Raw genomic sequence first — 57,671 nt, 5'->3', positions numbered from 1 at the left:
AGCGATTATTGGCAGTGGAGCAAGGATGGCGTCTATAAAAATCAAATTCCAGAAGCAATAGTTAGGATATTTGAAAAACACGGATTTATTTGGGGCGGTCGCTGGGTCAGCTTTGACACGATGCATTTTGAGTACCGCCCAGAATTTTTATATAGGTGGTAATTTTATAAAATTCCCGCCTCTTTTTTTACCTTATCTGCATACATCTGTCTTAAAATAGGTACATATTTGCCTATTTTTCCTCCGTTTATCGGCTTGCCGTCGGCTTTAACTACAGGCAAAAGCAAAAGCGTAGCCGCAGATATAAATACCTCATCGGCATTATAGACATCGCTCATCATAAATGCGCGCTGCTCGACTTTAAGGCCTGCTTTATTGGCAAATTCCAAGATATTTTTTCGGCGGATTCCAGGTAAAATTTCATTTGAAAGAGGCTTGGTTATCAAAACACCATCTTTGATGATAAATGCACTTGAGCTTGTGGCCTCAGTTACAAAGCCATCCTCCACCATAAACCCCTCATAAGCGCCTCTTTTTACCGCCTGCTCTTTGGCATAACATTGAGCTAGAAGCGAGATAGATTTGATATCTCGACGTTTCCAGCGTATATCTTCGACACTTACTATCTCTATGCCCGTTTTTGAATCCGGATTTTCGATAATCTTTTGCTCATAACAAAATACAAAAACAGTAGGCTTAAGCCCCTTTAGAAACTTAAAATTTCTCTCTGCCACTCCACGGGTTATCTGCATATATACCCCGCCTTCTTGCAAGCTATTTTTGCTTATAACCTCTTTTAATATCTCTTCAAATTCACTCTTTGAGCAAGGCAAATTTAATTCAATGGCCGCTAAACTATTATCAAATCTATGCCAAAAATCCTCTCTATCTACAAGCTTTCCATTAAGAACCGGCACAACCTCGTATATTCCGTCTCCAAATATAAATCCTCTGTCAAAAGCACTTACTTTAGCCTCATCGGCTTTTACAAATTCTCCATTTATATATACAATTCCGTTCATCACATATCCTTTGATTAAAATTGTATAATTTTAACTTAGAGATCATAAAAAAGCCCATAAATATAAATTTGTCAAGCTTTAAGTCGCTTATTAAAATTTTTTTTGATATAATTAAAAGGAAATTTACGAAAAAGTATGAGAAAATGAGAGATAGTGAGCTTAAAAAAATAATTTTAGAAAATATTTTTGTAGTGTCAAAGAAGCCTGTATTATTTCGTGATCTGCTTGAGGCAAACTGCCTTTTTAACGAGGGAATGCTTATTGATCCGGCTAAGTTAAATTTCAAATTTAGATATTTTAAAACATATCTTGTCTATGGAATAATATGTATTTTGATAGTAGGGACACTTTTGACATTGACTCACAATCTATTCACAAGGCTTGATTTTCACCTATCTATAATAAGCTCTATTATATCCACAGCTCTTGTATTTATTGGATTTGACATGTTTAAAATTTGGGCAAGAAAGGCCATCAGTAAAGAACTTATAAAAAAGGCTTGGGCTATACATTTTCCATATTTTCCTTATGAAAAATACTCCACTAGAGTTGAAATGATATATAACGAAGCTACAAAAAACGAGATTCCGAGAAAAGATTTAGAAAAATATGTATTGGAAAGATTGGTAGCGCAGTCTGAGACAGGGATAAAATAACTTATTTCAAATTTAACTGATCAGAGATCTGGTGCTTATATTTGATCTGTTCAACTCTTAGCCTAAGATCTCTATTTTCCTCTAAAAGCACATCTCGCTTACCACTTAAATCAGCTATCTCACGGCTTGTGTAGTAAATTTGATTTGTTATATAAATTTTAGGTAAAAATATAGTGAAAGCTATTAACATAATTATATAGACTATTAAAAGAGTGTTGAAATCTAAATTTTGCTCTACCTTTTGGCTCTCTTCATGAAGGGCTAGTAAATCCTCTTTATCTTGCATTATTGCCTCTTAAAATTTTAAACACTCTCATCTTTGCACAACTACTTCTTGGGTTTTCTTTTGTCTCTTTAGAGGATGCCATTATAGCTTTTTTTGTTATTATTTCGCCTTTTGAGTGATTATTTCCGCAAGTACAGCGCATTGCGACATTGTCACAGATACAACTTTTAGCCCACTTTTTAAATCTTGTTTTTACTATCCTATCTTCTAGTGAGTGAAAGCTTATTATAGCCACCACACAGTCATCAATATCTGAATTTTCTATAGCGTCAAGCAGAGTCTCAAGCTCCGCTAATTCGTTATTTACTTCTATTCTAATTGCCTGAAAAGCCAAGGTAGCAGGACTTATGCTTCTATTTTTTAAAAATTTAGTTCCTATTATATTTGCAAGCTCACTAGAGCTCTTTATCTCGCCATTTCTTCTTGCCAAAACTATCTTTGATGCAATCTGTTTTGCGTTTGCAAGCTCACCGTAATCTCTAAAAATTTGAGCCAATCTATCCTCGTCATAAAAATTTACAACATCAAAGGCTGAAATTTGAGAATCTTTATCCATTCTCATATCTAAATTTTCACTTTTTAGACCAAAACCTCGATCGTCTTTGTCAAGTTGAAGAGATGAGACTCCAATATCTGCTAAAATTCCGCGAACCTCTTTTGTATCGATTTTATTTAAAATTTCAGAAAATCTACTCTTGTAAATTTTAACTCTACCGGAAAATTCTTTAAGTCTGCAAGATGAAAAATTAATAGCCTCATCATCTCTATCGCAAGCTATTAAATTTACATTTTTATTGTTAGCCAAAATAGCACTAGAATGACCCGCGTAACCAAGAGTGCAATCCACGATACTTCCACATTTAATATCATCAAAAGCTGACAAAACTTCCTCTAACAAAACGGGAATATGTGGCGATTCCAAAGTTATCCTTGCAAAATATATTTTTTATGTATAATAACAAAAAACAAATTCATAAAAGGTTAAGTCATGGATTTAAAATATTCAGCCGAACAGATAAGTAAAATTTCACTCTCTATGTTTAGGAAGAATTTTTTAGGTATTTTTCATGGCTCAATATCTGCCAGAATAGAGTTTGAACAATTTTTGATAAATAAAAAAAATGCTATTTTTGATAATCTTAAAGAGGAAGATTTAGTCCTTTTAAATTCCAAAAAAGACTATAGATGGAATGATGCAAGCTTAGATGCTGACATACACATAAATATTTACAAAAATATAAATGAGGCCAAATATGTCTGTTACGCAATGCCTCCTTATTTAACCGCATATACTTTAAATCACACTTTTATCAAACCAAAAGATTATTTTGGATACATGAAACATCATGAAATTCCAATATACGATCCAAAACAATTTGACGATTGGTACGAAAGAGCGGATACTGAAATTTATCGTTATATGAAAGAAAATAAAACAAACATGATCATCATAAAAGGTTATGGGGTGTATGTCTATAACAGAACTGCGTATCAGCTCGCAAAAGACGTTGCAATCCTTGAAAATACGTGCAAATTACTTCATATAGCACACTCATACGAAATATAGATAGCTAACAGTGTTAAAATGTTAGTAAATTTATAAATTTTACATATTATAAAGTGCGAATTTAAGGTTACATTCACATAAATTCGGTAAAATAAAATCTAAATTTTAATTGTTAGTTTAAAGGGAACTTAATGATAACTTGGATGCAAAAGCATAAAAAATACTTAGTGGTCACTATTTGGATAAGTACTATAGCGTTCGTCGGAGCAGGCTTTGTCGGATGGGGAGCTTATAGCATGAACACCGAAAAATCTACTTCGGTAGCCAAAGTCGGACATAGAGCGATAAGCGTCCAGGAATTTCAAAATAAATATGGCGAATTATACTCTTATTACAACCAACTGCTTGATGGAAAACTAACAGAAGAAAAAGCCAAAGAGATGGGGATTGAAAATTTAGCCATAGAGTCTTTGGTGCAAGAAAATTTGTTGTTAAACTTTGCTGATGATCTAGGGCTTGGCGTAAACGATGACGACATAGTTAAATACATAGTTGCCGATCAAAATTTTCAGATTGACGGCAAATTTAGTAAAGATCTTTACAATGACGTTTTAAAAAGAGCTAGAATAAATCCTGCGGATTATGAAAAAAATCTAAAAAGAGTAGTATTGCTTGACAAATTAAGACATGCGATCAATTTACCTACAAACAAAAACGACATAGACATGATGACATCTAGCTTCTTGATGCAAGATAGAGTTTCTTTGCAAGTTATAAAAGCGGCAGAAAATGAGATAGTCATAGATGAAGACGGAGTAAAAAAACTATGGGAAGAAAGCAAGTCAAACTATAAAACCAAAACAGAATATAATCTAGAAACAAGCTTTATACCTGCGATCAGTGCCGATGTGAACGTAACAGAACTAAAAGAATTTTACAACGAAAATAAAAATTCATACAAAAACAACGAAGATAAAATTCAAGAATTTGAGACAGTCAAAAATGATGTCTTAAAAGACTATAACTTCAAAATTAGTAAAAAAATAGCACTTGAAGAGTATCTTTTAGTAAAAAAAGGCGAGAAAAAACTTAGCGACAAACAAACAATATTAGAAGATGACTTCAGCTTCCCTATAATAGACGAACTAAAAAGCTTAAAAGCTGGCGACATGATAAAACCTTTTGAATTTTCTAAAGAGAATCAAGATGGATATATGATAGCAAAATTAGTAGAGGTTAAAAAACCAGAAATAATGAGCTATGAGCAAGCTAAAGAGCAAGTATTGTCTGTATACAAAGATACGAAAGAGAAAGAATTAGTAGAGCAAAAAGCTAAAAAACTACTAAATGATGGCTTTAAAGGTAAGGATATAGGCTTTATAAGTAGAGATTCTGATTTGAATATAGAAGATCTAAGCAGTACAGAATTTAATGCTTTTGTTAGTAACTTGTTTGATAGCAATAACAAAAAAGGATATATTTTATTAGACAATAAAGCCGTTGTATACGAAATTTTGGAACAGCAGTTGCTTGATAACAAAAAAGAAAATGAGTATAAAGATATAGTAACACAAAATGTTAGTTATCTTAAAAATAGCGAACTCATTAAAGATCTAACAAGTGCGTTACAAAAACGTTATCAAGTAGAATATTATTACAAAAGGTAGTGATCTTGAGCACTAAAATTCTAGGCATCGATGTCGGTTCTATTCAAGTATGTGCCGTAATAGCTCAGCATGACGAAAATGGACTCAAAATAATCGGCATCGGAACAGCAAAAACACAAGGTATAAAAAAAGGCATCATAACAAATATCGAGTTAGCCTCCAAATCTATAAAAAACGCTTTAGTGGATGCCCAAAGAATAGCTGGAACTTATTACGAAAAGGTTGTAGTATCAATATCTGGCGCATACACAAAGAGTGTAGACAGTAACGGAGTTGTAAATATACCAAATCACGAAATAGGAATCAAAGAGATAAATCGCTCAATGTTTGAATCAGACAGAAGAGCCCTGATTCATAATGATTACGAAAAACTTCATATACTTCCATACAACTTTAAAGTAGATGATCAAGAGCATATAGAAGATCCTTTGGGAATGAACGGAAGCAGACTTGAGGTTCAAACCCATATAATAACGGCACAAAAATCTTCACTTAGCAATCTAAGAAAAGCTTTAAATTTAGCCGGAGTCGAGCCTGACAATATAGTTCTTTCAAGTTATGCTTCGGCTATAGCTACCTTAAATCAAGACGAAAAAGATCTAGGAGTAGCTCTTATAGATATGGGAGGTGCTACTTGCGATATGATAGTTCACTCCGGAAATTCTATAAGATATAACGAATTTTTAGGCGTAGGCTCTGCAAATATCACAAACGATCTTTCAGCAGCGCTTCACACTCCGCTTTTAAAAGCCGAAGAGATAAAGATAAACTACGGCTCGCTTATCAATAGAGCCAACGAGCTAGTTGAAATTCCTCCTATAAACGATGACGGAAAAGTTCAAGAAGTATCGCTTGATGTCATATCAAACGTTATTTATGCAAGAGCCGAAGAGACGCTTATGATACTTGCAAAAATGTTAGAAGATAGCGGTTATAAAAACTCTATTGCAGCAGGAGTCGTTCTGACAGGTGGTATGACAAAGCTTGAAGGCATAAGAGATCTGGCGTCTGCCATCTTTGATAACATGCCTATTCGAATAGCAAAACCAAGAGAAACGGAGGGGCTTTATGAGATCATGAGAGATCCTGCTAACTCTTGCGCTATAGGTCTTTGCATGTATGGTGCAGGGTATTTTACGCCTTATGAGATAGATTCTGAAAAAAAGATGAGATACAAGGATGAGTCTATTATAAAAAATAAAAATTTGAAAAATATAGTCCAAGATTCAAAGAATCAAACTACAAACACACAAAATGAGGCCAGTAATAAAATGTTTCAAGGAAGTGTTTTAGATGATGAGTTTGATATAGAAGACTTAAAAATCGAAGATAAACACGAATTAGCTGACATTGCGAATATTAACAAAGAGAAAAAAGATAGTTGGTTTTCGCGAATTTGGCAAAAAATGACACAACTATTTTAACTAGGAGATGATGCATGAGTGGCTTTACTGTAGAGGAGAAGAAAAATACTTACGGCGCTAAGATAAAAGTCGTAGGTGTTGGTGGTGGCGGCGGAAATATGATAAATCATATGATAAGAGAGAGCGGTGGAAATATAGACATTGATCTAATTGTAGCCAATACCGATGTAAAAGCTCTTGATAACTCTTTGGCGTATACCAAGCTTCAATTAGGAGAGCGAAAAACCAAAGGTCTTGGTGCCGGAATGATGCCTGAAGTGGGACGAGAAGCCGCACAAGAGAGCTACGAAGAGATCAAAAGCACACTCGAATATTCAGACATTGTATTTATAGCTTCAGGTCTTGGCGGCGGCACAGGTACTGGAGCGGCTCCTGTGATAGCTCAAGTTGCTAAAGAGGTAGGCGCTCTAACTATAGCTGTCGTAACAACTCCTTTTCCTTTTGAAGGTAAGAAACGTAAAAAATTAGCAGATATAGGTCTTGAAGAGCTTAGAAAAGAGAGTGACTCTATAGTAGTTATTCCAAACGAAAAACTACTAACCCTTATAGACAAAAAAGCAGGCATCAAAGATAGCTTTAAAATAGTAGATGACGTATTAGCGCGCGCCGTAAGCGGTATGAGCACAATAGTGCTTGGATCAGGAAAAAGCGATATTAACCTTGACTTTGCAGACGTTAAAAAAGTAATGGAGCATAGAGGAATGGCTCTAATGGGAGTTGGGGAGGCTGAAGGTGAAGAGTCCGCTCAAGAAGCTATCAAAAATGCTATCCAGTCACCTCTTCTTGATGATGTTTCTATAAATGGCGCTATGGGAGTGTTAGTTCACTTTAGAATTCACCCAGAATGTCCGATGTCTGATATAGATGAGGCTATGACTATTATAAACGAGGCAGCCCACGAGGATGCTGATATAATTTTTGGTACAACATCAGATGATAATATAGAAAATAACAAAGTTCAAGTTACGATAGTTGCAACAGGTTTTAGGAGTAAAGATGAGATAAAAACCACTCCTGAGCAAAATAACCAAGCCTTCTCAGGTAATCCGTTTTTAAATCAAAGACTACATAAACTTAAAGTAAGCGGCGGGTATGATAGTGAAGAGGCTCAAGCCATACTTGAACTGCCTACATACATCAGACACCAAATGGACTAATAAATCCTCAAAATTTAGATCCGCACAAGCCACTCTGCGGATCTAACCTCTTTTATATCAAATTTTAAACCCAAATTTATTTAAGCAAATTTTAAGCCCCAAGAGCTGCCTTTACCTCATCGCTTGCCATCGAGATATTCCACGCAGGCTCCCAGACCAAATTTATATCACATTCATTTACGCCCTCAACGCTTAAAGTCGCGCCCTTAACCCAGCTTAAGATAAGCTCGTGAAGTGGGCAGGAGCGAGTTGAAAGCGTCATCGTAACAACCGCCCTACCATCATTTTCCTCAACATCATATATAAGCCCCAAAGACACTATGTCAAATCCAACTTCGGGATCAACTATACTTGAAAGCGCCTTATAAATTTTATCCTTCATTTTGAACTCCGAATTTAGTATATTTAAAAAAGTTTATTACATTAACCACAACTAGCACTACGCTCAATGCAAGGCAAATTTGACTTAGCAAATTTAAACCTCCAAAATAAGCCGCAACCGAAGCCGTCTGAAGTGCCAAAGATAAATTTGCCACCCACTTTATCATCATATCATCAAGCAAAGGCACCTTAGTCTTGCCTACAAATTTCGCCACATAGTGATACCATATCAAAAAAGGCATAATCTTATAAAGATGGCCAACGATAAAGGCATATAAAAATCCAAAAGTAAGCGTAAATACGGCAAATTCTATTTTTTCAAGAGCTACGCAAACCATGCAGACAAACAGCCAAACAAGAGCGAAAAAGACATTTAAATTCCAGTAGTCATAAGCCTTTCTAACTCTTTTTTTAAGTATCAAAAGCGCTTCAATCAAAAAGCAAATCACACTCAAAGATATCAAAGCAAAAGTTAGCTCAAGGCTAAATTTAAGCGCCACGCCACCAGCTAAAAATAGTGCTATAGATAGCTTGCTAAGATAAAATTTAAGATCATGCACAAGAGCAAACATAGGCAAAAGCACGCTTGCAACACCCACTATGATCAAAAATACAAAGCCAAGCACAAAGTAGATGTGATAGTGCAAAACAAGCTCAAAATCAAGCGCAAATTTGCCTGACAGTATCAATATAAGCATAAATCCAAGCACTACTCCCACAAGCAAAAACAGAGCCGAGATAAGCAGCGCAACCACAGCTAAACCGCCCTTTTTAGCTCCTAAAAAGCTAAGCGCGTAAGTAACGGTAAAAAAGAGCAGCGCGATAAATAAAATCCCGCCTCCGGCATGGATAAGCGCCATTTTCTCAAGATACATCCCAAGGCTTAGCGCCAAAACGCCTGCCGTATATAAAAACAAATTTAAAAAGGCAAATTTTATAGTGAAAAACGCCTTTTCAAGTATAACTGACGTAAGCTGATAGAGCGCGCCGATGATGATGCTCATCACAAAACCCACAAGATATACGTGGAAAAATCCGGCGGTTTTAAGGCTTGTAAGAGCATTTAAATCAACTCCGAAAAATACAAATACGCTTGCAAGCAGGAACAAAATCCCCACGATAAAGTATCCGCCTACCAGACTAAACGGCGGAGCAAATGTATTTAGTAGCATTTAGCCACCGCATTTTACATTTGTGTCTAGTATTTGCGCGTTTGCACCGTCTTTTAGGCTGATTATCACCTTAACCTCTTCGCCTTCAAGTTTTTCGTGCGATATGTCGTAGCTCTGCTCGATCTTTGGGATGAGAGCGACGGGATAGTGGTGATTTATCATCATTACTTTAGCTTTGCTGTCTGCTATCAAATTTAAAGCCACAAGAGCATTTACCATAGGCTCAGGCGGCACGCATTTGCGGGAGTCAAACCCGATATATTCCACTCCGTCTTCGCTAAATTTATAAAAAGGCAGCGTTGCGCCCTCTACTTTGATCTCGGTTGCGTTTTTGAAAAATTCATTCATTTTTTATCCTTGTTTAAAATTTAGGATAATTATACTCTGATATTTAGTGTGGATTTATTGATTTAGTTCAAGATATGTTTAATTTATGGAGCAAATATTTAATTTCATAAAGCAAATTTAAGCCAAATTTCTTTTTCAAAGCGGCTTAAATTTGCTAATTTATTAAATTCTTAATGCAAGAAGTGTCTAACTCCGGTAAAGTATAGCGCCATGCCGTGCTCATTTGCAGCCTGCACAACCTCATCGTCTCGTATACTGCCGCCCGGCTCTATGATAGCTTTTACGCCCACTTCAGAGGCGATATCGATACTATCTCTAAACGGGAAAAACGCCTCGCTAGCAAGCGCGCATCCGTTTAGATCGATGCCTAGATCACGAGCTTTATTTACAGCAGCCCTTGCAGCATCCACACGGCTTGTCATACCCATACCGATAGCAACCATGGCTGAATTTTTCACATAAACCACGCAGTTGCTCTTAGTAAGTGCAGCCACTTTCCAAGCTATCTCAAGGTCTTTTAACTCCTCTTTGCTCGCCTCGCGCGTTGTTTGTAGCTTCATGTTTTCTAGCTCGCTAGGCTTAACCTCGTCGCTTTCTTGAAAAACAAATCCGCCGTCAACATGCTTAAAGTCGTATTTGTCGTTTGCTCTTGTTAGGAATTTATTTCCCTGAGAGAAAATTTTGATACGTTTTTTGGATTCAAAAACCGCCAAAGCCTCTTCATCGACGTTTGCTGCAATTATAACTTCGACGAAAATTTCATTTATTTTTTCAGCCAAAGCCTTATCAAGAGTTCCGTTTATCGCTACAACTCCGCCGTAAGCCGAGATAGGATCGCATTTTAGCGCTTCGGTGTAGCTTTCAAGCAGGCTTGATTTCACAGCAAAGCCACAAGCGTTTGCATGCTTGACGATAGCTACCGCAGGCGCCTCATCAAAGCTACTTGCAAGCATCAAAGCCGCGTTTATATCGGTCATATTATTAAAGCTTGCTTCGCCTTTAAGGGCTTTAAAGTTGTTACTAAAGAAATAGTCAAACTCATACAAAGCGCCTTTTTGGTGCGGGTTTTCTCCGTATCTAGTGTCAAACACTTTGCTAGCTGAAATAAATTTCATATCGCCAAAACCGCCGTTAAATCGCTCGTTCATGTAGTTTGCTATCATCGAGTCGTAAGCCGCGGTGTGCTCATACGCCTTTATCATTAGCGCGCGTCTAAATTCGAGCGCATTTTCTCCGTTTCTTAAATTTTCAAGCACAGCCTCATAGTCAAGCGGACTGGTTACGATATATACGTCTTTAAAATTTTTAGCCGCACTTCGCACCATCGCAGGTCCGCCGATATCGATATTTTCGATAATCTCCTCAAAATCATCGGTGCGTATCGTAGTCTCTTTAAAAGGATACAAATTTACACAAACCAGATCGATCCTGCCGATACCGTTTTGCTCGGCTTGCGCTACGTGGTTTTTATCATCTCTTTTATGCAAAATTCCGCCGTGAATTTTAGGATGAAGAGTCTTTACCCTACCCTCAAACATCTCTGGACTCTTTGTGTACTCGCTCACTTCAAGCGAATTTATGCCGCTTTGCACAAGCAACTTATGCGTCCCGCCCGTTGAAAGTATCTCAAAGCCAAGCGAAGCAAGCCCCTTGGCAAACTCCACAACCCCTTCTTTATCGCTCACACTGATTAACGCTCTCATTTCCTCTCCTCTTTTTGATATATCTTAAAATTTCAAGTTCGTTTAACTCTTCATATCGCCTTGGCACAAAGCTCTCATCGCGCTCAAATCCAAATTTCTCATACATTTTGATAGCTATTTCAAGCTCTTTGTTTGTATATAGATAAATTTCATCAAAATTTTCATCACAAAATTTAATCGCCTCTTTTAAAAGCTCTCTTCCAATGCCTTGGTTTTGAAATTTTTCATCAACTATAAGCCACCTAAGCAGAGCTGCGTTTTCACTCTCATCAACGGCTATACAACCGACCAAAGCGCCATCTTTTACGCAAGTAAATAGCTCTCGTTTTCCGCTTTTAAGACTAGCTACAAATTCGGCTATATCTTTAGCTATCTTCGTTTCAAAAGCCTTGCCAAGATCAAATCTTTTTGCGTAATATTTCGCATTAAGCGAGATTATATCGCCCACACAGCCGCTTGTGTAGCCTTTAGTTATTTGCACTGCTAGCCTTTATCTCCTCGTAAGCTTCATTAATCTCTTGAAGCTTTCTGGTTGAGCGCTCGATGATCTCCTCGCTCTCGCCCCTGCCCATCAAGATATCCGGATGATACTTTTTCACAAGCTCGCGGTAGCGCTTTTTAACATCGCTAAACGCTGCATTTTCACGAAGCCCTAGCACTCTATACGGACTCTTTTTATAATATGAGTCATCTTTTCTTTGCTCATATCTTTTTTGATCATAAAATCTATCAAATTTATCAAATATCTCTTCCAATACTCTATCCGATATATTAAAGGCATCGGCTATTTGAGAAATTACAATTCTTTCCGCATTTAAAATTCTGCCGTCTATATAAGCTAAATTTATAAAAAACGAAACCTTAGCAATAGCGTCATTTTTACTTAGCTTAAATTTTTCATAATACTCTCTAGCAACGTCATAAACATTATTTAAATCCTCTTTTTGAGTGTTATAAATTTGCTTTAATTCATCTCTTTTTCTTGTATCACCACCTAACATAGAGGTTATATCGTCAAGTATCTCGCTTACTAGCTGAGCTTCCAGCTCACTTACCCTTCCATCGCTTTTAGCAACTTTTGCAAGCAAGCTTACTATATATTTAGCCTCTTCAAATAGGATTTTTTTTCTTGAGTTTTTAACGTTTTGCCTCATATTTTGAGGATTCTTACCAAAATCAAAGGCAAGCAGATATATGGCAAGAACAATAAGTATAACAATAAAAAAATTACCCACTATTGCGCCTATTTTACCAAAGGTGATAGATAGTATTTTTTAGTTTGCCGTCAACAAGCTCGTTTTTGCGCCATGAGCTCTCGTCGTTCATCACATTCCAGCGGCGCTCATCAGGGCGATAAAACCAGTCTTTATCTATCTGGAAATATATCTGTTTGCCGTTTGACTCAATGATATTTGCGATGTTGTTATCGTGATAGCTGTTTTCATCAAAGTCGGTAAACGCTCTTTGCCCCATCTCCGAGTAGAGTAAAGTAAGCTCCTGAAGCATCTCATTTAGCTCATCATCCATCTTTTTTACATGAAGCCCGATCTCTTCGGCCTCGCGAAAGAGTATCGGATACTCATGTGCCGGATAGTCGCTGTTTAGCCGCTCTGAAATTTTTTGAATTTTCTCTTCATCGTCGATGTGATACCTCAAAATTTCACGACAAATTTTAAGCGAAAGCGAGCTGGCGCGATCTACCGCACCAAATACAAGCGGATGAATGTATTCATATAGCGATTTATACGGGTTTTCGTCTTTATCTTTTTCGTTCGTTTTCCATAGTTTTATCACGCGGCTTAGCTCGTCCATCGACACGCTTACAAGCTCGTTGTTTTTATTTGTAGGGCTTAGTTCGTGCTTAAGCGAAGTATCAACGGGAGTTAGATACGCAAGCGGACCCATGACGATCTCGTTTGCACCAAGCGCCATCATAGTCGCGGCAGAAGCGCAGTTTGCAGGTACAAGAGCTGTTATGTTTTTGCAATAATTTCTAAGAGTGCTGATGATGCGAAGCGAGGCGATACCGCTACCGCCGTCACTTTTGATAAACAAAAAGGTGTTTTCTATCTTTTTACCCTTTAAAATTTCATACATCGCACTTGCGTCGTTGCCACATACGCTGCCTGCGTTTGAGTTGTAGTAAGTTATCAGCGAACCGCCAAGCTTCGCCTCGATCGCCTTGATAAGCTGCTGTGTTTCGTTAAATAAAATAGGCGGCTTGGCTACGTTTCTTTGATTCATCTTCTGCTCTCTTATCTCCTCTTTTTCCTCAGTCTTCTTGTTTAATAACTCTAGCAAACTCATTAAAGTAAACCTCGCTTATATCTTTTAAATTTTCGCTCACGCCATCTATTTCAAATTTGCTTCCGCCCGTTATGCCTATTTTGTTTACTTTAAGCCCGAATTTGCTTGCTAGTTCGCTAAATTTCGCCTCATCTTTTACCCCCACAACCGCTCGCGAAAAGCTCTCGTCAAATATCCATCTGCTATCGCCAAATTTACACTCACATCTTGCACCTATCTCGCTCATGCAAGCCATTTTAGCTAGCGTCATAGCTACTCCGCCCGTGCCAACTGAGTTTGCAAATTCCAAAATTCCTTCTTTATTTGCCTCTATCACAAGATCCCAAAGCGCTCTTTCTTTTTTATAATCAATCTCTTTTAGTTCGCCGCTAACCGAGTTGTATAAATTTTTCATATAAAGGCTTGCGGCAAATTCGCCTGTCGTTTCGCCTATCAGATATATCGGTGTACCCTCTTTTACAAAGACGCTCGGTAAATTTTTATGCGCGCACTCATTTACGCCAACGCTTACTATAGCAGGTGTCGGATACACACTTACGCCGTCCGTGTCGTTATAAAGGCTCACGTTTCCGCTTACAACAGGAGTGGTTAGCTCGCGGCACGCCTCTTTGATACCCTCGCAACCCTGCGCGAACTGCCACATAAATTCGGGATTTTCAGGATTTCCGTAGTTTAAGCAGTCAGTTATAGCAAGAGGCATAGCACCGCTCATAGCTACCTTTCTACCGCTTAGAGCAACCGCCATAGCAGCGCCTATTTTTGGATTTACATAGTTGTGGCGAGGGCTGCACTCCATACCCATAGCTATGGCTCTGCCGCTCTGTCTTACGCGGATAACGCTAGCGCCTAAATTTCCGGGCTGTTTAATTGTATTTGTCTGGATATTTGCATCGTATTGATCGTAGATCAAAGACTTATTTAAGATATGCGGATCGCGCAAAAGCTTGTTAAATGCGGTTTTGTTATCAACTTTTTCAAATTTATCAAGAGTTATATCTTTTATCTCATCAAGATAAGCAGGCTTTTTCGTAGGACGATCCAGCACCGGAGCGGCCTGCGCAACAGGATCTATCGGAATTTCGCCTGCAAGCTCGCCGTGCCAATAAAGCTGCATCTTGCCCGTATCAGTTACCTCTCCGATGATCTCAGCGTCTAAGTCCCACTTCTTAAATATCTCTATAACCTTGCTCTCATAGCCCTTTTTAGCGCATATTAGCATTCTTTCTTGACTTTCGCTTAGCATAAGCTCGTAAGGTGTCATGCCACTTTCTCTCATCGGAACGCGGTCAAGATACATCTTCATACCGCTTCCGCTGCGCCCCGCCATCTCAAAACTGCTTGAGGTAAGTCCAGCTGCACCCATATCTTGGATGCCTATGATGTAGTCTTTCTTAAATAGCTCCAAGCACGCTTCAAGAAGCAGTTTTTCTGCAAACGGATCGCCAACTTGAACAGTCGGACGCAAGGATTTATTCTCATCGTTAAAGCTATCGCTTGCCATAACGGCTCCGCCAAGCCCATCGCGACCTGTCTTGCTTCCTACGTATATAACGGGATTTCCTATGCCCTCAGCCTTGCCGTAGAAAATTTCATCGCTTTTGCAAAGTCCAAGAGCGAAGGCATTTACAAGGATGTTTCCATTAAAGCTCTCATCAAAGCTCACTTCGCCTCCGACAGTCGGGATGCCCATGCAGTTGCCGTAGTGAGAAATTCCTGCCACTACGCCCTTTACAAGATATCTTTGGTGGCGCGCTACGCTTGAGCTACCGCTAATTTGTCCGAATCTAAGCGAGTTCATGTTCGCCACGACTCTTGCGCCCATAGTAAATACATCGCGCAAAATTCCGCCCACGCCGGTGGCTGCGCCCTGATAAGGCTCGATAAAGCTTGGATGGTTGTGGCTTTCCATCTTAAACACAGCCGCAACCCCTTCGCCGACATCGATAACGCCTGCGTTTTCGCCCGGTCCTTGTATGACCCAAGGAGCCTTGGTCGGAAAGCCGCTTAGGTATTTTTTACTTGATTTATAGCTGCAGTGTTCGCTCCACATCGCAGAAAATATCCCAAGCTCAAGCAAATTTGGCTCGCGTCCTAAAATTTTTAGTATATTTTCATACTCGCCGTCGCTAATTTTATGCGCTTTTATCGTAGCTTTATCCATTTTATCCCTTCAGAAAAAATTTTAATTATTTTACTGAAACAAGCATAAAAACTTCATAAACCAAGAAGCTCATAAAGAGTGTCAAGCCTAAAATTTACACATCATCAAATTTAAAATTTGAGCTGAAAAATAGCTCTTTGTTTTTTGCCACGACAGCTATGGCTATAAGCAAAAGTATAGCCGTTTGTATCACCTTGCTATCAGGATGAGTTGCAAAAATTTCATTAGTCAAATTTGCAAAAAGATGAAAGAGGATGGCTATGGTTATGTTTCTGTTTGTCTTAAAATAAAGCCGGTTCATTAAGATCACAAAAACAAACAAACTAATAATAAAATTTAAGCTATACAAAAGCCCGCTAAGAGCTACTTCGCTGTGATAATAGCCCTTGATAAAAGATAGAGGCAAGTGCCAAAGCGCCCAGTAAAAAGCAAATATCATAGATGAAGTAAAAAGGCTAAATTTCGCCCTTAGTGCATCAGTACCATAAGTGTGCCAGGCAAGCTCTTCTACAATTGCAGCAAAAATCAGTATAAACCACGAGTTAAACAAGGCAGACTCAAAGCTGGTTTTACCCGAGATATAAAACTGCTCCAAACCATGCCCAAAGATAAGCGATATAAATTGCGCCATCACAAGCGCTATAAAAGTAAGAAACAGAGCTAAGAATAGATAAAATTTGTTTAAGTTTTTAAGGCTAAATCTATGTCTTATGTCTTTAAATTTGACCCCTTCTCTAGTCAATAGATAAAAAGCAACAAGGCAAGGAGATATAAGCTCTACGATGCTTAAAACACCTTGTAAAAAAGTAAAATTTAAAGCCTCAGGCAACCTGCTTAAATAAGCCGCACTAAAGAAAAATATCCAAGGAATGATAAGCAGCAAAGAAAAATAGAGCTTTGTCGTATCTTATATCAAGTTTTAAAACTTGCGTATTTTTCACAAATTTATCTTGAATCATTTCACAAATATGACTCAAAAAGCAGTTTTTGTTCTGGCCTTGGTGCAAGCTTTTTAATTTTATTTCCCGAGGCAAAAATTGCTAAACATCTCATCAAGTATCTCGGCTCTCTCAAACGGCTTTGTGATGGACGAGATAGACGCGATCGCCGAGTTTATCTCATAAGCAAACAGCTCAAGCTCGCTTTCACTGAACAAATTTAAAGCTCTTTTGATCGCCTCGCTTGTGTTTTTGCAGCATTGAATTTGACGTTTTGAATTAAGCAAAATTTCATTTACCTCTTGGCTGTCAAGATATATTTCAAGCCTTTTAACTATCTCTTCAGCACTATTTTTTGCCGAAATTTTAAGAGGATCGCTAAGCTTTGAAGTTTGAAATTTAAGCTCTAAATCACATTTGTTAAGTATGTAAAATATCTTTTTTTGAGACTCTCTAAGCAAATTTAGTATCTCAAAATCCTGCTCATCAGCTTTATTTGATGCATCAAACACGGCTAAAACTATATCGGCTTCTTCAATAGCCTTTAAAGAGTGCGTTATACCGATCTGCTCGATCTTGCCTGCATTTTTTCTAATGCCTGCGGTATCTATAATGCAAACCAAATGAGTACCTATATTTAGGCTTTCTTCTATGCGGTCGCGAGTAGTGCCAGCCTCATCGCTGATGATCGCTCGTTCGTAATTTAAAAGAGAGTTTAAAATCGAGCTTTTACCGACATTTGGCTTGCCCACTATCGCCACCTTAAAGCCTTCGATAAGCCCTTTGCGACTTTTGCTTATAGATACGATTTTATCAAGCTTTTGGTGATTTAACATAAGCATGTTTTTGATATCGCTCATCAAATTTTCAGGCAGATCATCATCAGCATAATCAATGCTAGTCTCGACAAAGGCAAGCGTCTTAACAAGCTCGCCTCTAATCTCATCTACAAATTTGCCAAGATCGCCCCTCATAGCTCTAGCTATGATTTTAGCGGCACTTTCGCTTCTTGCATTGATTAAATTTTGTATGCTTTCAGCCTTGCTTAAGTCCATCTTGCCGTTTAAAAACGCACGCTTGCTAAATTCACCGGGCTGCGCAAGTCTAGCTCCTAAATTTATGAGCTTAGAAAGGATCAAATTTGCCACCATAAATCCGCCGTGAGTCTGAAACTCAACCACATCTTCTCCGGTAAAGCTAGCAGGCGCTTTAAAGTATAAAATTATGCCTTCGTCTATAAATTCATCGTCTGAGTAAATTTTAGCTAAAGTTGCAAATCTTGGTTTTAACGTTTGAAGTTTGGTAAGTTTAAGAGCTAGACTAAGGGCATTTTCGCCGCTTAGCCTAACTATGCATATAGAGCCAACTCCGTGAGCTGTGGCGATGGCTGCGATTGTATCATTCATGCTTTTTTACAAAATCATTAACTACTACGAATTGCTTATCTCCATCGCTTTTTATACCTACATATTTATCTGGAAATTGCTCGCGTAGTTTTTCTAGTGCGATTTTGACTAAAATTCCATCAAGTGGCTTAGTTTTGGCTTTTTTAGATGAGTTAACTCTCTCTATTATGCCTTTTAAATATTCATCCATAGCCGCCTCTTGATTTTTCAAAAATTCAGCTATTTCAAGACGAACCGAAATATTATACTTAGAACCTATCCAATTGTATATAAGGTATGAAATCGCCTTATATCTGTATCCTTCTTTACCTATAAGAAGCGCTGCATCCTCGCCGTCAAGCTCTATTAATATAGTCTCGTCATTAAATTTACCAACCTCTATCCTGTCTATTTTAAAGCAGCTAGCATTGAAAAGATTTGTCAGATTCTCTCTTATCTCAGGCAAAACTTTCTCTATATCGGCTCTTGGTTTTTGCTCTTTTGCTTTATTTTCGCTAGTTTTATCCTCTTTATCATCAAAGTCGCTTTTATTAAAGGTATCAATGATCGAATTATCAAGAATATTTTTGCAACTCTCCTTATTTGCTTTTGGCTTTTGCTCGACTTCTTGACTAGGCTCTATATATAAATGAGCTTGTTCAGCTTCATCAAATTTAAATGCATTATCAGAGATATTGGCCGATGTAGTTTTTGAAAGCTCGTCTTTTCTCTCCGACTTTGCAGAATTTCCGTTTAAGTCCTGTTTTTCATCCCTGTTTTCATGATTTCTTTTTTTGTTTCTATTGCGTTTTTTATCGTTTGATCTTTCGGATTTTTGAGAATTTTTACTATCTTTTTTATTTTCAACATGCTCACTGCAATTTTCAGAGCTATGTTCTTTATTCTCGACTCTATCTTTTTTATGCTTTTTTCCAAATTTGGAGCTGTTTTTTGAACCCTCTTTATCTTTTCTCTCTTTATTTTCTCTATAAGCCTCTATTATTGCCGTTTTTTTGAAAAAACCCAAAAATCCAGAGCTTGGATTTTGAATAATCTTAATATCAAGCTCAGTAACAGAGCAATTAAGCTCGGTGGCAGCCTTCTGAAAGGCCTCTTGTAGATTATTAGCCTCTATACGCATTATGCTTTTACCTCCACTTTTTTGTGTTTTTCAAAGAGCTTGTTTACAAAAATTTGTTGAATAACCGAACAAACGTTATTTACGAACCAATAAAGAGTAAGTCCCGCAGGGAATGTCACAAAGAAGAATGTAAAAATCAAAGGCAGGAATTTCATAATCTTCTCTTGCATAGGATCTGTAAATGTCGTAGGCGTAAGCTTTTGCTGTAAAAACATCGTAAGACCCATAAGTATAGGTAGAACAAAATATGGATCCATAACAGCTAAATCTTGTATCCAAAGTATCCATGGAGCAGCTTTTAGCTCTATAGCGTTTAATAAAACCCTATAAATTGCGAAAAATATCGGAATCTGCATAATTATAGGCAAGCAACCTCCCATAGGATTCGCACCGTGTTTTTTATAAAGCTCCATCATATGAGCGTTTAGCTTTTGCGGATCTCCTTTATACTTAGTCTGAAGCTCCTTAATTTTTGGAGAAAGCTCTTTAAGCTTATTCATAGATAGCATTCCCTTGTATGTAAGAGGGAATAGCACAAGTCTTATAATCAATGTAAGCACTACTATCGCCCAACCCCAGTTGCCTATATATCCATAAAGTAAATTTAAAAACCCAAACATAGGCTTAGCTATAAATGTAAACCATCCATACTCTATGACATCTGTTAATCTGGCGTCTATAGACTCCAATGTCTTATGATCTTTAGCACCTATATATCCACTAGTCTTAAAATCTCCTGTATTTTTAATAAAAACTATAGCATTATCGGCGGTATCTTTAGACATCACTACATTTAAAGGCTTATCGAAAGAATAAAATAAAGTAGTATAGTATCTATCGCTATCGGCCGCTATATTCACATCATCAAATTTTTCAGTACCCTCCAAGTCACCATCTTCTAGTATAGTTAACTTCTCATCCGCATGACGTATAAGTGCTCCATGAACAGTATAATTATCCACAACCACACTTGGTCTAAATCCAGGAGTTATAAAGTATTCTCCGTTGCTAACCAAAACCTCCAAATCATAGTTACCGCTAGGATAGAAAGTAATGTTCTTAACTACTTTGGATCCATTTAAATTTTGAGCTAAAACCAAAGTTTGCTTTGAGTTCGTAACGTCTATCTGACTAAGATTGCTTACATAGTCTGTTTTAAACGCCTGCTCATTTAAATTTGTATCGCTAAATCTAATTTCAAGCGGAAGAAGGGTTTTAGAAGTTAGCTCTATCCTGCTTCCATCTTCATTTTTATATTTATCTTCATTTAAATAAAATTTTGAAATTCTGCCTAAATTATCAATTTGCGCTTCAAAATAAGCGCCTTTGATAGTAGCTATTGTTTTGGTTTGACTTTCGCTAATATCAGGCACAGAAGCAGTAGAATTTGAAGTTGTAGCAGGTGCTTGTTTGGCTTGTGTTTCTTGAACACTCACTGTTCTATTTTGATCTATTGGCAAATTTTTAGGGATAAAAAAATAATCATATACTATAAAAAAAATAAAAGAGATGACCGTAGCCAAAATAACTCTCTTTTGAACAGATAGTTTATCTAACACTATTTTTCCTTTAACGAATCTAAGACTTTTATAACATAAAATTTATTCTCTTTATATGGGATAAACCAAAAATTTATATTAGGTCTAACGTTTTGGTAAAAAATTGAAAAAGAGCTAAATTTTTTATAAATAACAGGGTAATCTATACCACCTTTAAATAGCTGATTGCAACGAAGAATTCTAATAATAGTAGCTAAAAAAGCTAAAAAAAATTTATTGTTTTGAAACTGCCAGATGGCATATTCGGAGCATGTGGGATAGTATCGACATGACTTTGGGGTAAATTTAGAAATATAACGCTGATAAAATTTGATTAAAGATATCATTGCCTCTCTCATCGTTATTTTTATTGCTTTAAGCATCCAAGCTTTTTTAAAGCCCAAGATATATTTTTCTGAATCTTTAAATAAGGGATCTGCTCAAGTCCCGCCTTAACAATAACCACATAAACACCGTCTTCAAGCTCATTATGAATTTGATTAAAAACTGCTCGCAATAGCCTTTTACAACGATTACGAACCACAGCTTTACCAACTTTTTTGCTAGCCACTATAGCTAGTTTGGGCTCGTTTGAAGGTTTATAAAATATGGTACAACAATCGCAATACCACTTGTTCGCCTCTTTATAAACCGTCAAAAATTCCTTTGATTCGCTTATGGAACCAAATTTACTTAAGCCGCCAATATTCTTCTACCTTTTGCACGTCTTGCGTTTATAATCTTACGTCCATTCTTTGTTTTCATTCTTTGGCGAAAACCATGAGTGCGTTTTTTAGGCGTTTTATGAGGCTGATAAGTCCTTTTCATAACTTTTTCCTTTTATTAAATTTTATGATAAAGTCGTGATTTTAACAACAAATTACTTAAAATCCATTGAATAAAATTTATAAAGCTCATAAGAGATAATCAAAATAAAAATTTTCTAAAATAGGCTTTTAAAAATTTTATTTAGTTTTAACTGGCAATTTGATAATATTTTTTAATGATTTATGCAAACGAAATTGAAATTTTAAGACAACTTCACTACTTAAAGGCATTTGGGTATAGATATATAAATCCATCTTTTGGATTACATATAAAAAATAATGTTTCAAACGATATAAAAGAGCTTGAAGAGCAGATTAAAAACTGTAACTTATGCGAGCTTTGCAAGAGCAGAAATAACGCTTTAGTGGGAAGTGGAAGATTGGATTCCAAGATAATGTTTATAAGTGATGCGCCAAGCGTTAGCGAGGATATCAGCGGAAGGTTTTTAGAAGGATCTATCGGGGAGAAATTTTGCAAGGTAATATATGAAATTTTAGGCCTTAACAAGCATGAATTTTACATGACAAGCATAATAAAGTGTAAAATTCACCGAAACAACTTAGCCATAAATCTTAGCTACGAACTTTGTAAGCCATATTTAATGTCTCAAATAGATATAATTTCACCAAAGATTATAGTCGCTCTTGGCGAAAACGTATTTTTAAATTTAATCAATAATTTGGAGCGAACAAATAGCTTTGAATCCATCAGAGGAAATGTTTTAAGATTTAAAAATTCCTATCTTATGGCCACTTATTCGCCAGCATGGGTGCTAAAAAATCCAAGCAAAGAGCAGGCCTTAATAGATGATTTAAATAAAATCAAAGGGTTGTTATGAGAAAAATTCTTTTAGTTTTTTTAATTATACAAATTTCACTTTTTGCTAAGAGTGATAAGCTTTCAGATATTCCGCCTGCGTATGAAATTTACATAAATTTAGAACCATTTAAATGCGACGATACCTGTCTTTTAAATTTAGTTAAAGACGGTCTTTTGCATAGTTTTTTGGCAAGATATGAAAGAAGTGACAATGCAGAAGTTATTCAAGCTTTTAGAACTATCAAAGGAGAGATATCAACAGAGAAAGTATTTATACCAAGCACTAATGCGGAGTTTAAAATCGCTATTATAATACCCCAAGATAGTATCAAAAGCTACGCCGCAGTAGTATCAAATTCTGCTATCGCATACATGATAAGACAAAATGCGAATATAGATATTAAATTTTACAACATCGGTAACGAATCTACGGATAGTATAAGCGATGCCTTAACAAGAGCCAAAGCTGAAAACATAAGCTATCTGATAACTCCATTTACTCAAGTTGGAGTAGCGCATCTAAATAATCTGTTAGAAGATTCTATGCTCGCTTATATACCTACACTCCACTCTTCAACTCTGCCTATTTTAAAAGCAAATTTGATATTTGGCGGAATTGATTACAAAGAACAGATTGCAAGACTTTTGGATTTTTCAAATGGCAAAAATGCTGCATTTTCCGACGGCAGCCTATTAGGAAGCACATTAAACAGATACTCAGAAGAGCTTAGCGGAGGTCTTGTATATCAAAACGAAATAGGAAATCAAACTGATCTTAAAAATTTCGTAGATAGAAACAGCAAGATAAACGAAGCTTCAATATTTTTAAATATTCCTATTTTAAAAACATCGCTATTAAGCTCGCAACTTAGAGTATATGATATAAATGCAACCAATCTATTAAGCACGCAGATAAACTATACTCCAAGCATATTTAAACTAACCCAACCGCAGGATAGAGAATTAATTTATATAGCAAATTCTCTCTCCGCCGTAGATAGTAGCCTTGATTCAAATAATAAAATTTTAGGACAAGATATCAACTTTAACTGGGTCGGCTACTCCACAAGCGTAGGCATGGACTATATCTATACCGCCTACTTAAATCAAAACGCACAAAAGCTATTTAGCGAGCGAGTGAAAAATTCGCAGGTGATTTACAATACAAAAATTTTAAAAGCAGGCGAATCAAGCTTTATTCAAGCAGACGCGACGAGATAAACTCAAGCATCTGCTCACTCATCTTCGCCATGCCTTTTTTGTTCATAAAAACTACCGTCACATCGGCTTCAAAGAGCAGTTCAGGCTCGCACTTGCTCTTTAAATTTCCGACCTTATAAATTTGCTGATTAATAACAATAGAGACTTTTTTAACCTGCACGGCTTTGCTTCTAACCTCAATCATATCACCAAGTGTTGCGGGTTTTTTAAATTTGGCGTGAATTTCACTTACTACGAAATAGCCATCCTTACTAAACGGCTCTAAATCAGAGTTAAAAAACGCCTCGCTCCTTGCTCTTTCGCAAAATTTGATATAGTTAGCGTGATAGACTATGCCGGCAGCGTCCGTATCTTCGTAGTAAATTCTAAATTTCATGTATTGCCTTTAGAAAATTCTAGATATTTAATAGTCTTCATAAATAATAGAACTTAATTTTAAACCATAAAAAAATTAATAAGATTTAAGCTCTTTTAATCTTACCCATGCTATCAGTTGGAGCACGAAAGAAGCCAAAATAAACAAATATCCTATGCCAAAGACCAAAGTTAAATATCCTGCAACCAAGAGCCAAAAACTATATATAAAAAACGGATCTCCGCTTAGTTTAGTAAGCTCTTTATAGTATTTAATTCCCACTATAAAGCCATATACAAATAAAACTAAGCCAATAGCTATCGGTATAAATCCTATACTGCTTCCATTAACTCCAAAAGCTATAGCAGGAATAATAGCAAAAATAACAATCATATAACCCGCCAACAAACATACACTCATCAAAATATAATTTTTAAGTATTGTATTGCTTCCTGTAACTTTTTTGATAGAAATCAAAGCAAAAACCATAGCTACTATAGAAACAATACTAAACATAAAACCTATTGTAGGAACTGAGGATAAGATGCCCGCAGCTATGCTTATATAAACCTTTAATTTTATTGATTTTATATCATCTTGCTTTAATATATCAAGACTAAATTGAGTTTTTGTGATATATATCTCTTTTGCCAAACCGTCAACTATTTCAAAATCAACTTCTGCGCTTATTAAAGAATCAATAGGTTTGTTGTTTAAATTCTTAACATCTTCGACATCAAATCGATATCTAGCACCATCTTTTGCAGATATAACTCCGACATCTAAAATTTTACCTTGCATTTTCATCCCCTTGAGCTTAAAATTTATATAATTATATTAACAGATAATAAATTTCAAATTAATATTTATACTAAGTATTTTTTTTAATTTTTAGATCACACCTTGCGCCACGCGTTACCATTAAAGATTGCTCATAAAAGATCAAAAGCGTCACAGAAACGCCCACTCCAAGCGCAAGAGAAACCGCAACGGTGGTTAACGCATTATCAAAAAAGAGCATTAAATAAGTGATCTTTTGAGAAACTTCACTGCTATTAGTAAAAGAAAATAGAGCCAAAATACTCTTGTAAGCGTAAATTCCCGGCACCATCGGCAAAAGCGCTGGAAAAGCTATGATCTCGGCAGGCACTTTTAATTTGCGTGCAAAAAATATCCCTAAAATTCCAACCAAAAAAGAGGCAAAAAGAGTAGCGATCGAGATAGAAAAAATTTCGCTCTTTAGCATCATAAACCTACTTGCATGAGCAAGTGCGGCGAGTGCTGCGGAGTATATCAAAGTGCGTTTCGGAGGAGAACTCGCATAAGCAAAGCCAAGCCCTGCAATCGCCGCAAAGAACGCATCCGTAAGAGTTAAAAAAATGAGATCAAACATTTAAAAGCTCTATATTTGAAATGGCAATCGTCATATAAACGCCTATTGCGATACAGATTATCAAAAGTCCGGTGTTTAGCCCTCTACTAATGCCAACGAGCGTGTTTTCGTTAAGTATGTCAAATACCGAATTTATAAGCAAAACGCCCGGCATCAAAAACAAAATGCTCGATCCAATCGCCACGTCAGGCGTATTTGAAACTCCAAGATAAACTCCAAGATAAGCGATAAAAGACGAGATAAAAGAGACTATTATGTATTGAATTTTTAAATTTATGCCAAATTTACTAAACAGATGTCTTAGATAAAATCCGATAAAAGTAGCCACAAAAACACTTGCCATCGAGCCTATATCTCCACCAAAGAGCTTGCAAAAAGCCGAATTTGCAAAACTCATCAAGATAAGTGATACGCCGAAATTTCGCTTAGTGTGGCTTATGATCTCATTAAAAAAGCTTCTTGCTCTTTTAAGCGAAATTTGCTCGTCATAAATTTGCCAGCTAAGAGCGCTCAGCTCGGATATGAGGTTAAAGCTGATAGGCATTGTAGCACTTGATTTTACGTATGTTCGGCGGATAGAATTATCATTTGGATCCATCACGCTTATAGTAAAGTGCTTTACAAAGATAGTAAGGCTCACGTCGTATCCGTAAGCGCGCGCTATCCTGCTTACGCAGCGATCTATGCGAGCCGTGTAAGTGCCTATGCTTAGCATCTTTGCCGCGTAGTCGATCAAAAAATCGGTCACCTCTTGGATATCGGGCTTTTCTTGCATAAATTTGCCTTAAGCCTCTTTTGCACGTGGAAATTTGATAAAAAAGAGCAAAAGCTGAGCAACCATCATCACTTTCATCACAAGCTCGCTTGCCTTATGCATCTGAAAAAACTCAGGCGTCGTGGTTCCTGCTTCACCCAAAGCCTGCGCGTTTAGCACGTAAGGGGTAAAATAAAAGACAAAAGATGTAGCTAGAGCAAAATTTATAAGCGCGAGCATAAAAGAGCTGAATTTTAGAGCAAACTTAACGTCGCTTCTAAGCATAAAAAGCTCGTAAACAAGTGCCAAAATCGCAACCGCGATTAAAACGTAGTTAAATTTTACAAATATATTTGTCATCAAAAGTCCGCTTTGAAAATGTGTCAAAACGCCATCTCCTATGATACTCTGCGGATAAAAAAGTGTAGGCGCGATAAAAGCTCCTATTGAGATTTCTATGCCGATTAGAGCCGCTAAAAGCAAAAGATATAAACCTTTCATATTTTTCCTTTAAATTTGATATTTAAATTTGGCGACAAATCCCCTGTCAAAACCCGCCAAATCCTTATAAAATTTAGCCTCAAATCGGTTTATCTCAAGGGCTTTTGCCATACTTTCTTTTTGATCGTAACCCATCTCGCAAACGAGATTTTTTATATTACGGTTTCTTGCTTGCAAGATGATGTTTTTTAAAATTTCATCGCCGTTTTTACCGCCAAATAGCGCCTCATGCGGCTCATTTAGCACGAATTTGCTAAGCTTATAGCCGTCTGCTATATAAGGCGGATTTGAAACGACTAGATCAAATTCGCCACAAGCCTCGTCCATATAGGCGCAATGAATAAAATTTATGCGCTTTTCTACACCGAATTTAACGGCATTTTTATGCGCTAGCTTTAAAGCTTTTTCGTTTATATCGGTCGCCGTTATCAAGGCGTTTGAATTAAGTGCCAAGCATACACTTACAATCCCGCTTCCAACGCCTATCTCGCAAACTTTTGGAGCGTTAAATTCGCGTAAAATTTCAAGCGATTTTTCAACCAAGATTTCAGTCTCGGGACGAGGGATTAAAACTCCATTTTCAACTAAAAATTCAAGTCCGTAAAAGCCTGCTTTGCCCGTTATATACTCAAGCGGCTCGCAAGAGGCAAACCTATCAATAAGGGCAAAATACTCATCCTTATCCTGAAGCTCTTTGCTTAAATTTAAAAACACCCACTCTATGCTCACACCAAGATGATGCATAAGCAGGATTTTAGCAACTCTTGCGGGATTATCACATAAAGATGAAATTTGAGCGCTCGCCTCTTTTAGCGCCTCATCTATTCTCATTTTTTAGCTCATTTATACGCTCATAAAGGCTAGGATGCGAGTGATAGATAAAAGCATAAGCAGGATGCGCTTTAGGAAACGCCCTATTTTCACTAGCCAGCTTCTTAAGCGCACTTATCATGTCATCTTTACTCTTTACGCTTGCACCGAATTTATCCGCGCCAAACTCGTTCTTTCTGCTTACTGCCGAGATAACCGGGCTAAAAACGAAGCTAAAAATCGGCGAGAAAAGAAGTATAAATACGATTATCGCTCCGCCCTCTTTCTCAAGCCCAAGCGCGTTATATGCAGACGCAGGGATATTTCCAAACAGCGCAAACATCGCAAGCAGCATCACGGCACTAAGAGCTATCATCTTAAATAGATCCTTATGCTTAAAGTGTCCTAGTTCATGACCCAAAACGGCGATTATCTCATCTAGGCTAAGCTTTTTTATAAGCGTGTCAAAAAGCACCACGCGCTTTGTCGCTCCAAGTCCGCCAAAGTAAGCATTTAGCCTGTTATCTCGCTTGCTTGCGTCCATACTAAATACACCGCTACTTTTAAATCCGCAACTATCAAGCAGTCCTTCTATAGAGCTTTTAAGCTCACCTTCTTCAAGAGGTTGCATCTTGTTAAAAAGAGGCGCGATTATAGTCGGATAGATCAAATTTATCATTAAAACTATCACAAAGCTAAGAGAAAAAGCCCATAACCACCAAAGCTCGCCCAAAAAATCGATACAAAGCAAGATAAGCCAGACAAAAAGCGAGCCGAAAACAAGAGTTAAGGCAAGAGCTTTTAAAGTATCCATTATAAAAATTTTTGGAGTCGTGTTTGAAAATCCGTGCTTTTTATCCTTGACAAAGGTTTCATATACGCCAAACGGCAACTCAAGAATAGAGGATATGATTATAAAGCTCATCACAAAGATGATATTTTCGCTTACAGAGCCACCTTTAAGCGTGATATCTGCTAAAAATTTAAGCCCCCAAAACGCCCAGATCATAAATATACCCAAATGATAAACAAGGCTTGCTATCTGAAATTTTTGGTTTGCGATAGCTATTTTAGCCGCACTTTTATACTCTTCCTCGCTAAGCACGACGGCTTTAGCCTTACTCTCTTTAGCTATAAAATTTATCTGCAAAAACGCCAGATAAATTTTAACTAAAGTGTATATAAAAAATATAGTTATTAAAAGATTAAACATCTATTTCCTTATTATAAATTATAAATTTTGCAAAATACTATCAAAATTTAGTAAATCATTTCAAAAAATTGTCGTAAAAGCTGCTTGCAAAAACGATCAAAATCACAAACGGAATTATATATTTTACATACAAAAACCATAAGTTGATTATCTTTTTGTGATTTTCGCTTCCTTGTAAAATTTCAGCCTTCGCCTCATCCCTTAAAACCCAGCCGACAAATATCGCACAAAGTAAAGACGTAAGCACGAAAAATATCGTCGCACTTATGGCGTCATAAGCGTCAAAGATATTTTTACCGAAAATTTTTACTTCACTTAGCAAATTCGTAGCCATTAAAGAAGGTAAATTTCCGAGCACAAAAATAGCCGATAGCACTATCAAAATCGCTTTTTTGCGATCTATTTTCATCTTTTCTTGAAGTGTAGTTATAAGAACTTCATAAATAGGAAGCGAAGTAGTAAGAGCCGCTATCATAAGCAATGTAAAAAACGTAACCGCAAAAACGCCTCCAAACGGCATGTGCGAAAATACTATCGGAAGGCTTTTAAACACAAGGCTTGGCCCGCTATCAGGCGTTACTCCGAAGCTAAAAAGCGAAGGAAATATCATAAAGCCCGCAAGCACGGCTATAACGGTGTTTAAAATTCCCGTTATGACCGAAATTTTAACCAGCGCTTCGTCCTTTTTAACAAAACTAGAAAGCGTTATCATCACACCAAATCCAAGCGAAAGCGCGAAAAACACCTGCCCAAGAACATCTACAAAAAGCTTCATACTGATCTTTGAAAAATCAGGCGTGAGATAAAATTTAATCCCTTCCATAGCCCCTTCAAGAGTTATGTTTTTAACCACCATTGTAATCATAAGCAAAAAGAGTATCGGCATGAGATACTTAGCCGCCTTTTCGATCCCTTCAACCGCGCCTTGAGTTAAGATGATGTAATTTACCATAACAAAAACCAAGGTAGCAAAGCCGACTGCAAAAGGATTATTTACGATATTTTGCTCATAAAACGCACTTGTCGTGGCAAAATCAACAACTCTTGCAAGATCAAGCGACCCAAATAAAATTTGCGCTATATAATTTAGAACCCAGCCGCCTATAACCATATAATAAGCCATTATCCCAAAGGCTCCCGCCAAGCTCATATAGCCTGCCACTCGCCAAATTTTGGCTATCTTTTTACCGTTTGCAACACCGCTAAAAGAGTCTATGACATTTACTTTAAGGCGCCTTCCGATAGCGTTTTCAACTAAGATCATCGGAATTCCTATGACGATCATAGCTATACAAAAGGTAAGCACATACGCCCCGCCTCCGTTTTGACCGACCAGATAAGGAAACCGCCAAGTCGCGCCAAAACCGACCGTAGCGCCCGCAATAGCAAGTATATAAGTAAGTCTTGAACTCCAAGATCCTCTTTTCATAAATCATCCTTCAAAAAAAGGGTGATTATATAAAAATTTACTTAAATTTAAGCCTACACGCCCCTAATCGTATGCAAAAATTGCATGTGTTTGCGGTACTGCTCAACGATGTCGTTTATGATAGTAGCCTCGCTCCAGCCGAGTATATCATAGTCTTGTCCGCCCTCTTTTAAAAACACTTCGGCTCTGTAATACAAATCATCTCCTTCAAGAGCTCTGGTGTAATCAGGGCTTTCCATTCTAACTAGCTTTACTCCGTAGCTAAAGTCCATCTCATCGCCAAGCCCTACGATCAAATTTATAAAATTTCGCTTTTCGTCCTTTGAAATTTTAGCCTGCAAGCCGTTTTTCTCAAATTCAGCCCTCACCTCATCAAAGACCTTTTTGATAACCTCGCTTATAAATTTGTCCGCGTTTTTCTTATTTGGTAGCGATATGATCGTTTTTAACCTCTCTTGCCAAGTTTTAGACATCTCAGAAACGGGCATGTTGGCTAAATTTCTACTTTGTTTTTTTATGAGATCTACTCTAAGAGCCTGAAAAAGCCCGTAAATAGCTACTAAAAGCGCAATAGTAAAAGGAAGTGCGGAAGCTATCGTCATAGCTTGAAGCGAGGCTAGTCCGCCACCAAGCATAAGAAAGCAAGATACAACGCCAATCGCCGCTCCCCAGAAAATTTTCTGCCAAAGAGGAGTTTTGTCCTTGCCGTTTGAGCAAAGCATATTCATAATCATCGCCGCAGAGTCAGCCGAAGTAATGAAAAATATCGCGATCATAATCACGGCTATAGTGCCAAGCAGACTTGAAAATTTAAAGCTATCCAAAAACATAAAAAGAGCCGATGCGGTGTTTGAATTTGCAGCTTCGGCAAGCTCGCTAAATCCGTTTTGAACAAGAGTTATAGCGCTGTTTCCAAAGAAAGTCATCCACATAAAGGTAAATCCCGTAGGCACCAAAAGTGCTCCTACGACAAACTCTCTTATTGTTCTACCCTTTGAAATCCTAGCGATAAAAAGCCCTACAAAAGGCGACCAAGAGAGCCACCATGCCCAGTAAAGAAGCGTCCAACCGCCAAGCCAAGAGCTGTTTGCTTTTTGATACGCGTAGAGGTTAAAGGTATTTGAGATAAGCGTGGATACGTAGTTACCGCTATTTTGCACGAGCCTTTGAAGAAGATCGGTGGTATTTCCTAAAAACAATATAAAAAGCATAAATATAATAGCCATGATGATGTTTGAATTTGAAAGAATTTTTATGCCCTTATCCACTCCGCTTGCGGCTGAAACGGTAGCTAGCAGACATAACACTACAAGCAAAGTTATATGCATACTAGGAGCGCCAAACACGTGAGTAAGCCCTGCATTTACCTGCACGACTCCATATCCAAGAGAGGTAGCCACTCCAAAAAGTGTCGCAACCACTGCAAAAACGTCTATCACATCTCCGATCTTGCCGTAAATTCTCTCGCCTATAAGCGGATAAAACGCCGATCTAAGAGTAAGAGGAAGGTTGTGTCTATACGCAAAAAAGGCAAGTATAAGCGCGACGATGGCATAAGTAGCCCAAGCGCCCACACCCCAGTGAAAGAAAGTGATATTCATGGCAAGCTTGGCAGCCTCCATGCTTTTAGGCTCTGTTTTAGGATATAAATTAAATTTAGCGGCTTTAAATTTCAATCCTGAGATTTGTAAAATTTGAAATTTTTAAAATTCTAATCAATATTTTTTATTATTTAAGAAATATTTTATTTTAAATAAGTATAATTCCGAAATAATAAATTTTATTAAAAGGAAAAAATTATGAGACAACTAACAACCACTTCAGGCAATCCAATCGCCGACAACCAAAACTCGCTAACGGCAGGTGCTCGTGGCGGCGTTATGATGCAAGATTATCAACTAATCGAAAAACTTGCTCACCAAAACAGAGAGAGAATCCCTGAAAGAACGGTTCACGCTAAAGGTAGCGGCGCATACGGCGTACTTGAGATAACTAACGACATATCTAAATATACAAAGGCTAAAGTTCTTCAAAAAGGCGAGAAAACAAAGCTATTTTTACGCTTTTCAACAGTTGCAGGCGAAGCGGGAGCTGCAGATGCGGAGCGTGACGTAAGAGGATTTGCTATCAAATTTTATACAAAAGAAGGCAACTGGGACTTAGTAGGAAACAACACTCCTGTATTTTTCTTAAGAGATGCTTACAAATTCCCTGATTTCATCCACACTCAAAAGAGAGATCCTCGCACACACCTACGATCAAATGAAGCGGCATGGGATTTTTGGAGCTTAAGCCCTGAAACACTTCACCAAGTAACGATCCTAATGAGTGATAGAGGAATTCCTGCAAGCTACAGAACTATGCACGGATTTGGAAGCCATACTTATAGCCTAATCAACAAAGACGGCGAGAGATTTTGGGTGAAATTCCACTTCAAATCACGCCAAGGAATTAAAAATTTAACTAACAAAGAAGCGGCTGATATCGTTGCAAACGACAGAGAGAGCCACCAAAGAGATCTATACGAAAATATAGAAAAAGGCAATTTCCCAAGCTGGGATTTCAAGATCCAAATAATGACTGACGAGCAAGCTAAAAAGCTACCTTTTAGCCCGTTTGATTTAACAAAAACATGGTCTCATAAAGATTTTCCACTGATTGAAGTAGGCGTTATGACTCTGAATGAAAACCCTAAAAACTACTTCAATGAAGTTGAGCAAGCGGCATTTAGCCCATCAAACATAGTTCCTGGCATCAGCTTTAGCCCTGATAAGATGCTTCAAGCTAGAATTTTCAGCTATCCTGACGCTCAAAGATACAGAATCGGAACTCACTACGCACAGCTTAAAGTTAATCAACCTATAAACGAGATAGGCACTTACACAGTTGGCGGCGCTATGAATAACGGCATGTATGAGATAGAAGACAAGGCTTACTATGAGCCAAACAGCTTTGGCGGTGCTAAAGAAAACAAAGACTTCCTAGAGCCTGACATCGCTCTTGAAGGAGTAATGCAAAGACACGATCATAGAGCAGAAGATAGCGATTACTACAGCCAACCAAGAGATCTGTTTAACCTAATGAACGACTGCCAAAAATCTCAGCTATTTAACAATATAGCAGAGAGTATGTGCGGAGTAAGCGACTTCATAGTTGAGCGCGCTCTTGGACATTTTGAGAAAATTTCACCGGCTTATGCAGCAGGCGTTAAAGCTGCACTTAAGAAATAAGTTATGAGTGATAGAAATTTAGAGATTAGCAAAGAAGAAGAGGCAAGGTATAACGAACTTTGCCTCATGGCGCTTGATTTTGCAAGAAAAGACGAAGCAAGCGAGCTTGAAAAGATGATAAAAGCGGGACTTAGTGTGAATTTAAAATCCGCTAAAGGCGATACGCTCTTAATGCTTGCAAGCTACAATAACTCCATAAATACCGTAAAAATGCTAATAGCAAACGGCGCACTGGTAGATGAAAGAAACGACAGAGGGCAAACTCCCCTTGCGGGAGCTGCATTTAAGGGATACTTAGATGTGGTAAAGGCTCTAGTTGAAGCGGGTGCGGACATAAACGCAAACAACGGCATGGGAGCTACGCCTCACACTTTTGCCGTGATGTTTGGTAGAAGCGAAGTGGCAAAATACCTGCTAAGCGTAAATAAAAAACCAAGCCTAATAGCAAAAATAGGCTCAAATTTGCTCTCTATTTTTGGCAAAAAAGCTTCATAACATCCTCCTTTCAAGAGAGCTTCGGCTCTCTTAAATTTTTATTTACTTAAAAACCCATATTATAAAACATTTTTAAAGATTAGATAAAAATATTATATTTATAATAAGATTGTGTAATTTTAGTAATTTTTCATATTCTTTTTACATAGTTAATACTATTTTATAAAATTTTAAAGATCATTTTAATTATAATCTCTCTAAATTCTAAGCAAAAAGGAGATTGTATGAACTCTTTAATTCTCATGTTTATAGGCTTTGCAGCCTTTGTGGCTGGCTTTTTTATCTACTCGAAATTTATAGCCGAAAAGATACTAAGGCTTGATCCGAATTTCAAAACTCCATCAAATGAATTTGAAGATGGGGTGGATTATGTTCCTACAAATAAATTTGTATTATGGGGGCACCACTTTACCTCTGTTGCCGGTGCTGCACCTATCGTGGGACCAGCTATTGCAGTTATTTGGGGATGGGCGCCTGCATTTTTATGGGTTATACTAGGAACGGTGTTCTTCGCAGGAGTTCATGATATGAGTGCAATTTGGGCAAGCGTGAGAAATAAAGGCTACTCAATAGGTACGATTTCAGGTCAAATTCTAAGCAAACGTGCTAGAAGCCTTATGATGGTAGTTATATTCTTACTTTTACTTATGGTCAATGCCGTATTTGCCGTTGTAATCGCAGGTATGATGATAAAAACTCCATCAGCGGTAGTTCCGGTATGGGGTGCTTTAGTTGTTGCATTCTTTATAGGTCAAGCTATATATAAATTTAAGCTAAGCCTGCCTTTAGTCTCCATCATAGGTGTTATTGCGCTATATTTTCTAATATATATCGGGCCTAGCGTGCCTGTATCTCTACCTAGTAAGGTTTTGGGACTAGATGCTAATGCAGCCTGGATAGTGATTTTGTTTATCTATGCGGCAGTTGCCTCGATGCTTCCTGTATGGATGCTACTTCAACCAAGAGATTATATAAACGGTCTTCAGCTATTTGTGGGGCTTATAGCTCTTTATGTATCTTTTGTTATAGTATCACCTGATATAGTCGCTCCGGCATTTAACTCAAACGTACCTGCCGGAACTCCATCTATGTTCCCTCTACTTTTTGTAACTATAGCTTGTGGTGCGATTTCAGGATTTCATGGCTTAGTTTCAACAGGAACTACGGCAAAACAAATAAAGAGCGAACCTGATGCTAGATTTGTAGGATACTTCGGAGCTATAGGAGAAGGATTACTAGCACTCGCCGCCATCCTTGCAGTAACTGCTGGTTTTGCTAGCCTATCTGAGTGGGAGGCTGTATATAGCGCATTTGGCAAGGGCGGAATAGGAGCATTTATAGACGGAGGAGGAAAAATTATGAGTATGGGTATAGGGCTGAGTCCTGAACTTTCAGCTACTATGCTAACCGTTATGGCTGCTCTATTTGCAGGAACCACTATGGATACCGGAGTTAGACTTCAAAGATATATATTTCAAGAGTGGGGAGAGGTATATAATCTAAATATATTAAAAAATGGAAATGTGGCTACGCTTTTTGCAGTAGGCTCATGTCTGCTTCTTGCATTTGGAGCTGGTGGAGCTGACGGCAAAGGTGGTATGATAATATGGCCGTTATTTGGTACCACAAACCAACTTATGGCAGGGCTTACTCTGCTAATTATCACAGTTATGGTAATGAGACAAAAAAGCGCTATAAGATACACTCTGATACCTTTAGTATTCTTGCTTTTTGTTACAATAGCGGGACTACTATTGCAGCTTGTAAGTTTTTACAATAAAGGAAATTGGCTTTTAATCTTCCTTGATTGTATTATATTAATCGCTACTACCATGGTCTGCTTAGAGAGCTTTGCTATCCTCAAAAAAGAATTTATAAAAAAATGATAGAGAAAATAAAATCTTTTTTAGATGGGCTTGATGAATACTATCAAGCCCCTTATAGAAGCGCGCTAACAAAGAGTTATCAAGAAGAAAATGATTTTTTTATGCTGATGGCTTTTGCTGAAACCCTTGGCGTCCAAAACCCTGCAAGTTTCTATACTATAGAACTTTTACCGTTTTTATTAGAAGAATTTCACGCATGGCATAAAAGAATGGGTATGCAACACTCCCCGATAGAGCATTTCGGATGTTGCTAGAATCTATCACACCTATAATCTTTGTCGGTGGAAAAGGCGGAGTAGGAAAAACCACCATATCTTCATCCATAGCTTCAAAGCTAGCAAATTTAGGTAAAAAAACACTAATTATCTCAACGGATCCGGCTCATAGCCTATCTGACGCGCTAAATGTAAAACTTAGCAGCAAAATAGTAAATGTAAGCTCAAATTTAGACGCTCTTGAGCTTAATCCTGATGAAATAGTAAATGAGCATTTTAAAAACATAGAGGATACCTTAAAAAGCTACGCGAAGCCGGAGATGTTTCCAAAGATAAAAGAGCATTTAGAGCTTTCAAAAGAGACTCCGGGAGCCCAAGAAGCTGCGCTTTTAGAAAAAATTTGCTCTCTTTTAGTTGAACGAAAAAATTATGAGCATATAATCTTTGATACTGCGCCTACGGGGCATACAATTAGACTTTTAGCTATGCCTAGCGTAATGTCGGCTTGGACCGAAGGACTAATGAAGCATCAAAAAAAGCGCGACGAGGTAGCTGAAGCGGCAAAAGTATTTTGGAAAAATAAACCCGAATATGAATTTAACCCATTTACCCCAAGCAAAGAAATGAGATGGAAAAAAGCCGTAGCAAAGCTAGAAGAGAGAAAAAGCCTATTTTTAAGAGCAAATAAAATTTTACAAGATATAAATTTAACATCAATATATCTTGTGATGATACCAGAAGCATTGCCGCTTTATGAGACTTTAAGGGCTCACGAGACTCTTAAAAAATTTTCTATCAATGTGGGTGGAATTTTTATAAATCAAATAATACCAAAAGAACAAAATAGCGATTTTTGGCAAAATAGAGTTAATAGACAGATTGAAATTTTATCTCAACTAAATAAAAATCTTCCGGATACAAAAAAGATACAAGTAAAACTAAGTTCAAAAGATTTAAGAGGAATAGAAGAGCTTAGAAATATAAATTTTGAATTTTAAAGAGATTAGCCGCACCTATTTGGCACGGCTAAGATTTATTACCAGTCAGTTGGATCTAATGGCTCGTTTGGAGTAAATGTACATTCTTTACCTTTGCATTTTACTGCCGCATCGATATATAGGCCTTTTTCAAAGCCTCCCTTTTTAGCTTTTCCATAAGCTTCAAGAGAGCGTCCACCTGCAGAGCAGTGGAATATCACATATGTATCAGGAAGTTTAGACAAAAATGCCTTTGTATCATTCTCTTCAATAGATATATGTAAAGAGCCGGGTACAAATCCAGCAGCTCTCTCTTCGCTTCTTCTTACGTCAACTATTGTTACGCCGGCCGGAAGTTTTTTATAGTTTTCCACAAACCAAGCGCCGTCTACAGAACCCTCATCTAGTCCTTTTTTAATAGGCCCCATAAACGGTTTACTTAATTTTGTTACAGCTCCGCCTATAGCGGATTTCTCCTCTCCGCCTTTAGTAGTCTTTAACCCGGCTTGCTTCCATGCAGGAAGACCAGCTGAGTAGTTAGAAACTTTTGTATAACCTAGCGAAACCAGTTTTTGAGCCACTACATGAGATTTTTTGCAGTCATATCCTTGGCAAAATGTTATTACAGGAGTATTCTTATCTGTTGGAAAACGTCCCATAAGAGTAGGGATGTCTGTGTCATTTATAGATATAGCTCCAGGTATAGACTCCGCCATAAATTTAGCATAAGGTCTAGCATCTATCAACAGTGCTCCGTTGGCATCAAATGCGTTTTTAACGACAGACGTACTAACTTCTATATAGTCTTTTTTGGACCACTCAGGATAGCCTGCTTGATACAGTTTTACATTTTTGTATCCAGCCTCTTTTAACATCGCCGCTACTTTAGGACTCTTTGCGCAATCCCAGCCTTGGCAAAATACTATTATCTCTTTATCTTTTGGAGTGCCATCTATTCTCTTTACGTGATCTTTAAAGTCCGTATCGTGAATTTGAATACTAGAAGGTATTGTTCCAGCGTTATAGTGCCTGTCAGGTCTTGCATCTATAAACAAAGCCTCGGTCGCACCTCTCATACCGCTACCTAGTTTGCTTCTAATATATTTATAATCAACTACTTCAAGCTTATGCTTGTTTATTAAAGATTGAACAGCCTCTGTAGGCTTAGTCGCTATAGCTTGTGCGGCTGCAGAAGATGACATAGTCGATGTGCCAGTTGCGCAACCGGTTAATAATAAAGCCGCACCGAGTGCAATAGCACCAACAAATTTTAAACGCATGTATTCTCCTTTTTTAAAATAATATTTTTATGTTTTACTTTATTTAAATTCTTCCCGGAAGCATTCCGTGATATATCATTGGTTTCATTAGGTAAACTTTAAGTAACCACATTAGCCAACGCTCCTGCGTAGGATCAAGCGGGAATGAAGGCGCAGGCTTGCCAGACCAGTCAAATTCCGCAAACATAACAGTGCCTATGCTTGTTATAAACGGACAAACAGTGTATCCGTCATAAGCTGCAGGCAGTTTATCTTTTTTCTCCATTACGGCTATTAAATTATCAACAACAACATGGTATTGTTTTCTAGCGCTTCCACCTGTCTTTCCTAAAGGAACGGCAGCGCAATCTCCTATCGCAAATACATTTGGATATTTTATATGCTGAAGCGTCTCTTTATGGGCAGGAACCCAACTAGCAGGTGAACCTAGTGGAGATTTGCCTACCGCATCGGGGGCTTTTTGAGGCGGTACTATATGTAGGAAATCAAATTTCTTAGTGATTCTCTCACTTTTTTTGATCATCTCATACTCTTCTAAATCTTTATCCCACTCACCCTTTTCCATCCAAGTTTTTTCAAGAGTTGCAACTCTATTTTCAGTATCAACGGCAACAAGCCTTGTTTTAAAATCCCACTTAAAATCACGCTCTTTATACTGTTTTTCAATAGCCTCGGCATATTCTGGAACGCTAAATAATTTATCGCTATTCGTATAAAATAGCATCTCTACCTTATCTCTAACTCCAGCTTTTTTTATTAGATCGTGAGCGATATACATTATTTTTTTAGGAGCGCCACCGCATTTAATGGCTGTAGGAGAGTCTGTAAATATAAGCTGCAGCTTCTCGCCTCCTTTTATTTCTTTGGCTTGTTTTATGATATCTTGGATTCCTTCATAAGTATCCACGGAACCATCTGCAAAATAAAGAGAATATACGCCATTTTTACCTATTTTTTTGCGAACGACATCGCTATTGCCTAGGGTTGTTATCTCACCTTCCAATCCTTCAATAGCACCGTAGTTAAGAGTAACGCCCATAGCCACAACAAGATAGTCGTATAAAACTTCACTTCCATCTTCTAAAATTACTTTGTTGTTATCCGGATCAAAATTTTTAGCGGCTTTTTGTATCCACTTAGCGTCTTTTGGCATATAATCTTTTGTCTGATATATAATATCTTCTTTCTTATAAACACCTGCGGAAATAAGAGTCTGTCCAGCCTGATAAGATACCGAAATAGGATTAGGCTCTATAATAGTTACGTCTGGATTCTTTAGCTTTTTGCAAAGCTTTGCGGCTGTAGCAATTCCTGACAATCCACCTCCAACTATTACAATTTTACCTGTTGCAGAAGAAGAAGCTTCGGCATTAGTAGTGGCTACCGTATTTGCAAACACACCAGCAGCTATAGGGGACATCGCTATAAGTTTCATCGCATCACGACGACTTATCTTATGACCCTCTTTCTCAAGTTCTTCAAGAACCTCATCAATAATCTTGTTTGAGTCCATAAAGCGCTCCTTTGAGTTAATATTTATTTTAAATTTTTATATTTTAAAATTTTAGATTACACTAATATTTTAAGAAAGTATAAAATTGTATCATTATGTTATTTGATTAATATGTGATATAGTCACATATTATTTACCAAATATTAAGATATGATTTCATACTCAAAAATTTAAGTTTTTATCTTAGAATAAACAACTAAAATATATTTAAGGAGAAAATATGTTCTTAAACAAAAAAACATCAGCTTCAATGCTAACAAAGTTTGCATCCATAGCATTTGCCGCCCTAGTTGGTCTAAGCTTAACAGTAAGTAGCGCTTCAGCCGATCATGCGCGCGGACAAAAGCTATATCTTAAATTTATGAAAGACGCTACGGGCATTAAAGGCGACGCTTTTGCCGCTCAGCACACTATAGCCGAGTGGAAAGCTCTTTGCGAAAACGGCGCAGAAGGACTTATAAAAGAGTATTCACAAAAATATCCAGGCGCAGCAGACTTCTTAAAAGGTCCTCAGTTTAAGAAATTTCAACCTGACATCTGCGACTTTGTGATCCACTATGCAAAAGATAGTGGCAACGTACCTTCTTGCTAATTTAAATTTAGGAGCGAAGCTAAGCGCTCCTTTTTTAACTATCCAAATTTTCAGCAATTTCTAAAACTTCAAAATACTCTTCTTCTAAAATTTCAAGCTCTTTTTTAGCCGCTTCAAGCTCTTCATAAAGCTTTGTTAGTCCTATCTTTTGATAGACATTTGGATCGCTAAGCCCTTCGTTTAGCTTTGAAATTTGAGCTTCTAAAGCAGCGATTTTATCAGGGTGATTTTGCAAAATTTGATTTTCTTTATAGCTTAGTTTTCTGCTTTTACTCTTTTGTTTTTCGGCTAAATTTTCGCTATCCGCACTCATCTGCGCTTCAAATTTATCAAGCTCGTTAAGCTCGTCTTCAAGTTCAAGATAGACGCTGTATTCTTGATGCACCACTTCGATTTTAGTGCCCTCAAAAGCCCAAAGTTTAGATGCAATTTTATCCACAAAATATCTATCGTGGCTAACCAGCAAGATAGCCCCCTCAAAGCTTTGCAAGTAGTCTTCTAAGATATTTATAGTAGCTATATCAAGGTCGTTTGTCGGCTCATCAAGCACGAGCACATCATATTCGCCTGTAAAAAGTAGCGCTAACGCGACGCGGTTTTTCTCGCCGCCGCTTAGCACGCCGATAGGCTTATCCAAAAACTCCTTTGGAAACAAAAAATTTTTAAGATAGCCGTAAACGTGCATATTTTTCCCGCGCACCTGCACTCTATCGCCACCGTTTGGGCAAAAGACTTCGATCAGGCTCTTTTCATCGCTTAGAGCACTTCTTGCCTGATCAAAGTAGCCGATCCTAACATCACCGCGCTTTATCTCGCCGCCGCTTTGCTTTTCCAGTCCAAGCAAAATTTTTAGCAAGGTGCTCTTACCGCTTCCGTTTCGCCCGACTATGGCGATACGCTCGCCTTGCAAAACTCGCGTATCAAATTTTTCAAACAGCACCTTACTGCCAACGCTCTTGCTTAAATTTTTAATCTCAAACAGCATTTTCTTGCGGTTTGTCGAGTGAGCTTGGTTGAAATTTTTACTCGCTCGCTCAAGCTCAAGTCTTACTCTTCGTATGACGCCCGGATTTTTCTTAGCCTCCTCACGCATGTGCATTACGCGCTCTTTGCGCCCTTCGTTGCGCTTTAGCCTTGCTTTGACACCTCGCCTTAACCACTCCTCTTCGCTTTTAAGCTGTTTTAGCAAGGTCTCGTGAGATTTGGCCAAAGAGAGTAAAATTTCCTCTTTTTTGGCTAGATAGTTAGCATATCCGCCCTCAAAACTACGAAGCTTGCCCTCCTCAACTTCAACGCTTCTGGTCGCCAAAGCATCGATAAAATAGCGATCGTGGCTTATAAATACGATAGTTTGCTTCGAGCTTTTAAGCATCTCTTCAAGAAAGCGCACCATATAGACATCAAGGTGGTTTGTCGGTTCATCAAGCAAGAGCACATCGGGCTTTTTAAGTATGAGCGCACCGAGTGCCACACGGCGAATTTCGCCACCGCTAAGGCTAGCAACCACCCTATCCTCATACTCTTTTAACTTAAATTCGATCAAAACCTGCTCGATCTTTCGCTCGATCTGCCAGCCGTCTTTTGCCTCGATAAATTTGATAAGCTCATCTTGTCTAGCGTGAAGCTCTTTATCGTTTGGATCGTTTGCAAGCTTTTCAAGGACTGCGGCATACTCGTCTCTGGCGTCAAATATCTCTTTAAGCTCCAAATTTAGCGTCTCTTTTACGCTTGCGCCTTCGCTGAAATTTGGATTTTGCGCGAGCATCTCAACCTTTATGCCGTTTTGCACTACGCGCCTGCCGACATCAGGCTCATAGCTTCCTGCCACAAGCTTCATTAGCGTGCTTTTTCCGCTTCCGTTTTTACCTATGATAGCGATTATCTCGCGCTCATTTACGCTAAAATTTACCTGATTTAATATCTCGTTTGGACCAAATTTTTTACTTACATCTATTAGATCGACTAACGCCACAAAAAGCCTTGATTAAAATGAAATTTGCTTACTAAGCGCAATTATACAAAGTGTAAGAGCCATCGGAACATAAATATATCTACCTATGTTATACCAAAGATCGCCCTGCTTCCTAGCTGCGCCCATGTTTATCTCATCCATAATCTCATCTTTTTTTATTATCCAAAACCAAGATACCGCTCCGATAACCGCTCCGATTGGAATAATATAGATAGAGACAAAATCCATCCAAGGCCCCCAGCTTGATATGGCCTCCATATTTACGCCTATTCCAAAACATATGATACAAAGAGCTATAAGCATTGGAGCACGCTTGATGCTAGGGAATTTGTGCATTATGGATTCAGCTACAGCCTCAAACATATTTTGTAAAGAGCTGATGCCCCCGAAGATTACGGCAGTGAATAAGATAATGGCAAAAATTTGCCCTCCAGGCATATCTTGTAAAATTTTAGGTAGTGTTACAAAAAGTAATCCAGGTCCCGCAGCGGGATCCATTTTGTAAGCAAAAACAGCAGGTATCATCACAAGCGCTGCAACAAGTGCGGCGATAGTATCAAAAATAGCCGTCTTTTTAGCAGAATCCACAACATCCTCTTGTTTAGAAAGATAAGCGCCATAAACTATCATTCCAGAACCCGTAATAGAAAGCGAGAAAAATGCTTGCCCCATCGCCGCCACCCACACCATAGGATCACTTAGCTTGCCCCAATCGCCTTTGAATATAAATTTATACCCCTCGAACGCACCATCAAACATAGCAACTCTAATAGCCAAAATAAAAAATAGGATAAAAAATAGAGGCATCATAATCTTGTTTGTTTTTTCTATACTTTTGGCTCCAAAAAATAAGGTAAAAAGCGTGCCTGCAACAACTATGAAGTGAAACGGGATAACCGAATAGCTACTTAACGCAAAGGATTCAAACCAAGTATTTGTATCGACACTCATCAAAGAGCCTGTTACGGCTTGAAACAGTGCTTTTAAAACATAAGCGATGATTACGGCATAACCTATGGCTATACACATGGATCCTGCAAGCGGTATCCAGCCTACGATCTTTCCAATCTTACCAAGCCCGCGAGTGTTAAAGGCAAATTCATAAGAGCCTAGAGTACCGGTTTTTGCGCGTCTTCCTATAGCATACTCAGCAGAAAGACCGACATAAGAAAATATGGCAACAAAGAATAGATATATGAGCAAAAACGCTCCACCGCCATTTGTGCCGACCTTATAAGGGAACCCCCATACATTGGCCATACCTACAGCAGATCCGACGCAGGCTATGATGAAAGCCCAGCGAGAGGTGAAACTTTTCTTTTCCATTTTTACATCCATTAAGTTGAAAATTTTAAAAATTATACTTAAGTAAACTAATAAGAAAATTATACTAGCTATTGTTATAAGATATTTAAAAAAGGCTATAAGCAAGGCTTTTGTCTTAAATTTGTGAAATATAAATTCTATTAAATTTATATTCTGATATAATCAACAGTTATTTTTAGAAATCTTGCATTGATATATTAAAGGTGAAAAATTTATGAACCTGTCGCTTAGAAAGCTCGCACTTCCCATATTTTTAGATATGTTTTTACATTTTGTAACACTTATCATAAATACATACATGGTTACAAAGGTAAGCATTCATCTGGTTGGTGCAATGGGAGCGGGCAATCAGGTCATGGATCTTTTCATGACCATATTTAGCTTTTTAAGCGTCGGCTGTTCGGTCGTGGTAGCTCAAGCCTTGGGCGCAAAGAATAAAAATTTAGCTACAAGAATAGTGCATGCAAGCATTACATTTAATACGATTTTTGGGATAGTTGCGGCTACATTTTTATATTTTCAGGGATACTTGGTGCTTGAAATATTAAGAGTGCCTGAAAATTTACTCGATGAGAGCTACAGCTACCTACATATTTTAGGTTTTGCACTATTTATCGACGGAATGGGTATGGTGCTGGCGGCTGTTTTAAGAGTGTATAATTTCGCAACAGCGGTTATGCTTGTATCGTTACTAATGAACGTTATTACGCTTATTGGAAATGCTATCGCGCTATTTGGCTGGTTTGGACTACCAAACTACGGTCTTTACGGAGTAGGAATTTCTACGCTCATAGGACGACTAGCAGGCGTTATCGTGCTATTTATAATTTTAATCAAAATAGCAAAGGTAAGAATTTATATAAAAATGCTTCTAACCCTGCCATTTAATATCCTGCGCAAAATTCTATCTATCGGGATTCCAAGCGCTGGTGAAAATCTATTATGGATGGCGCAATATATGGTCGCATTTGGCTTTGTAGCAAGCATGGGCGAGGCCAGTTTAAACGTGCAAACAATATACTTTCAAATAACTCTATTAATACTTCTATGCGGAGCCAGCATTAGCGTAGCAAACGAGGTTATCGTCGGACATTTAGTAGGTGCAATGAGATTTGAAGAGGCCTATATAAAGACTTTTAGAGCGTTAAAGCTAGGTTTTATAGCAACCTTAGCCGTTGTTTTAATAGCCTATTTTGCAAAAGATGAGATTATGAACAGGTTAAATTTAACAGACGAGCTAAAACAGATAATGCTTCCGCTATTTACACTATCGATAATTCTTGAAACAGGACGAACTTTTAATATAGTGATAGTAAATGCTCTTAGGGCAAGCGGAGATGCGAAATTTCCACTAATCACGGGAGCTATATTTATGTGGGGTGTTAGCTTGCCACTTGGATACTATTTAGGAATCATGCAAAATATGGGCATAATAGGAGTCTGGATAGGGTTTGTAGCCGATGAGTGGCTAAGAGGACTTGTAAATACATGGCGATGGAAGAGTAGAAAATGGCAGTCAAAACGACTTGTATAAAATTTGATAAATTTGATGTTACGCTCAATTTTAAAAGAATAAAATCAATTCGCATTAAAATTTCAAAAACAGGTAAAATTTCGCTCTCATTACCGTATTTTTGCACCCAAAAGCAGGCATTTGAAATACTGAATAAAAATACAGAGTGGATAGAAAAAACTCACTCCAAAATTTTAGAAAATTTGCCAAACAGTGATGAATTTAGGTTACTTGGTAAGGCTTATAAGCTCAAATTTGATGAAAATATAAAAAACATAAAAATAGTTGATAAAGAAATTTGGACTCCGAGCTTAAAAAGGCTCGAAAAGTATAAAAAAGATGAGGCCAAAAAGATTTTTTATGGGCTGATAGAGAAATTTAGGCCATTCGTTGGTAAAGATATAAACAGAATCGTAATCAGAAATATGCAAACCAGATGGGGTAGCTGTAACTCTCGCAAAGGCTATATAAACCTGAATCTAAATTTGATAGAAAAACCAATAGAATTGATCGAATATGTAGTGCTTCATGAGCTCACACATCTAATATATCCACATCATAAAAAGAGTTTTTATGATTTTATCGCTTCAATTATGCCAAATTTTAGAGATCTTGAAAAAGCCTTAAACAATAAAAATTTATAAATACCCAAATATGCGTTTTAAGCACAATAGTAACAAAATATGTTAAAATAGCATATTATTAAATTTAAAGGATTTTTATGAAAAAAATTTTAGCATTTGCACTGCTATCCTTAAGTGTTTTTGCAGGTGATTTTGAAGACGGTTTAGCAGCATACAAAAATGCCGATTATGCAAGTGCATTTGAAAAATTTAACACAGCTTGTATGAATAAAAACGCTGCAGGTTGCGAGCAAGTAGCGTTGATGTATCATACAGGCAAAAGCGTTAAAAAAGATGTCAGTAAAGCATTTTCATTATACCTTCAGGCTTGCGAAGCAGGACAAAAGCATAGCTGTTCAATGGCTGGCGGAATGCAAGATATGGGAGAAGGAACAAAGATTGATAAAGAAAATGCAATGAAACTTTTAGTAAAAGCTTGCGAGCTTAATGATGCTCACTCTTGTGCCGTAGTCGGTTCTTTTCATCTTGAAAAACAAACGCCTGACAGTTTAAAAACGGCAAAAAATCTCTTTCAAAAAGCTTGCGATCTAGGCGACCGCTTGGGATGTATGTGGGCCGAGGATCTAAGTAGATCAAAGAAAATATAATATCAGTTACGGCGTTAAATTTGCGCCGTAACTTTAGATTTATCTCTACTTAATAGGACTGTTTATACCTATTATCATATTATCTTCTTTTAGGTATAGCTTAGCTGCATTTTTGATATCCTCATTTGTTATCATGTTAACAAATTTTTCATATTCGTCTATGCTAAATATCTCATTGTCATATATTTTGTTTGACACTATCGCATTTAGCCAAAAGCTTGATTGTTCATATTTTTGTTTTAGCTTTAAAATAGTAGATTTTTTATAGCTTTGAATATATCTATCAAGCGCACCTTCGCTCTTTAAATTTGATATCGTCTTTTTTATTCCATCAAGAACGCTATCAAGTTTTTGAGGAGAAGTCGTAAACGATATTTCTACTCTTGAATGAATATAAGGATGTTTATTTAGTCTAGTACTCAAAGAGATTCCGTAAGTCTCACCCTTTTCTTCGCGTATATTCTCTCTAAGCGCCATTTTAAGCACCTCTCCAAGAGCAGAAATTTTTATTAAATCAAATTTAGAATACTCATTTTGAACGTTTTTCATCTTTACTATCACATCGCTACGATTTGAAGTCTGATAAAATCGCTCAAATTTATGAACTCCATCTAAACCCCTTACGCCGTCATCTATAAAATTTTCGCTATTAAATTTAGCAGGCAAGGTAGCTATGTATTTTTTAATAAACGGCTCCATATCGGTCTCTTTAAAATCTCCAACAAAAATAAATGCATAAGGTGAAGCGTTAGTAAATTTATCATTTACTATATCTTTTAAGTCATTAAATTTAACCGCCTCTATATCGCTTCTGCTAAAATGCTTTTTACGCTCATTGCCGTTGTAATAAAATTCGCTAAACTCTTTAGAAAATTTATAGCTCGGCAAAGACTCTCTTTTAGCAAGATCTTCTATTCTTTTGGTCTTAATCTTTTTTAGCATATCATCATCAACTCTTGGGGAATTAAACTCAAGATATATAGCCTCCACTAAAGACTCTATATCGCCAGTGCTACTCTTGCCGTAAAATCCATGAGATAAAGAGCTTATTCGCTTTTGATAGCTTAAGTATTTTCCGTTTAAAATTTTACTTATTTGGTAGTTATTAAACTCTCCAGCTCCACTTTCGTTTGAAAGTGTGGTCGCAAACTCTCCTAGCTGAGGTCTGGCAAGATTTGAGACACCTCCTTTACTAACAGCCGCGAAAGATATTAAATTTTTCTCATTTTTAAGAGTTTTTAGAATCACAGTAGCATTATTTTCAAGAGTATAACTCCAAATTTTATGCTTTTCATCAAATTTTTTTGAGATAATTTTGCCTGGTTTTATCTCTTTATTTATCAGTTTTGAAGGCAATTTAAAGCTTTTAAGATGAGATGTATATGGCTTTATATCATTTGCAAGCTGTTCAAATTTCTCCTTACCAAGCCTATATCCTTTAGAACTAAATATACTGACGCTCTTTTCATAAAGGCTCAAGATTCGTCTAAATTCAGCATTAACCTCATCAAGAGTTATTTCGTTTAAAATTTTAAGACTTAAATTCCTGCTATCAATATCACTTAAAATCACATTTCCAAGCTCAAGTGCATAGACTATATCGCTTAGATAATCGGCTGATTTTTTACTCTTTGATTGCAGATATCTATTATTGATGATATTGATTAAATTTTTCTTCTCATCATCAAAGTCGCTTTGGCTAAATCCATGAATTTTTATGCCGTTAATAACGCTTAACATATCTTTTATAGAGTCCTCTTGATCATCTCCTATGATTTTCATATCAAAGCTATACATTGTCTTTTGCGCCTGAATCGGCATATTTGTAAAAACCGCTCTTTGAATAGAATTTTCTCTATTTGTTTTCTCTTCATAAAGCGTATTTATCAAATTTGAAATATATAGATTTATAATCGCTTTGCGAATTTGCGATTCAGTTTGTCTTGGTGAAAATTTATCAAAAAATGAAATTTTAATAGAATTTTCAGCGGTTTCATTTGAATCATAGTTGTAGATATTAAGTCCGTTTTTAGCAGGTATAGTTCTGTTTTCTTTAGTATAATAATTCGTATTTTTAACAGAAGAAAAACTATCTTTTATACAGTTTAGAATTTCATCTTTTTTAAAGTCTCCTACAGCCACAAATTCCATAAGTCTAGGCTGATACATCCTATTATAAAAGTCTTTCATCTGGCTTACGCTAACATTTCTTACTATATTCATATCACCTATCGGGTCTCTACTAGCATAGATACTCCCTTCCAGTAAATCATCCCAATGTAGTTTATAAAGCCTATATTCAGGAGTATTTCTAGACCTATCCTCCTCTATAATTACCCCGCGCTCCTTATCAAGCTCATCTTTATCGAAGTTAATTCCATCCATCCAGTTATGAAAAACCAAAAAAACATCTTTTAAATTTCGCTCGTTTACCTCTATATTTAGCATGTAAGCCGTAGAATCATAAGTCGTATAGGCATTCAAATCGGCACCAAATGCCACGCCTAAACTCTCAAGTTTTTGTATCAACTCGTTTTTACTAAAGTCCCTACTCCCATTAAATGCCATATGTTCAACAAAATGCGCTAAACCAAGCTCGCTTGGCTTTTCATCCGCAGAGCCTGCGCGTACAACAAGCTGAAAATATGCCTTATTTTCCGGCAATCTATTTTCTTTAATATAATATTTTAGTCCGTTTTCAAGAGTGCCTGAGGTCAAATTTGCATCTTGCGAAAGAGCAAAAAGACCAATAACAGTAATTAAAAGTAATAAAATTTTTCTCATATCTTCCCTTTTATAAAATTTAATTTATCAAAATCATCCGATCAAGTCGTTTTAAATATCTATATATCCTATCCAGCTCGACTTGACTATCTACTTTGGAGTCTGAATAGTAATACTCTATTTCTTGAGTCGAATCCTCAAGCAAATTTACCCTCTCAAGTTCGTATTTTAGCTTATTTACAGTCCCTTCATTTCCATCTATAAATTTTATATTCGGTGGCAAAATTTCTCTTAAAGTATCTTTAAAATAGTTAAAATGCGTACATCCTAGTACAAGCGAAGAGTAATTAGCAAGATCAAATTTTAGCAGTTCATTTTTTAAATATGCACGCACTCTTTGAGAGTAAAACTCCTCATTTTCTGCAAATTCAACAAGCTTAGGCAAAGCAACTAAATCTATTAAACTCTTATTATCAAAACGAGCTATAAGATCTTTTAGTTTTTTACCTTTTACCGTTACAGGAGTTGCAATTACGATGGTACGTGAGTTTTTAAATATATCTGCAGCCTTTTTAACAGCAGGCTCCATCCCTATAATAGGTATAGCAAACTCCTCTCTTAGCTCGTTTATAGCTGCACTAGTGGCGGTATTACAAGCTACAACTACCGCTTTTACGTCTTTTTCTTGCATAAATTTAAAAGCATGAGTAGTGTAAGATAAAATTTGCTCTTTTGTTTTTAATCCATAAGGAACATTTTGCCTGTCCGCGTAATATAAAAACTGCTCGTTAGGCAATTTTTTAATAGCCTCATTTAATACGCTAAGCCCGCCAAGCCCTGAGTCAAATATCCCTATTTTCATCGCGCATTCCTCTTTATATTTGCCAAATTAACTCCAACCACTCCAAGTATTATAAAACTTGCTCCTAAAAAATGATAGATTTCAAAATTTTCATCAAGTAAGAATATTCCGGCAATTATTGTTACCAAGGTTGAAAGATTGCTAAAAATTCCTATCTTAAAAGCTTCTAATCGTTTTAGTGAATAGCCGAACAAAAAAGAGGTTGCTACGGAACTAAAAATTGCTAAAAATAGTGTCGAAATAGTAAATTTAATATCTAAAAAAGGCGCGAAATAAAGCTTTAATTCTCTGGATTTTAAAATATAATCACTCAAATTTAACATATTAAAAAATATAAATCCTATAAAAATAGTAACTATAACTAACTTTGAAATTTCAAATTTTGCCAAAACACGCCTTGCAAAAACATTATAAAGCGAGATAGCAATAACTGATAAAATAATTAAAAAATTGCCTATTAGACTTGAATTTTCACCAAAATTACCAGACATATAAATGATGTAAATAATGCCAAAAACAGAGACTAGCGCAAAAAATTTCTGCCATATATTTGTATATTCTCCAATAAAGAAATGCGCAAAAACCATTGTAACAACTGGAGTGCAAGCATGAAAGATTCCAGCCATAACCGAGCTGGTAAATGTAAGTCCAAAGGCTTGAAAAGCAAAAAATAAACTTGGATATAAAATGGCTATAAATGATATTTTTTTAAAATCTTTTAAGCTTATTTTTTCATTTATAAAACCGAATTTTATTAAAATCAGTACAACTATAAAGGCTATGCTAAATCTATGCGCCAGACTTTCAAATACGCTTGCAAACTCAAGTGAAATTTTGACAAAAGCAAATGAAAAACCTACGATAAAAGTCGCAGCCAAAAGCGACAGATAGGCTCTTAACATAAAGGGTTAAGAGCTCTTTTTCTCGCTCTTATTTTTCATCCACTGATATGCAAAAACTAGCCCGTAAATACCCACTCCAATCGCATAAGATGTATATTCGTTAGGAATGGCGGCTATATATTTAACGCACATATTTGGAACCAGAACAAGAGGCACTACGGCAAGCAGTAAAACTCTCTCCCAAATTTGTACCCTAGTTACAAAAAACCCTTGAAGCGCCGAAGAAAAGGCAAACATTCCTATAAGTGCGGTTGAAAATATGAGCAGCATCTCAAGTGGATTTGTTATCCAAACAATACCTTTAGCATCATTTGGAGCTGCAGGATTTATACTCTCTATTAATAAAAGCTTGTTGTTAAACACAAAAGCAAAAGGTAAAACCGTAGTTCTTAGATCGTAAAAGAAGCCTTGCACACCAACTGTTACAGGATTTGCTTTGGCAATACCGGCAGCGGCGTAAGCGGCAATTCCTACAGGAGGAGTATCGTCGGCTAAAATTCCAAAATAAAATACAAATAGATGAACTGCGATAGCGGGGATCAAAAATCCGTTTTTATATGCCAAAAATAAGATTACAGGCGCAACGAGAGATGAAACTACGATATAGTTAGCCGTAGTTGGAAGACCCATACCAAGTATCAAAGACATAACCGCAGTTAAAAATAGTATAAGCAAGATATTATTGCCTGCTATAATCTCAACCACTTCAGATAAAACCTGACCAATACCAGTAAGAGAGATTGAACCCACTATAATTCCGGCTAGACCAGTGGCTATAGCTATGGTAGTCATATTTCTGGCAGCCGTTACCATAGCCCAGAAAATATCCGCAAAACCTATAATAAAATCGTCTTTATTTACTCTTTCTCCCATAGCCATCTTTTTAATAGGCTCTTGAAAGATAATTATCAAAAACAAAACATTTATAGCGTTAAATGCCGCAGATATTGGCGACTCTTTGGCTATCAAAAGAGTATAAAGCATAACTAAAATAGGTATTAGATAGTGAAGTCCGCTAAAGAAAATTTTAAATTTAGAAACGCTTTTGTCTTGTTTCATTCCCTTTAATCCAAGCTTGCAAGACTCCAGATGCACGATAAAAAATAAAGACGCATAGCAGACAAAGGCAGGAATTACGGCAGCTATCATTACATTGGTATAGCTCATACCCAAAAATTCGGCTATTATAAATGCAGCCGCACCCATAATAGGTGGCATAAGCTGTCCGTTTACACCAGCTGCCACTTCGATAGCTCCGGCTTTTGTACTAGTTAGTCCGGCTTTTTTCATAAGAGGAATGGTAAATGTTCCAACGGTTACAACGTTTGCCGTTGAGCTTCCGGAGACCATACCTGTTAAACCGCTAGCTATAACAGAAGCCTTAGCAGGACCTCCTCTAAATCTGCCAAGCAGGGCAAAGGCTAAATTTATAAAATACTGCCCCGCTCCAGCTCTTTCAAGAAGCGAACCAAACAAAACAAAAAGATATATAAAGCTCACACTAACACCAAGCGGCACTCCAAATACGCCCTCGGTAGTTAGATACATATGCCCTGCGAGTTTATTTAGACTGGCACCTTGGTGAGCTATGATGTCTGGCATATACTGTCCAAAATAGTCATAACACAAAAATATAGCCGCGATGATGCCAAGCGCAGGTCCTATCACGCGTCTGCCGGCTTCAAATAGTATAAGCACAGCGGCGCTTGATATCAAAACATCAAATTTAGTATAGTCTCCTGGTCTTTGAGCAAGAGAGTAAAACTCTACAAAAGGATAAAGTGCCGCTATGACACCCACTACACAAAGCAAGATATCATAAATCGGCACGCTAGTTTGAGCCTTTTTGTGAAATTTCACAGGATAGAGCAAAAATACAAGCGCTATCGCAAAAGAGAGGTGAATGGAACGTGACATAGTGGTATTCATCGGAAAATACGCGATATATAGTTGGAAAACCGACCAAGCAAAACAAATTATACTTGTTAAATAGATATAATAATTCGAGTTTATCTCTCTTGTTTTTACCTCTACAAACTCCTCTTTTTCCTGAGGTATTGCATTTTGCACTTCATTTTGCTCTTCTATATCCGTATTTATATCCTTGTTTTTTAAATCACCAATTTTGCCGTTTAGCTCCATTAACCCACCCTTAAAAATTATTTAATTATTCCATGTTTTTTAAACTCAGCCTCAGCAGCAGGATGAAGCGGAGCTGAAAGACCCTCGATCAAAGACTCTTTAGTAACCGCGCCAAGTGCCGGGTGGAGTGTTTTATACTCATCAAAGTTATCTAGTATCGCCTTAACAACAGCAGTTACCGCTTTATCGCTCATGTCTTTGTTTGTAACCAAAACAGCCTTAACACCGATACTTTCCACGTCATGGCCTACACCTTCGTAAGTGCCTTTTGGTATCACGCCTTTTGCAAAATACGGAAACTCTTTAAGCATCTTATCTATATTTTCACCTTTTATATTTACGATGTCTATAGGCATAGAGTTAGCCGCATCTGTAATATTTGCTGTAGGGTGACCTACCATATAAAAATATCCGTCGATTTTCTTATCTTTAAGTGCATGAGGGCATTCTTGAGCTGTTAAAACGCCGTGATGTTTTAATTTTTTTGCATCAAATCCATAAGCGTTAAACACAGTAAGTGCTGTCATCTCATTACCGCTACCAGGATTTCCTACGTTGATACTTTTACCAGCAAGATCATTTATTGAAGCAATTCCGCTTGCTTTTGATACAACAAATGCCAAAAGTTCAGGATAGATAGAGACTACGGCACGTAAATTTTTATCTCCCATATCCTTAAATTTGCCTACGCCGTTATATTTATCATACACTACGTCGCTTTGAACAAAGCCAAAATTTAGCTCTTTTTTAAGAACGTTATTTACATTATATATAGAACCGCCAGTTGATTGAACGGAACATTTTATCTGAGGATCTTTATTGGCAAGTCTGCATATAGCTCCGCCCACAGGATAATAAGTTCCAGTCATTCCACCTGTTCCGATAGAAATGAACTCTTTTGCGCTAAGTGTTGAAGCCAAAAGCAGTCCAGCCAAAGCCAAAGATGTTTTTTTCATAGTCAATCCTTTATAAAAAATTTGATTTTCTATCGTATCACAAATTCTATTTTTGCCAGAAATTTATTTGAGATTTTTTGAGACTAATTCTAAAATTTTTCACAATTTTACACATTTTAGGCTTAAAAAATAATTTTCTTAAGTTTTAATTTATATTATTTTTATAATGATTTTTTTATTTAAGTTTTATATAGAGCAAGATTGATTAAATTCTTAAGCTAAGGCACGACAAAGCTTAAGAATTTAAAATATATATAATTAATCAATAAAACGCTTTGTTAAATTTTGATACTCATCTATCCTGCGATCTCTAAGAAATGGCCAAATTCTACGAACCTCTTCACTTCTTTTCATATCAATATCTACAATATAGCACTCTTCGCTCTCACTATCGGCTCTAAATAGCTCCTCGCCCTGAGCACCAAAGACAAAGCTATTGCCCCAGAATTTTATTCCGTCCATAGCTCCGCTCTGATCCTCTTCAAAACCTACACGATTTACAGCTACCACAGGCAAACCATTTGCGACAGCGTGTCCTCTTTGAACCGCTACCCAAGCATCCAGCTGACGTAATTTCTCTTCACTACTATCAGCCTCAAACCAACCTATAGCAGTAGGATAAATTAAAATTTTAGCACCACGCAAAGCCATAAGTCTAGCAGCTTCAGGATACCACTGATCCCAACAAACAAGAAGTCCAAGTCGCCCCACGCTCGTATTTATAGGCTCAAATCCAAGATCGCCCGGCGTAAAATAAAATTTCTCGTAAAATCCAGGATCATCCGGTATATGCATCTTGCGGTATCTGCCAGCTATGGAGCCGTCTTTTTCATAGACGTAAGCAGTGTTATGATAAAGTCCGTCGGCTCGCTTTTCAAAGAGTGAAGTAACCAAAACCACACCATTTTGTTTAGCTACATGCCCCCAAAATTTGACATCCTCTTCCCACTCGTTAGCAAGATCAAAGAATTTAGTATCTTCGCTTTGGCAAAAATACTGAGTTTGATGAAGCTCTTGACAGACTACAAGCTCAGCCCCGCCCTCGGCCGCCTCTCTTATTAGCTCGATAGTTCTTTGATTCGTAGCCTCTTTCGAGCCGTGAAATTTTTGTTGAATTAGCGCTACTTTCATAAAATCACCTCAAATTAAATTTTCAAAAAATTATATCACACAAAGCTTTTAAGCCAAATTTCTATCATCATAAGGATCTAAGTGAGTTGTTATCTCCCATCTAAATTCACTAAATTTATCCCTTATTACATATTCGATTTGGTTGGAAATCTCATGCGCCTTAACAAGTAAAATTTCCTTATCAAATACCAAATGAACGACCATGTAGCAGATATCAGAACTCTTTCTAGTCGCCAACCCATGAAAGCTATTTATCTCTTTTTTAGATTTTATAATATCTTCTATTTGACTTACCATTTGAGACTCAAGAGCCTTGTCCAAAAGCACTCCTAAGCTCTCTTTCATCAAAGATATGGCTGAATTTACAATATATCCGCTAATTACGATACCAAAGATTGCATCTATTATCGTAAATCCTGTAAATTTGATAATAATTAAGGCTAAAATTATGCCAAAATTGGTAAAAAAATCACTTTTATAATGAAGTGCATCAGCCTTGATTATCAAATTTTTTGTCTTCTTTGCCACAAAATTTAAAAACGCAACAAGAGCGCCCGTAACCACAAAAGAAAAGATCATCACATACAGGCTCAAATCGACATTTAACTCTACTTCGTCGGCTCTAAATTTAAGTATGCTTTCATAAAAAATAAAAACTCCTATACCTACGATTAAAATCCCTTCAAGCATCGCAGCTATGGCTTCTAATTTAGTATAACCAAAGTTAAATTTATCGTTTGGTTTGGCTTGAGATTTCCTAAGTGCAAAAAAGTTTAAAGCAGATACCAAAAGGTCAAGCATAGAATCAATCGCAGAGCTAAGCACCGAAACAGAACCGCTTGCTATACCTGCAATAAATTTAATAACCGAAAGCAAAAAAGCCGTAGTTCCAGCGACTATTACGGCTAATCTTTGTAAATTTTTATTTTCTATCCGTTCCATCTCTTCTTAAAAACCTATTTTGACTTGAGCAGTGAAGCGAGCCGTTTTGACGCACAAAAACGAGCGAATTTACGCCTATGATCTTGTGATCAGGAAGTGCTTTTGCAAGCCTTTCAAGCACGATTTTATCGTTTGGATCGTTATATGTAGGTACGATCAAAGCGCCGTTTACAAAGATAAAATTTGCGTAAGTACACCCCAGCCTCTTGCCTTCATAAAATTTAGCCTTTGGAAGCGGCAGCTCAAGCAGTTTAAATCCCGTAGTCTCAAGCTCTTGCTTCATCTTTTTAAGCTCTTCATAATGCTCATCATTTTTATCGTCCGTGCATGCATAAGCTATCGTATCAGGCGAGATAAACCTAGCCAAAGTATCAACGTGAGAGTCGGTATCATCGCCCTTTATAAAGCCATGCTTTAGCCATATAACGCGCTTTAAGCCAAAAAGCTCTTTTAGCTTGGCTTCTATCTGCTCTTTATTAAATTTTGAATTTCGGTTGTCGTTTAAAAGGCAAGTTTCGGTAGTTAGCAAAGTGCCCTGCCCGTCAAATTCGATACTTCCGCCCTCTAGTATAAAATCAACTTCGCGCAGATCGCTTTTAAAATGCTTGGCAAGCTCTAAATTTACGGCATTATCCTTTGAGCTCTCAAATTTCCCGCCCCAAGCGTTAAATTTAAAATCATAGCTTAAAATTTTATCGCCGTTTTCAACGTCAATCATCCCGTAATCGCGTATCCAAGTATCATCAGTATCGATCTTTATAAACTCAACATTATCAAATTTGGCAAATCTTGAGTTAAAAATTTCCTCATCGGGACATATCAAAACTACTTTTTGAAAAGGCACGATAGCTGCCACAAGCTCTTCGTAACTATCTAAAATTTCGTTCAAATACGGCTTCCAGTCGCTGTTTTCGTGCGGTAACGATAAAAACAGAAGCTCTTGTTTTTCCCACTCTGCATAAGCTCTCAAATTTCACTCCTTGATCTGTTTTTGTAAATTTTAAAAATTCCATAAAGTGTTATGAATATCCAAAAAACCTCTATCAAAAAAGAGCCTAGATTAAAATGCACAAGAAGCGAGATGATAAGCAGTATGGCTCCAGCTAAATTTATAAGCTGATAGCTTAAATCAGCGCTTGTCATCTTGCCGATCTGAAGTAAAAAATATGCAAGCACGATGCAAATCATGCCCAAAAATCCGATAAATTGAAAAATATCCATAAAATCTCTCTGCTCAAAATCAAAACTAATTGTAACATATTAAAAAAATTCTAGTTTTAAAAATTAAATATTTTTTACGCCAAATTCCTGTAATATTTTAAAATATATTTTAAATAAAATTTAAATAATTTTTATTATAAGGAGATTTTATGAAAAATACCATTTTGCTGATGGCTGTGCCGCTTTTAGTAAGCAACTCATTTGCGTTTGACGCGGCTAAAGATAAGGCTAAAAGCGCTTATCCATTTGAAGTAAAAGTTCAGGAATTTAGGCTTCCTGTGGGAATTGACGAAAACGGTGTCATAGACGAAGCTAAACTTGGCGACTCTCCTTATGCAAAAACCGTTATATTTGGCTCAAAGCTATTAAACGAGACCTCAAGATACCTTGGTCCTATGGCAAAAGATGAGAAAAAGCGCTTTGCGGGCAATAACCTCTCCTGTTC

At 37.1% G+C, this 57,671-nt stretch carries 58 protein-coding genes (2 of these 58 cut by a window edge); 18 read left to right on the top strand and 40 right to left on the bottom strand.

The genetic code is table 11. The features are described from left to right. Positions 1-162, top strand: the final stretch of a protein-coding gene (locus tag CDOM16189_RS01760) for a bifunctional C40 family peptidase/M15 family metallopeptidase (protein WP_211436547.1). It extends 1,839 nt beyond the left edge of the window; the window shows 162 of its 2,001 coding nt (coding positions 1,840-2,001); the start codon falls outside the window, past its left edge; it ends in the stop codon at positions 160-162. Positions 163-164: 2 nt separating this feature from the next. Here the strand turns inward: CDOM16189_RS01760 and CDOM16189_RS01755 are convergent, their stop codons facing one another. After that, positions 165-1,022, bottom strand: coding sequence for a D-amino-acid transaminase (locus CDOM16189_RS01755; protein ID WP_169973863.1), 858 nt, complete (start codon positions 1,020-1,022; stop codon positions 165-167). A gap of 143 nt (positions 1,023-1,165) precedes the next feature. Here CDOM16189_RS01755 and CDOM16189_RS01750 point away from each other — a divergent pair, with 143 nt between their 5' ends. Further along, entirely contained in the window at positions 1,166-1,678 is a 513-nt protein-coding gene (locus CDOM16189_RS01750) for a hypothetical protein (protein WP_169973861.1), read from the top strand. 1 nt (position 1,679) lies between these two features. On the opposite strand, the gene CDOM16189_RS01745 is transcribed toward CDOM16189_RS01750, so the two are convergent. Beyond that, complete coding sequence (locus CDOM16189_RS01745; protein ID WP_169973859.1) at positions 1,680-1,964, bottom strand: hypothetical protein; 285 nt, start codon at positions 1,962-1,964, stop codon at positions 1,680-1,682. Next, the gene (gene rsmH / locus CDOM16189_RS01740) at positions 1,954-2,886 is read right to left on the bottom strand and encodes a 16S rRNA (cytosine(1402)-N(4))-methyltransferase RsmH (RefSeq protein ID WP_169973857.1); all 933 of its coding nucleotides are present in this window, start codon (positions 2,884-2,886) and stop codon (positions 1,954-1,956) included. Before rsmH ends, CDOM16189_RS01745 begins: the two co-directional genes overlap by 11 nt. Before the next feature lie 66 nt (positions 2,887-2,952). Between rsmH and CDOM16189_RS01735 the strand changes: the two genes are divergently transcribed. The 4 genes from CDOM16189_RS01735 to ftsZ all read left to right on the top strand — a co-directional run bounded on the left by CDOM16189_RS01735 (position 2,953) and on the right by ftsZ (position 7,719). Next, positions 2,953-3,531, top strand: a complete 579-nt coding sequence (locus CDOM16189_RS01735) for a class II aldolase and adducin N-terminal domain-containing protein (protein ID WP_169973855.1) — start codon at positions 2,953-2,955, stop codon at positions 3,529-3,531. A gap of 131 nt (positions 3,532-3,662) precedes the next feature. After that, a complete protein-coding gene (locus tag CDOM16189_RS01730; RefSeq protein WP_169973853.1) occupies positions 3,663-5,138 on the top strand; it encodes a peptidylprolyl isomerase in 1,476 nt (491 codons plus the stop codon). Between the two features lie 5 nt (positions 5,139-5,143). Further along, positions 5,144-6,562 carry a cell division protein FtsA gene (gene ftsA / locus CDOM16189_RS01725; protein WP_169973851.1) on the top strand — a complete coding sequence of 473 codons (1,419 nt, stop codon included), beginning with the start codon at positions 5,144-5,146 and terminating at the stop codon, positions 6,560-6,562. A 14-nt stretch (positions 6,563-6,576) separates the two neighbouring features. Next, positions 6,577-7,719 (top strand): cell division protein FtsZ, encoded by a 1,143-nt coding sequence (gene ftsZ, locus CDOM16189_RS01720; RefSeq protein WP_169973849.1) that lies wholly within the window; start codon positions 6,577-6,579, stop codon positions 7,717-7,719. Between the two features lie 91 nt (positions 7,720-7,810). On the opposite strand, the gene CDOM16189_RS01715 is transcribed toward ftsZ, so the two are convergent. From CDOM16189_RS01715 to rpmH, 15 genes are all read right to left on the bottom strand, one after another. After that, positions 7,811-8,101, bottom strand: a complete 291-nt coding sequence (locus CDOM16189_RS01715; RefSeq protein ID WP_169973847.1) for a metal-sulfur cluster assembly factor — start codon at positions 8,099-8,101, stop codon at positions 7,811-7,813. Further along, positions 8,091-9,272, bottom strand: coding sequence for a peptidase M50 (locus CDOM16189_RS01710; protein ID WP_169973845.1), 1,182 nt, complete (start codon positions 9,270-9,272; stop codon positions 8,091-8,093). Before CDOM16189_RS01710 ends, CDOM16189_RS01715 begins: the two co-directional genes overlap by 11 nt. Beyond that, positions 9,273-9,620 (bottom strand): hypothetical protein, encoded by a 348-nt coding sequence (locus tag CDOM16189_RS01705; protein ID WP_169973843.1) that lies wholly within the window; start codon positions 9,618-9,620, stop codon positions 9,273-9,275. A gap of 170 nt (positions 9,621-9,790) precedes the next feature. After that, positions 9,791-11,323 carry a bifunctional phosphoribosylaminoimidazolecarboxamide formyltransferase/IMP cyclohydrolase gene (gene purH / locus CDOM16189_RS01700; protein WP_169973841.1) on the bottom strand — a complete coding sequence of 511 codons (1,533 nt, stop codon included), beginning with the start codon at positions 11,321-11,323 and terminating at the stop codon, positions 9,791-9,793. Beyond that, a complete protein-coding gene (locus CDOM16189_RS01695) occupies positions 11,295-11,804 on the bottom strand; it encodes a GNAT family N-acetyltransferase (protein WP_169973839.1) in 510 nt (169 codons plus the stop codon). The genes purH and CDOM16189_RS01695 overlap by 29 nt, the downstream gene beginning before the upstream one ends. Further along, positions 11,791-12,558, bottom strand: coding sequence for a TerB family tellurite resistance protein (locus CDOM16189_RS01690; RefSeq protein WP_349304316.1), 768 nt, complete (start codon positions 12,556-12,558; stop codon positions 11,791-11,793). The genes CDOM16189_RS01695 and CDOM16189_RS01690 overlap by 14 nt, the downstream gene beginning before the upstream one ends. A gap of 13 nt (positions 12,559-12,571) precedes the next feature. Continuing rightward, entirely contained in the window at positions 12,572-13,630 is a 1,059-nt protein-coding gene (locus CDOM16189_RS01685; protein ID WP_169973837.1) for an SDH family Clp fold serine proteinase, read from the bottom strand. After that, a complete protein-coding gene (gene purL, locus CDOM16189_RS01680; RefSeq protein WP_169973835.1) occupies positions 13,596-15,791 on the bottom strand; it encodes a phosphoribosylformylglycinamidine synthase subunit PurL in 2,196 nt (731 codons plus the stop codon). The genes CDOM16189_RS01685 and purL overlap by 35 nt, the downstream gene beginning before the upstream one ends. A 94-nt stretch (positions 15,792-15,885) precedes the next feature. Further along, positions 15,886-16,674: a CPBP family intramembrane glutamic endopeptidase gene (locus CDOM16189_RS01675; protein ID WP_169973833.1), complete on the bottom strand. Its 789-nt coding sequence runs from the start codon at positions 16,672-16,674 to the stop codon at positions 15,886-15,888. A 135-nt stretch (positions 16,675-16,809) separates the two neighbouring features. Next, positions 16,810-18,135 carry a tRNA uridine-5-carboxymethylaminomethyl(34) synthesis GTPase MnmE gene (mnmE, locus tag CDOM16189_RS01670; protein WP_169973831.1) on the bottom strand — a complete coding sequence of 442 codons (1,326 nt, stop codon included), beginning with the start codon at positions 18,133-18,135 and terminating at the stop codon, positions 16,810-16,812. Beyond that, positions 18,128-19,255 (bottom strand): Jag N-terminal domain-containing protein, encoded by a 1,128-nt coding sequence (locus CDOM16189_RS01665; RefSeq protein WP_169973829.1) that lies wholly within the window; start codon positions 19,253-19,255, stop codon positions 18,128-18,130. The genes mnmE and CDOM16189_RS01665 overlap by 8 nt, the downstream gene beginning before the upstream one ends. After that, entirely contained in the window at positions 19,255-20,814 is a 1,560-nt protein-coding gene (gene yidC, locus CDOM16189_RS01660; RefSeq protein WP_169973827.1) for a membrane protein insertase YidC, read from the bottom strand. The genes CDOM16189_RS01665 and yidC overlap by 1 nt, the downstream gene beginning before the upstream one ends. Then, positions 20,814-21,152, bottom strand: a complete 339-nt coding sequence (gene yidD, locus CDOM16189_RS01655; protein WP_169974043.1) for a membrane protein insertion efficiency factor YidD — start codon at positions 21,150-21,152, stop codon at positions 20,814-20,816. The genes yidC and yidD overlap by 1 nt, the downstream gene beginning before the upstream one ends. An 8-nt stretch (positions 21,153-21,160) precedes the next feature. Then, complete coding sequence (gene rnpA, locus CDOM16189_RS01650; protein WP_260953145.1) at positions 21,161-21,472, bottom strand: ribonuclease P protein component; 312 nt, start codon at positions 21,470-21,472, stop codon at positions 21,161-21,163. Between the two features lie 14 nt (positions 21,473-21,486). Beyond that, positions 21,487-21,621 carry a 50S ribosomal protein L34 gene (gene rpmH / locus CDOM16189_RS01645; protein ID WP_169973825.1) on the bottom strand — a complete coding sequence of 45 codons (135 nt, stop codon included), beginning with the start codon at positions 21,619-21,621 and terminating at the stop codon, positions 21,487-21,489. A 175-nt stretch (positions 21,622-21,796) separates the two neighbouring features. Here rpmH and CDOM16189_RS01640 point away from each other — a divergent pair, with 175 nt between their 5' ends. Next, complete coding sequence (locus CDOM16189_RS01640) at positions 21,797-22,459, top strand: uracil-DNA glycosylase (RefSeq protein WP_169973823.1); 663 nt, start codon at positions 21,797-21,799, stop codon at positions 22,457-22,459. Next, positions 22,456-23,661 carry a hypothetical protein gene (locus CDOM16189_RS01635; RefSeq protein WP_169973821.1) on the top strand — a complete coding sequence of 402 codons (1,206 nt, stop codon included), beginning with the start codon at positions 22,456-22,458 and terminating at the stop codon, positions 23,659-23,661. Before CDOM16189_RS01640 ends, CDOM16189_RS01635 begins: the two co-directional genes overlap by 4 nt. Here the strand turns inward: CDOM16189_RS01635 and CDOM16189_RS01630 are convergent. The 9 genes from CDOM16189_RS01630 to CDOM16189_RS01590 all read right to left on the bottom strand — a co-directional run bounded on the left by CDOM16189_RS01630 (position 23,636) and on the right by CDOM16189_RS01590 (position 31,792). Next, positions 23,636-24,037 carry a YbgC/FadM family acyl-CoA thioesterase gene (locus CDOM16189_RS01630; protein ID WP_169973819.1) on the bottom strand — a complete coding sequence of 134 codons (402 nt, stop codon included), beginning with the start codon at positions 24,035-24,037 and terminating at the stop codon, positions 23,636-23,638. The two genes, CDOM16189_RS01635 and CDOM16189_RS01630, sit on opposite strands and share 26 nt — an antisense overlap. Positions 24,038-24,112: 75 nt before the next feature. After that, positions 24,113-24,817, bottom strand: a complete 705-nt coding sequence (locus CDOM16189_RS01625) for a hypothetical protein (RefSeq protein ID WP_169973817.1) — start codon at positions 24,815-24,817, stop codon at positions 24,113-24,115. Positions 24,818-24,887: 70 nt separating this feature from the next. Further along, entirely contained in the window at positions 24,888-25,409 is a 522-nt protein-coding gene (locus CDOM16189_RS01620; protein WP_169973815.1) for a threonine/serine exporter family protein, read from the bottom strand. Beyond that, a complete protein-coding gene (locus CDOM16189_RS01615; RefSeq protein ID WP_169973813.1) occupies positions 25,402-26,184 on the bottom strand; it encodes a threonine/serine exporter family protein in 783 nt (260 codons plus the stop codon). The genes CDOM16189_RS01620 and CDOM16189_RS01615 overlap by 8 nt, the downstream gene beginning before the upstream one ends. Before the next feature lie 9 nt (positions 26,185-26,193). Beyond that, complete coding sequence (locus tag CDOM16189_RS01610) at positions 26,194-26,664, bottom strand: DUF4149 domain-containing protein (protein ID WP_169973811.1); 471 nt, start codon at positions 26,662-26,664, stop codon at positions 26,194-26,196. Positions 26,665-26,673: 9 nt separating this feature from the next. Then, positions 26,674-27,495, bottom strand: a complete 822-nt coding sequence (gene prmC, locus CDOM16189_RS01605; RefSeq protein WP_170000704.1) for a peptide chain release factor N(5)-glutamine methyltransferase — start codon at positions 27,493-27,495, stop codon at positions 26,674-26,676. Beyond that, a complete protein-coding gene (locus CDOM16189_RS01600; protein WP_169973806.1) occupies positions 27,482-28,687 on the bottom strand; it encodes a M48 family metallopeptidase in 1,206 nt (401 codons plus the stop codon). Before CDOM16189_RS01600 ends, prmC begins: the two co-directional genes overlap by 14 nt. Positions 28,688-28,742: 55 nt before the next feature. Next, on the bottom strand, positions 28,743-30,116 hold the full coding sequence (locus CDOM16189_RS01595) for a sodium-dependent transporter (protein ID WP_170000703.1): 1,374 nt from the start codon (positions 30,114-30,116) through the stop codon (positions 28,743-28,745). Between the two features lie 53 nt (positions 30,117-30,169). Continuing rightward, positions 30,170-31,792 carry a BCCT family transporter gene (locus CDOM16189_RS01590; protein ID WP_249321456.1) on the bottom strand — a complete coding sequence of 541 codons (1,623 nt, stop codon included), beginning with the start codon at positions 31,790-31,792 and terminating at the stop codon, positions 30,170-30,172. Between the two features lie 123 nt (positions 31,793-31,915). Between CDOM16189_RS01590 and CDOM16189_RS01585 the strand changes: the two genes are divergently transcribed. From CDOM16189_RS01585 to CDOM16189_RS01565, 5 genes are all read left to right on the top strand, one after another. After that, positions 31,916-33,346, top strand: coding sequence for a catalase (locus CDOM16189_RS01585; RefSeq protein ID WP_169973804.1), 1,431 nt, complete (start codon positions 31,916-31,918; stop codon positions 33,344-33,346). Positions 33,347-33,349: 3 nt separating this feature from the next. Then, a complete protein-coding gene (locus tag CDOM16189_RS01580; RefSeq protein WP_169973802.1) occupies positions 33,350-33,841 on the top strand; it encodes an ankyrin repeat domain-containing protein in 492 nt (163 codons plus the stop codon). Between the two features lie 224 nt (positions 33,842-34,065). After that, the gene (locus CDOM16189_RS01575; RefSeq protein ID WP_169973801.1) at positions 34,066-35,727 is read left to right on the top strand and encodes a carbon starvation CstA family protein; all 1,662 of its coding nucleotides are present in this window, start codon (positions 34,066-34,068) and stop codon (positions 35,725-35,727) included. Beyond that, positions 35,724-35,981 (top strand): cory-CC-star protein, encoded by a 258-nt coding sequence (locus CDOM16189_RS01570; protein ID WP_169973799.1) that lies wholly within the window; start codon positions 35,724-35,726, stop codon positions 35,979-35,981. Before CDOM16189_RS01575 ends, CDOM16189_RS01570 begins: the two co-directional genes overlap by 4 nt. Continuing rightward, a complete protein-coding gene (locus CDOM16189_RS01565; protein ID WP_169973797.1) occupies positions 35,972-36,940 on the top strand; it encodes an ArsA family ATPase in 969 nt (322 codons plus the stop codon). Before CDOM16189_RS01570 ends, CDOM16189_RS01565 begins: the two co-directional genes overlap by 10 nt. A gap of 38 nt (positions 36,941-36,978) precedes the next feature. On the opposite strand, the gene CDOM16189_RS01560 is transcribed toward CDOM16189_RS01565, so the two are convergent. After that, positions 36,979-38,199: a rhodanese-like domain-containing protein gene (locus tag CDOM16189_RS01560; protein ID WP_169973795.1), complete on the bottom strand. Its 1,221-nt coding sequence runs from the start codon at positions 38,197-38,199 to the stop codon at positions 36,979-36,981. A gap of 43 nt (positions 38,200-38,242) precedes the next feature. Continuing rightward, positions 38,243-39,712 (bottom strand): NAD(P)/FAD-dependent oxidoreductase, encoded by a 1,470-nt coding sequence (locus CDOM16189_RS01555; RefSeq protein WP_169973793.1) that lies wholly within the window; start codon positions 39,710-39,712, stop codon positions 38,243-38,245. A 220-nt stretch (positions 39,713-39,932) separates the two neighbouring features. Here CDOM16189_RS01555 and CDOM16189_RS01550 point away from each other — a divergent pair, with 220 nt between their 5' ends. After that, complete coding sequence (locus CDOM16189_RS01550; RefSeq protein WP_249321453.1) at positions 39,933-40,304, top strand: hypothetical protein; 372 nt, start codon at positions 39,933-39,935, stop codon at positions 40,302-40,304. Positions 40,305-40,338: 34 nt separating this feature from the next. On the opposite strand, the gene abc-f is transcribed toward CDOM16189_RS01550, so the two are convergent. Both abc-f and CDOM16189_RS01540 read right to left on the bottom strand, forming a co-directional pair. Next, complete coding sequence (gene abc-f, locus CDOM16189_RS01545; protein ID WP_169973791.1) at positions 40,339-42,276, bottom strand: ribosomal protection-like ABC-F family protein; 1,938 nt, start codon at positions 42,274-42,276, stop codon at positions 40,339-40,341. A 12-nt stretch (positions 42,277-42,288) separates the two neighbouring features. Continuing rightward, positions 42,289-43,602, bottom strand: coding sequence for a sodium-dependent transporter (locus CDOM16189_RS01540; RefSeq protein WP_169973789.1), 1,314 nt, complete (start codon positions 43,600-43,602; stop codon positions 42,289-42,291). A 214-nt stretch (positions 43,603-43,816) separates the two neighbouring features. On the opposite strand from CDOM16189_RS01540, the gene CDOM16189_RS01535 reads away from it, so the two are divergent. The 3 genes from CDOM16189_RS01535 to CDOM16189_RS01525 all read left to right on the top strand — a co-directional run bounded on the left by CDOM16189_RS01535 (position 43,817) and on the right by CDOM16189_RS01525 (position 46,346). Further along, a complete protein-coding gene (locus CDOM16189_RS01535) occupies positions 43,817-45,136 on the top strand; it encodes an MATE family efflux transporter (protein ID WP_169973787.1) in 1,320 nt (439 codons plus the stop codon). Continuing rightward, the gene (locus CDOM16189_RS01530) at positions 45,112-45,759 is read left to right on the top strand and encodes a M48 family metallopeptidase (protein WP_169973785.1); all 648 of its coding nucleotides are present in this window, start codon (positions 45,112-45,114) and stop codon (positions 45,757-45,759) included. The genes CDOM16189_RS01535 and CDOM16189_RS01530 overlap by 25 nt, the downstream gene beginning before the upstream one ends. 77 nt (positions 45,760-45,836) lie before the next feature. Then, complete coding sequence (locus CDOM16189_RS01525; protein ID WP_169973783.1) at positions 45,837-46,346, top strand: tetratricopeptide repeat protein; 510 nt, start codon at positions 45,837-45,839, stop codon at positions 46,344-46,346. A gap of 45 nt (positions 46,347-46,391) precedes the next feature. On the opposite strand, the gene CDOM16189_RS01520 is transcribed toward CDOM16189_RS01525, so the two are convergent. From CDOM16189_RS01520 to CDOM16189_RS01480, 9 genes are all read right to left on the bottom strand, one after another. Continuing rightward, the gene (locus tag CDOM16189_RS01520) at positions 46,392-49,130 is read right to left on the bottom strand and encodes a M16 family metallopeptidase (protein WP_169973781.1); all 2,739 of its coding nucleotides are present in this window, start codon (positions 49,128-49,130) and stop codon (positions 46,392-46,394) included. A gap of 19 nt (positions 49,131-49,149) precedes the next feature. Beyond that, entirely contained in the window at positions 49,150-49,932 is a 783-nt protein-coding gene (murI, locus tag CDOM16189_RS01515; protein ID WP_169973779.1) for a glutamate racemase, read from the bottom strand. Further along, positions 49,929-50,834, bottom strand: a complete 906-nt coding sequence (locus CDOM16189_RS01510) for a DMT family transporter (protein ID WP_169973777.1) — start codon at positions 50,832-50,834, stop codon at positions 49,929-49,931. The genes murI and CDOM16189_RS01510 overlap by 4 nt, the downstream gene beginning before the upstream one ends. 6 nt (positions 50,835-50,840) lie before the next feature. Beyond that, entirely contained in the window at positions 50,841-52,976 is a 2,136-nt protein-coding gene (locus tag CDOM16189_RS01505; protein WP_169973775.1) for a TRAP transporter permease, read from the bottom strand. Positions 52,977-52,993: 17 nt separating this feature from the next. Next, on the bottom strand, positions 52,994-53,932 hold the full coding sequence (locus tag CDOM16189_RS01500; protein ID WP_169973773.1) for a TAXI family TRAP transporter solute-binding subunit: 939 nt from the start codon (positions 53,930-53,932) through the stop codon (positions 52,994-52,996). Positions 53,933-54,190: 258 nt separating this feature from the next. Continuing rightward, positions 54,191-55,063, bottom strand: coding sequence for a carbon-nitrogen hydrolase (locus CDOM16189_RS01495; RefSeq protein ID WP_169973771.1), 873 nt, complete (start codon positions 55,061-55,063; stop codon positions 54,191-54,193). Between the two features lie 48 nt (positions 55,064-55,111). After that, complete coding sequence (locus CDOM16189_RS01490; protein ID WP_169973769.1) at positions 55,112-56,005, bottom strand: cation diffusion facilitator family transporter; 894 nt, start codon at positions 56,003-56,005, stop codon at positions 55,112-55,114. Next, positions 55,986-56,975 carry an agmatine deiminase family protein gene (locus CDOM16189_RS01485; protein ID WP_169973767.1) on the bottom strand — a complete coding sequence of 330 codons (990 nt, stop codon included), beginning with the start codon at positions 56,973-56,975 and terminating at the stop codon, positions 55,986-55,988. The genes CDOM16189_RS01490 and CDOM16189_RS01485 overlap by 20 nt, the downstream gene beginning before the upstream one ends. Next, entirely contained in the window at positions 56,972-57,226 is a 255-nt protein-coding gene (locus CDOM16189_RS01480; protein WP_169973765.1) for a CBU_0592 family membrane protein, read from the bottom strand. The genes CDOM16189_RS01485 and CDOM16189_RS01480 overlap by 4 nt, the downstream gene beginning before the upstream one ends. A 149-nt stretch (positions 57,227-57,375) precedes the next feature. Here CDOM16189_RS01480 and CDOM16189_RS01475 point away from each other — a divergent pair, with 149 nt between their 5' ends. Next, positions 57,376-57,671, top strand: partial view of a c-type cytochrome gene (locus CDOM16189_RS01475; RefSeq protein ID WP_169973763.1) — the 5' portion only. It continues 694 nt past the right edge of the window; 296 of the gene's 990 nt are visible here — the first part of the coding sequence; it begins with the start codon at positions 57,376-57,378; its stop codon lies off the right edge, out of view.

The organism is Campylobacter sp. RM16189, from assembly GCF_012978815.1.
GTDB lineage: Bacteria > Campylobacterota > Campylobacteria > Campylobacterales > Campylobacteraceae > Campylobacter_A.
The sequence above is the reverse complement of the archived record's forward strand: the minus strand, read 5'-3'. Positions and strand labels throughout refer to the sequence as shown.

Excerpts from the sequence above, each read along its gene's own strand:
- CDOM16189_RS01570 (WP_169973799.1), top strand. The coding sequence starts at position 35,724 with ATGATAGAGAAAATAAAATCTTTTTTAGATGGGCTTGATGAATACTAT.
- prmC (WP_170000704.1), bottom strand. The coding sequence starts at position 27,495 with ATGAGAATAGATGAGGCGCTAAAAGAGGCGAGCGCTCAAATTTCATCT.
- rpmH (WP_169973825.1), bottom strand. The coding sequence starts at position 21,621 with ATGAAAAGGACTTATCAGCCTCATAAAACGCCTAAAAAACGCACTCAT.
- CDOM16189_RS01510 (WP_169973777.1), bottom strand. The coding sequence starts at position 50,834 with ATGTTAAGAGCCTATCTGTCGCTTTTGGCTGCGACTTTTATCGTAGGT.
- CDOM16189_RS01565 (WP_169973797.1), top strand. The coding sequence starts at position 35,972 with ATGTTGCTAGAATCTATCACACCTATAATCTTTGTCGGTGGAAAAGGC.
- CDOM16189_RS01640 (WP_169973823.1), top strand. The coding sequence starts at position 21,797 with ATGATTTATGCAAACGAAATTGAAATTTTAAGACAACTTCACTACTTA.
- CDOM16189_RS01585 (WP_169973804.1), top strand. The coding sequence starts at position 31,916 with ATGAGACAACTAACAACCACTTCAGGCAATCCAATCGCCGACAACCAA.
- CDOM16189_RS01500 (WP_169973773.1), bottom strand. The coding sequence starts at position 53,932 with ATGAAAAAAACATCTTTGGCTTTGGCTGGACTGCTTTTGGCTTCAACA.
- CDOM16189_RS01705 (WP_169973843.1), bottom strand. The coding sequence starts at position 9,620 with ATGAATGAATTTTTCAAAAACGCAACCGAGATCAAAGTAGAGGGCGCA.
- CDOM16189_RS01495 (WP_169973771.1), bottom strand. The coding sequence starts at position 55,063 with ATGAAAGTAGCGCTAATTCAACAAAAATTTCACGGCTCGAAAGAGGCT.
- CDOM16189_RS01635 (WP_169973821.1), top strand. The coding sequence starts at position 22,456 with ATGAGAAAAATTCTTTTAGTTTTTTTAATTATACAAATTTCACTTTTT.
- CDOM16189_RS01615 (WP_169973813.1), bottom strand. The coding sequence starts at position 26,184 with ATGCAAGAAAAGCCCGATATCCAAGAGGTGACCGATTTTTTGATCGAC.
- CDOM16189_RS01625 (WP_169973817.1), bottom strand. The coding sequence starts at position 24,817 with ATGCAAGGTAAAATTTTAGATGTCGGAGTTATATCTGCAAAAGATGGT.
- CDOM16189_RS01735 (WP_169973855.1), top strand. The coding sequence starts at position 2,953 with ATGGATTTAAAATATTCAGCCGAACAGATAAGTAAAATTTCACTCTCT.
- CDOM16189_RS01505 (WP_169973775.1), bottom strand. The coding sequence starts at position 52,976 with ATGGAGCTAAACGGCAAAATTGGTGATTTAAAAAACAAGGATATAAAT.
- ftsZ (WP_169973849.1), top strand. The coding sequence starts at position 6,577 with ATGAGTGGCTTTACTGTAGAGGAGAAGAAAAATACTTACGGCGCTAAG.
- CDOM16189_RS01600 (WP_169973806.1), bottom strand. The coding sequence starts at position 28,687 with ATGTTTAATCTTTTAATAACTATATTTTTTATATACACTTTAGTTAAA.
- CDOM16189_RS01630 (WP_169973819.1), bottom strand. The coding sequence starts at position 24,037 with ATGAAATTTAGAATTTACTACGAAGATACGGACGCTGCCGGCATAGTC.
- CDOM16189_RS01550 (WP_249321453.1), top strand. The coding sequence starts at position 39,933 with ATGTTCTTAAACAAAAAAACATCAGCTTCAATGCTAACAAAGTTTGCA.
- CDOM16189_RS01710 (WP_169973845.1), bottom strand. The coding sequence starts at position 9,272 with ATGCTACTAAATACATTTGCTCCGCCGTTTAGTCTGGTAGGCGGATAC.
- CDOM16189_RS01480 (WP_169973765.1), bottom strand. The coding sequence starts at position 57,226 with ATGGATATTTTTCAATTTATCGGATTTTTGGGCATGATTTGCATCGTG.
- CDOM16189_RS01595 (WP_170000703.1), bottom strand. The coding sequence starts at position 30,116 with ATGAAAAGAGGATCTTGGAGTTCAAGACTTACTTATATACTTGCTATT.
- CDOM16189_RS01525 (WP_169973783.1), top strand. The coding sequence starts at position 45,837 with ATGAAAAAAATTTTAGCATTTGCACTGCTATCCTTAAGTGTTTTTGCA.
- CDOM16189_RS01730 (WP_169973853.1), top strand. The coding sequence starts at position 3,663 with ATGATAACTTGGATGCAAAAGCATAAAAAATACTTAGTGGTCACTATT.
- mnmE (WP_169973831.1), bottom strand. The coding sequence starts at position 18,135 with ATGAATGATACAATCGCAGCCATCGCCACAGCTCACGGAGTTGGCTCT.
- CDOM16189_RS01610 (WP_169973811.1), bottom strand. The coding sequence starts at position 26,664 with ATGAAAGGTTTATATCTTTTGCTTTTAGCGGCTCTAATCGGCATAGAA.
- CDOM16189_RS01555 (WP_169973793.1), bottom strand. The coding sequence starts at position 39,712 with ATGGACTCAAACAAGATTATTGATGAGGTTCTTGAAGAACTTGAGAAA.
- CDOM16189_RS01560 (WP_169973795.1), bottom strand. The coding sequence starts at position 38,199 with ATGCGTTTAAAATTTGTTGGTGCTATTGCACTCGGTGCGGCTTTATTA.
- CDOM16189_RS01620 (WP_169973815.1), bottom strand. The coding sequence starts at position 25,409 with ATGTTTGATCTCATTTTTTTAACTCTTACGGATGCGTTCTTTGCGGCG.
- purL (WP_169973835.1), bottom strand. The coding sequence starts at position 15,791 with ATGGATAAAGCTACGATAAAAGCGCATAAAATTAGCGACGGCGAGTAT.
- CDOM16189_RS01715 (WP_169973847.1), bottom strand. The coding sequence starts at position 8,101 with ATGAAGGATAAAATTTATAAGGCGCTTTCAAGTATAGTTGATCCCGAA.
- CDOM16189_RS01520 (WP_169973781.1), bottom strand. The coding sequence starts at position 49,130 with ATGAGAAAAATTTTATTACTTTTAATTACTGTTATTGGTCTTTTTGCT.
- CDOM16189_RS01540 (WP_169973789.1), bottom strand. The coding sequence starts at position 43,602 with ATGGAAAAGAAAAGTTTCACCTCTCGCTGGGCTTTCATCATAGCCTGC.
- CDOM16189_RS01685 (WP_169973837.1), bottom strand. The coding sequence starts at position 13,630 with ATGAGTTTGCTAGAGTTATTAAACAAGAAGACTGAGGAAAAAGAGGAG.
- CDOM16189_RS01490 (WP_169973769.1), bottom strand. The coding sequence starts at position 56,005 with ATGGAACGGATAGAAAATAAAAATTTACAAAGATTAGCCGTAATAGTC.
- CDOM16189_RS01530 (WP_169973785.1), top strand. The coding sequence starts at position 45,112 with ATGGCAGTCAAAACGACTTGTATAAAATTTGATAAATTTGATGTTACG.
- CDOM16189_RS01535 (WP_169973787.1), top strand. The coding sequence starts at position 43,817 with ATGAACCTGTCGCTTAGAAAGCTCGCACTTCCCATATTTTTAGATATG.
- yidD (WP_169974043.1), bottom strand. The coding sequence starts at position 21,152 with ATGAGAGAGGCAATGATATCTTTAATCAAATTTTATCAGCGTTATATT.
- CDOM16189_RS01575 (WP_169973801.1), top strand. The coding sequence starts at position 34,066 with ATGAACTCTTTAATTCTCATGTTTATAGGCTTTGCAGCCTTTGTGGCT.
- purH (WP_169973841.1), bottom strand. The coding sequence starts at position 11,323 with ATGAGAGCGTTAATCAGTGTGAGCGATAAAGAAGGGGTTGTGGAGTTT.
- CDOM16189_RS01755 (WP_169973863.1), bottom strand. The coding sequence starts at position 1,022 with ATGAACGGAATTGTATATATAAATGGAGAATTTGTAAAAGCCGATGAG.
- CDOM16189_RS01745 (WP_169973859.1), bottom strand. The coding sequence starts at position 1,964 with ATGCAAGATAAAGAGGATTTACTAGCCCTTCATGAAGAGAGCCAAAAG.
- CDOM16189_RS01580 (WP_169973802.1), top strand. The coding sequence starts at position 33,350 with ATGAGTGATAGAAATTTAGAGATTAGCAAAGAAGAAGAGGCAAGGTAT.
- CDOM16189_RS01750 (WP_169973861.1), top strand. The coding sequence starts at position 1,166 with ATGAGAGATAGTGAGCTTAAAAAAATAATTTTAGAAAATATTTTTGTA.
- murI (WP_169973779.1), bottom strand. The coding sequence starts at position 49,932 with ATGAAAATAGGGATATTTGACTCAGGGCTTGGCGGGCTTAGCGTATTA.
- CDOM16189_RS01665 (WP_169973829.1), bottom strand. The coding sequence starts at position 19,255 with ATGCGTATAGAGGCTAATAATCTACAAGAGGCCTTTCAGAAGGCTGCC.